The organism is Citrobacter portucalensis (genome assembly GCF_002042885.1).
Lineage (GTDB): Bacteria > Pseudomonadota > Gammaproteobacteria > Enterobacterales > Enterobacteriaceae > Citrobacter > Citrobacter portucalensis.
This window is the reverse complement of the sequence record NZ_MVFY01000012.1, coordinates 57,672-115,342: the sequence shown is the minus strand read 5'-3', so window position 1 is coordinate 115,342 and position 57,671 is coordinate 57,672. Positions and strand designations below refer to the sequence as shown.

53 protein-coding genes and 1 pseudogene are annotated in these 57,671 nt (G+C 54.9%); 28 read left to right on the top strand and 26 right to left on the bottom strand.

Going from position 1 to position 57,671, the window contains the following annotated elements:
• The first annotated feature begins 119 nt into the window (after positions 1 to 119).
• The 12 genes from phnE (at position 120) to phnP (ending at position 9,037) form a co-directional block, all read left to right on the top strand.
• Positions 120 to 899, top strand: coding sequence for a phosphonate ABC transporter, permease protein PhnE (gene phnE / locus BZK40_RS17890; RefSeq protein WP_016155398.1), 780 nt, complete (start codon positions 120 to 122; stop codon positions 897 to 899).
• Positions 900 to 919: 20 nt separating this feature from the next.
• Positions 920 to 1,645, top strand: coding sequence for a phosphonate metabolism transcriptional regulator PhnF (gene phnF / locus BZK40_RS17885; protein WP_079935041.1), 726 nt, complete (start codon positions 920 to 922; stop codon positions 1,643 to 1,645).
• Entirely contained in the window at positions 1,646 to 2,098 is a 453-nt protein-coding gene (phnG, locus tag BZK40_RS17880) for a phosphonate C-P lyase system protein PhnG (protein ID WP_079935040.1), read from the top strand.
• The gene (gene phnH, locus BZK40_RS17875) at positions 2,095 to 2,691 is read left to right on the top strand and encodes a phosphonate C-P lyase system protein PhnH (protein WP_008786957.1); all 597 of its coding nucleotides are present in this window, start codon (positions 2,095 to 2,097) and stop codon (positions 2,689 to 2,691) included. Before phnG ends, phnH begins: the two co-directional genes overlap by 4 nt.
• A complete protein-coding gene (locus tag BZK40_RS17870; RefSeq protein WP_079935039.1) occupies positions 2,691 to 3,758 on the top strand; it encodes a carbon-phosphorus lyase complex subunit in 1,068 nt (355 codons plus the stop codon). The genes phnH and BZK40_RS17870 overlap by 1 nt, the downstream gene beginning before the upstream one ends.
• A 46-nt stretch (positions 3,759 to 3,804) precedes the next feature.
• Positions 3,805 to 4,596, top strand: coding sequence for an alpha-D-ribose 1-methylphosphonate 5-phosphate C-P-lyase PhnJ (gene phnJ / locus BZK40_RS17865; RefSeq protein WP_049259807.1), 792 nt, complete (start codon positions 3,805 to 3,807; stop codon positions 4,594 to 4,596).
• The gene (gene phnK / locus BZK40_RS17860) at positions 4,593 to 5,351 is read left to right on the top strand and encodes a phosphonate C-P lyase system protein PhnK (RefSeq protein ID WP_003844769.1); all 759 of its coding nucleotides are present in this window, start codon (positions 4,593 to 4,595) and stop codon (positions 5,349 to 5,351) included. Before phnJ ends, phnK begins: the two co-directional genes overlap by 4 nt.
• A 121-nt stretch (positions 5,352 to 5,472) precedes the next feature.
• Positions 5,473 to 6,159 (top strand): phosphonate C-P lyase system protein PhnL, encoded by a 687-nt coding sequence (gene phnL, locus BZK40_RS17855; protein WP_003826708.1) that lies wholly within the window; start codon positions 5,473 to 5,475, stop codon positions 6,157 to 6,159.
• Entirely contained in the window at positions 6,156 to 7,292 is a 1,137-nt protein-coding gene (phnM, locus tag BZK40_RS17850) for an alpha-D-ribose 1-methylphosphonate 5-triphosphate diphosphatase (protein WP_032942122.1), read from the top strand. The genes phnL and phnM overlap by 4 nt, the downstream gene beginning before the upstream one ends.
• Before the next feature lie 2 nt (positions 7,293 to 7,294).
• The gene (phnN, locus tag BZK40_RS17845) at positions 7,295 to 7,849 is read left to right on the top strand and encodes a ribose 1,5-bisphosphokinase (RefSeq protein WP_079935038.1); all 555 of its coding nucleotides are present in this window, start codon (positions 7,295 to 7,297) and stop codon (positions 7,847 to 7,849) included.
• Positions 7,836 to 8,270, top strand: a complete 435-nt coding sequence (phnO, locus tag BZK40_RS17840) for an aminoalkylphosphonate N-acetyltransferase (protein WP_048215113.1) — start codon at positions 7,836 to 7,838, stop codon at positions 8,268 to 8,270. Before phnN ends, phnO begins: the two co-directional genes overlap by 14 nt.
• 8 nt (positions 8,271 to 8,278) lie before the next feature.
• The gene (gene phnP / locus BZK40_RS17835; protein WP_079935037.1) at positions 8,279 to 9,037 is read left to right on the top strand and encodes a phosphonate metabolism protein PhnP; all 759 of its coding nucleotides are present in this window, start codon (positions 8,279 to 8,281) and stop codon (positions 9,035 to 9,037) included.
• A 52-nt stretch (positions 9,038 to 9,089) separates the two neighbouring features.
• On the opposite strand, the gene BZK40_RS17830 is transcribed toward phnP, so the two are convergent.
• The 4 genes and pseudogenes from BZK40_RS17830 to BZK40_RS17815 form a co-directional block, all read right to left on the bottom strand.
• Entirely contained in the window at positions 9,090 to 9,431 is a 342-nt protein-coding gene (locus tag BZK40_RS17830; protein WP_008786950.1) for a HigA family addiction module antitoxin, read from the bottom strand.
• A 19-nt stretch (positions 9,432 to 9,450) separates the two neighbouring features.
• Positions 9,451 to 9,753 (bottom strand): annotated as a pseudogene (locus tag BZK40_RS17825) (type II toxin-antitoxin system RelE/ParE family toxin).
• A 155-nt stretch (positions 9,754 to 9,908) separates the two neighbouring features.
• Positions 9,909 to 10,238, bottom strand: a complete 330-nt coding sequence (gene yjdP / locus BZK40_RS17820) for a DDRRRQL repeat protein YjdP (RefSeq protein WP_003031807.1) — start codon at positions 10,236 to 10,238, stop codon at positions 9,909 to 9,911.
• 69 nt (positions 10,239 to 10,307) lie between these two features.
• Positions 10,308 to 12,572, bottom strand: coding sequence for a hybrid sensor histidine kinase/response regulator (locus BZK40_RS17815; RefSeq protein WP_079935035.1), 2,265 nt, complete (start codon positions 12,570 to 12,572; stop codon positions 10,308 to 10,310).
• Between the two features lie 114 nt (positions 12,573 to 12,686).
• Between BZK40_RS17815 and BZK40_RS17805 the strand changes: the two genes are divergently transcribed.
• The 6 genes from BZK40_RS17805 (at position 12,687) to BZK40_RS17780 (ending at position 18,908) form a co-directional block, all read left to right on the top strand.
• Positions 12,687 to 14,210: a sugar ABC transporter ATP-binding protein gene (locus tag BZK40_RS17805; protein WP_079935034.1), complete on the top strand. Its 1,524-nt coding sequence runs from the start codon at positions 12,687 to 12,689 to the stop codon at positions 14,208 to 14,210.
• The gene (locus BZK40_RS17800; RefSeq protein WP_008786947.1) at positions 14,203 to 15,198 is read left to right on the top strand and encodes an ABC transporter permease subunit; all 996 of its coding nucleotides are present in this window, start codon (positions 14,203 to 14,205) and stop codon (positions 15,196 to 15,198) included. The genes BZK40_RS17805 and BZK40_RS17800 overlap by 8 nt, the downstream gene beginning before the upstream one ends.
• 88 nt (positions 15,199 to 15,286) lie before the next feature.
• The gene (locus BZK40_RS17795) at positions 15,287 to 16,228 is read left to right on the top strand and encodes an ABC transporter substrate-binding protein (RefSeq protein WP_003826688.1); all 942 of its coding nucleotides are present in this window, start codon (positions 15,287 to 15,289) and stop codon (positions 16,226 to 16,228) included.
• Between the two features lie 120 nt (positions 16,229 to 16,348).
• On the top strand, positions 16,349 to 17,032 hold the full coding sequence (locus BZK40_RS17790; protein ID WP_032942114.1) for a D-lyxose/D-mannose isomerase: 684 nt from the start codon (positions 16,349 to 16,351) through the stop codon (positions 17,030 to 17,032).
• A gap of 14 nt (positions 17,033 to 17,046) precedes the next feature.
• On the top strand, positions 17,047 to 17,907 hold the full coding sequence (locus BZK40_RS17785; RefSeq protein WP_003826670.1) for a ketose 1,6-bisphosphate aldolase: 861 nt from the start codon (positions 17,047 to 17,049) through the stop codon (positions 17,905 to 17,907).
• The gene (locus BZK40_RS17780) at positions 17,904 to 18,908 is read left to right on the top strand and encodes a carbohydrate kinase family protein (protein WP_095533153.1); all 1,005 of its coding nucleotides are present in this window, start codon (positions 17,904 to 17,906) and stop codon (positions 18,906 to 18,908) included. Before BZK40_RS17785 ends, BZK40_RS17780 begins: the two co-directional genes overlap by 4 nt.
• Before the next feature lie 87 nt (positions 18,909 to 18,995).
• Here BZK40_RS17780 and BZK40_RS17775 read toward each other — a convergent pair whose 3' ends face one another.
• Positions 18,996 to 19,727 carry a response regulator transcription factor gene (locus tag BZK40_RS17775; protein WP_008786942.1) on the bottom strand — a complete coding sequence of 244 codons (732 nt, stop codon included), beginning with the start codon at positions 19,725 to 19,727 and terminating at the stop codon, positions 18,996 to 18,998.
• 288 nt (positions 19,728 to 20,015) lie between these two features.
• Here BZK40_RS17775 and fdhF point away from each other — a divergent pair, with 288 nt between their 5' ends.
• Complete coding sequence (fdhF, locus tag BZK40_RS17770) at positions 20,016 to 22,163, top strand: formate dehydrogenase subunit alpha (protein ID WP_079935032.1); 2,148 nt, start codon at positions 20,016 to 20,018, stop codon at positions 22,161 to 22,163.
• Between the two features lie 91 nt (positions 22,164 to 22,254).
• On the top strand, positions 22,255 to 22,938 hold the full coding sequence (gene yjcO / locus BZK40_RS17765) for a Sel1 family TPR-like repeat protein YjcO (RefSeq protein ID WP_032934129.1): 684 nt from the start codon (positions 22,255 to 22,257) through the stop codon (positions 22,936 to 22,938).
• A gap of 78 nt (positions 22,939 to 23,016) precedes the next feature.
• Here the strand turns inward: yjcO and gltP are convergent, their stop codons facing one another.
• The 7 genes from gltP to nrfA form a co-directional block, all read right to left on the bottom strand.
• The gene (gene gltP / locus BZK40_RS17760; protein ID WP_020996087.1) at positions 23,017 to 24,327 is read right to left on the bottom strand and encodes a glutamate/aspartate:proton symporter GltP; all 1,311 of its coding nucleotides are present in this window, start codon (positions 24,325 to 24,327) and stop codon (positions 23,017 to 23,019) included.
• Positions 24,328 to 24,671: 344 nt separating this feature from the next.
• Positions 24,672 to 25,283: a heme lyase NrfEFG subunit NrfG gene (gene nrfG / locus BZK40_RS17755; RefSeq protein ID WP_003826658.1), complete on the bottom strand. Its 612-nt coding sequence runs from the start codon at positions 25,281 to 25,283 to the stop codon at positions 24,672 to 24,674.
• A complete protein-coding gene (gene nrfF / locus BZK40_RS17750; RefSeq protein ID WP_079935031.1) occupies positions 25,280 to 27,493 on the bottom strand; it encodes a heme lyase NrfEFG subunit NrfF in 2,214 nt (737 codons plus the stop codon). Before nrfF ends, nrfG begins: the two co-directional genes overlap by 4 nt.
• A gap of 8 nt (positions 27,494 to 27,501) precedes the next feature.
• On the bottom strand, positions 27,502 to 28,458 hold the full coding sequence (gene nrfD / locus BZK40_RS17745) for a cytochrome c nitrite reductase subunit NrfD (protein WP_032942109.1): 957 nt from the start codon (positions 28,456 to 28,458) through the stop codon (positions 27,502 to 27,504).
• Positions 28,455 to 29,126 carry a cytochrome c nitrite reductase Fe-S protein gene (gene nrfC, locus BZK40_RS17740; protein WP_003031761.1) on the bottom strand — a complete coding sequence of 224 codons (672 nt, stop codon included), beginning with the start codon at positions 29,124 to 29,126 and terminating at the stop codon, positions 28,455 to 28,457. The genes nrfD and nrfC overlap by 4 nt, the downstream gene beginning before the upstream one ends.
• Positions 29,123 to 29,689, bottom strand: a complete 567-nt coding sequence (gene nrfB, locus BZK40_RS17735) for a cytochrome c nitrite reductase pentaheme subunit (RefSeq protein ID WP_003826649.1) — start codon at positions 29,687 to 29,689, stop codon at positions 29,123 to 29,125. Before nrfB ends, nrfC begins: the two co-directional genes overlap by 4 nt.
• A gap of 44 nt (positions 29,690 to 29,733) precedes the next feature.
• Positions 29,734 to 31,170 (bottom strand): ammonia-forming nitrite reductase cytochrome c552 subunit, encoded by a 1,437-nt coding sequence (gene nrfA / locus BZK40_RS17730; protein ID WP_003826647.1) that lies wholly within the window; start codon positions 31,168 to 31,170, stop codon positions 29,734 to 29,736.
• 434 nt (positions 31,171 to 31,604) lie between these two features.
• Here nrfA and acs point away from each other — a divergent pair, with 434 nt between their 5' ends.
• From acs to actP, 3 genes are all read left to right on the top strand, one after another.
• Positions 31,605 to 33,563: an acetate--CoA ligase gene (gene acs, locus BZK40_RS17720; protein ID WP_003826645.1), complete on the top strand. Its 1,959-nt coding sequence runs from the start codon at positions 31,605 to 31,607 to the stop codon at positions 33,561 to 33,563.
• A gap of 242 nt (positions 33,564 to 33,805) precedes the next feature.
• Positions 33,806 to 34,120 carry a DUF485 domain-containing protein gene (locus tag BZK40_RS17715; protein ID WP_003031750.1) on the top strand — a complete coding sequence of 105 codons (315 nt, stop codon included), beginning with the start codon at positions 33,806 to 33,808 and terminating at the stop codon, positions 34,118 to 34,120.
• Positions 34,117 to 35,766: a cation/acetate symporter ActP gene (gene actP / locus BZK40_RS17710; RefSeq protein ID WP_008786931.1), complete on the top strand. Its 1,650-nt coding sequence runs from the start codon at positions 34,117 to 34,119 to the stop codon at positions 35,764 to 35,766. The genes BZK40_RS17715 and actP overlap by 4 nt, the downstream gene beginning before the upstream one ends.
• Positions 35,767 to 35,811: 45 nt before the next feature.
• Here actP and BZK40_RS17705 read toward each other — a convergent pair whose 3' ends face one another.
• Positions 35,812 to 36,501: an LrgB family protein gene (locus BZK40_RS17705; protein WP_003031745.1), complete on the bottom strand. Its 690-nt coding sequence runs from the start codon at positions 36,499 to 36,501 to the stop codon at positions 35,812 to 35,814.
• Positions 36,494 to 36,904: a CidA/LrgA family protein gene (locus BZK40_RS17700; protein ID WP_003826638.1), complete on the bottom strand. Its 411-nt coding sequence runs from the start codon at positions 36,902 to 36,904 to the stop codon at positions 36,494 to 36,496. Before BZK40_RS17700 ends, BZK40_RS17705 begins: the two co-directional genes overlap by 8 nt.
• 101 nt (positions 36,905 to 37,005) lie before the next feature.
• Between BZK40_RS17700 and BZK40_RS17695 the strand changes: the two genes are divergently transcribed.
• Complete coding sequence (locus BZK40_RS17695; protein WP_003826636.1) at positions 37,006 to 37,896, top strand: LysR family transcriptional regulator; 891 nt, start codon at positions 37,006 to 37,008, stop codon at positions 37,894 to 37,896.
• A gap of 75 nt (positions 37,897 to 37,971) precedes the next feature.
• Here BZK40_RS17695 and BZK40_RS17690 read toward each other — a convergent pair whose 3' ends face one another.
• The 4 genes from BZK40_RS17690 to soxR all read right to left on the bottom strand — a co-directional run bounded on the left by BZK40_RS17690 (position 37,972) and on the right by soxR (position 43,348).
• Positions 37,972 to 38,463: an REP-associated tyrosine transposase gene (locus BZK40_RS17690; RefSeq protein ID WP_079935030.1), complete on the bottom strand. Its 492-nt coding sequence runs from the start codon at positions 38,461 to 38,463 to the stop codon at positions 37,972 to 37,974.
• A 664-nt stretch (positions 38,464 to 39,127) separates the two neighbouring features.
• Positions 39,128 to 40,774 (bottom strand): Na+/H+ antiporter, encoded by a 1,647-nt coding sequence (locus BZK40_RS17685; RefSeq protein ID WP_003826634.1) that lies wholly within the window; start codon positions 40,772 to 40,774, stop codon positions 39,128 to 39,130.
• Between the two features lie 157 nt (positions 40,775 to 40,931).
• Positions 40,932 to 42,281 (bottom strand): guanine/hypoxanthine transporter GhxP, encoded by a 1,350-nt coding sequence (gene ghxP, locus BZK40_RS17675; protein WP_003826632.1) that lies wholly within the window; start codon positions 42,279 to 42,281, stop codon positions 40,932 to 40,934.
• Between the two features lie 608 nt (positions 42,282 to 42,889).
• The gene (gene soxR / locus BZK40_RS17670) at positions 42,890 to 43,348 is read right to left on the bottom strand and encodes a redox-sensitive transcriptional activator SoxR (RefSeq protein WP_003826630.1); all 459 of its coding nucleotides are present in this window, start codon (positions 43,346 to 43,348) and stop codon (positions 42,890 to 42,892) included.
• 86 nt (positions 43,349 to 43,434) lie between these two features.
• On the opposite strand from soxR, the gene soxS reads away from it, so the two are divergent.
• Positions 43,435 to 43,758 (top strand): superoxide response transcriptional regulator SoxS, encoded by a 324-nt coding sequence (gene soxS, locus BZK40_RS17665; protein ID WP_003031731.1) that lies wholly within the window; start codon positions 43,435 to 43,437, stop codon positions 43,756 to 43,758.
• Between the two features lie 2 nt (positions 43,759 to 43,760).
• Here the strand turns inward: soxS and BZK40_RS17660 are convergent, their stop codons facing one another.
• The gene (locus BZK40_RS17660) at positions 43,761 to 45,347 is read right to left on the bottom strand and encodes a cyclic di-3',5'-guanosine monophosphate phosphodiesterase PdeC (protein WP_079935029.1); all 1,587 of its coding nucleotides are present in this window, start codon (positions 45,345 to 45,347) and stop codon (positions 43,761 to 43,763) included.
• A 551-nt stretch (positions 45,348 to 45,898) separates the two neighbouring features.
• Here BZK40_RS17660 and BZK40_RS17655 point away from each other — a divergent pair.
• A complete protein-coding gene (locus tag BZK40_RS17655; protein ID WP_003826625.1) occupies positions 45,899 to 46,180 on the top strand; it encodes a YjcB family protein in 282 nt (93 codons plus the stop codon).
• 66 nt (positions 46,181 to 46,246) lie between these two features.
• Here BZK40_RS17655 and ssb1 read toward each other — a convergent pair whose 3' ends face one another.
• Positions 46,247 to 46,771, bottom strand: coding sequence for a single-stranded DNA-binding protein SSB1 (gene ssb1 / locus BZK40_RS17650; protein WP_003826621.1), 525 nt, complete (start codon positions 46,769 to 46,771; stop codon positions 46,247 to 46,249).
• A 250-nt stretch (positions 46,772 to 47,021) separates the two neighbouring features.
• Here ssb1 and uvrA point away from each other — a divergent pair, with 250 nt between their 5' ends.
• Positions 47,022 to 49,844 (top strand): excinuclease ABC subunit UvrA, encoded by a 2,823-nt coding sequence (uvrA, locus tag BZK40_RS17640; protein WP_003826619.1) that lies wholly within the window; start codon positions 47,022 to 47,024, stop codon positions 49,842 to 49,844.
• 880 nt (positions 49,845 to 50,724) lie between these two features.
• On the opposite strand, the gene BZK40_RS17635 is transcribed toward uvrA, so the two are convergent.
• The 5 genes from BZK40_RS17635 to dnaB all read right to left on the bottom strand — a co-directional run bounded on the left by BZK40_RS17635 (position 50,725) and on the right by dnaB (position 56,137).
• Positions 50,725 to 51,081: an MmcQ/YjbR family DNA-binding protein gene (locus BZK40_RS17635; protein ID WP_008786927.1), complete on the bottom strand. Its 357-nt coding sequence runs from the start codon at positions 51,079 to 51,081 to the stop codon at positions 50,725 to 50,727.
• Positions 51,082 to 51,208: 127 nt separating this feature from the next.
• Positions 51,209 to 51,922, bottom strand: coding sequence for an acid phosphatase AphA (gene aphA / locus BZK40_RS17630; protein WP_003826615.1), 714 nt, complete (start codon positions 51,920 to 51,922; stop codon positions 51,209 to 51,211).
• A 183-nt stretch (positions 51,923 to 52,105) separates the two neighbouring features.
• Positions 52,106 to 53,299 (bottom strand): aromatic amino acid transaminase, encoded by a 1,194-nt coding sequence (tyrB, locus tag BZK40_RS17625; protein ID WP_060683094.1) that lies wholly within the window; start codon positions 53,297 to 53,299, stop codon positions 52,106 to 52,108.
• A gap of 128 nt (positions 53,300 to 53,427) precedes the next feature.
• Positions 53,428 to 54,507 carry an alanine racemase gene (gene alr, locus BZK40_RS17620; RefSeq protein WP_003826612.1) on the bottom strand — a complete coding sequence of 360 codons (1,080 nt, stop codon included), beginning with the start codon at positions 54,505 to 54,507 and terminating at the stop codon, positions 53,428 to 53,430.
• A gap of 214 nt (positions 54,508 to 54,721) precedes the next feature.
• Positions 54,722 to 56,137: a replicative DNA helicase gene (dnaB, locus tag BZK40_RS17615; protein ID WP_003826610.1), complete on the bottom strand. Its 1,416-nt coding sequence runs from the start codon at positions 56,135 to 56,137 to the stop codon at positions 54,722 to 54,724.
• Between the two features lie 64 nt (positions 56,138 to 56,201).
• On the opposite strand from dnaB, the gene BZK40_RS17610 reads away from it, so the two are divergent.
• Positions 56,202 to 57,185, top strand: a complete 984-nt coding sequence (locus tag BZK40_RS17610; RefSeq protein WP_008786924.1) for a quinone oxidoreductase — start codon at positions 56,202 to 56,204, stop codon at positions 57,183 to 57,185.
• A 179-nt stretch (positions 57,186 to 57,364) separates the two neighbouring features.
• Here the strand turns inward: BZK40_RS17610 and pspG are convergent, their stop codons facing one another.
• Positions 57,365 to 57,607: an envelope stress response protein PspG gene (gene pspG / locus BZK40_RS17605; protein ID WP_003031713.1), complete on the bottom strand. Its 243-nt coding sequence runs from the start codon at positions 57,605 to 57,607 to the stop codon at positions 57,365 to 57,367.
• Between the last annotated feature and the right edge of the window lie 64 nt (positions 57,608 to 57,671).

Below are 57,671 nucleotides of genomic sequence, written 5' to 3'. Positions count from 1 at the left end.
TTGTAGGCCTGATAAGCGCAGCGCCATCAGGCAATGCAAGGGATTCCATGCCGGATGGCGGTGCCAGCACCTTATCCGGCCTACAACAGACCCGAAACATCGACACCCAGGAGCTAAACATGCAAACCATCACCGTCGCCCCGCCCAAACGTAGCTGGTTCTCGCTGCTGAGCTGGGCCATTCTTCTCGCCGTGCTGGTGGTCTCGTGGAAAGGTGCCGAAATGGCCCCGCTCACGCTGATCCAGGATTCCGGCAATATGGCGACCTTCGCCGCCGACTTCTTCCCGCCGGACTTCAGCCAGTGGCAGGACTATCTCGGTGAAATGGCCGTCACCCTGCAAATTGCCGTCTGGGGGACTGCCCTCGCCGTTGTGCTGTCGATTCCCTTCGGCCTGATGTGCGCCGATAACCTCGTGCCGTGGTGGATTTACCAGCCGATGCGTCGCCTGATGGACGCCTGCCGCGCCATCAATGAAATGGTCTTCGCCATGCTGTTCGTGGTCGCCGTCGGGTTAGGCCCATTCGCCGGGGTGATGGCGCTGTTTATCCACACTACCGGGGTGCTCTCCAAACTGCTTTCTGAAGCGGTAGAAGCTATTGAGCCAGGTCCGGTAGAAGGCATTCGCGCCACCGGTGCCAACAAAATTGAAGAGATTCTGTACGGCGTTCTGCCACAGGTCATGCCGCTGCTTATCTCCTACTCGCTGTATCGCTTTGAATCCAACGTTCGCTCGGCCACGGTGGTCGGAATGGTGGGTGCAGGCGGTATTGGCGTGACCTTATGGGAAGCGATTCGCGGCTTTCAGTTCCAGCAAACCTGCGCCCTGATGGTGTTAATCATCGTCACCGTCAGCCTGTTGGATTTCCTTTCCCAGCGTTTGCGTAAGCACTTTATCTGATTAGCGAGGCATTGATTGCTATGCACTTGTCTACACATCCGACCAGTTATCCAACGCGTTATCAGGAAATTGCCGCGAGACTTGAGCAGGAGCTACGTCAACATTATCGCTGCGGTGACTATCTGCCCGCCGAGCATCAGCTTGCCGCGCGCTACGAGGTAAACCGCCACACCCTGCGCCGCGCCATTGACCAGTTGGTTGAACGCGGTTGGGTTCAGCGTCGCCAGGGCGTCGGCGTGCTGGTGCTGATGCGCCCGTTCGATTACCCGCTTAATGCCCAGGCGCGCTTTAGTCAGAATCTGCTGGACCAGGGCAGCCATCCCACCAGCGAAAAACTGCTGGCGGTGCTGCGTCCGGCCTCCAGCCACATTGCCGATGCGCTCAGCATAAACGAGGGCGATAACGTGATTCACCTGCGCACCCTGCGCCGGGTTAACGGCATCGCACTGTGCCAGATCGACCACTATTTTTCCGACCTCTCGCTGTGGCCGCTGATGCAAGGCTTCAACAGCGGTTCGCTGCATGACTACCTGCGCGAACAGTCCGGTCTGACGCTGCTACGCACGCAAACGCGCATCAGCGCCCGCCGTGCGCAGGCCAAAGAGAGCAAGGTGCTGGAAATCCCCAATATGGCGCCGCTGCTGTGCGTGCGCACCCTGAACCACCGTGAAGGCGAAGAACACGCGGCGGAATACTCCGTCAGCCTGACCCGCGCCGACATGATCGAATTCACTATGGAGCACTGAATGCATTTCGATACCGCCACCCGCCAGCGCTGGATGCGCGCGCTGGCTTACAGCAATGCCGATGCCCTGAACGCCCGCATCACCGCGCTCAAACTGACGCCGGACTATGAACTTATCCGCGCCCCGGAAAGCGGACTGATGCAGATCCAGGCCCGTATGGGCGGTACCGGCAACCGCTTCTTTGCCGGTGACACCACGCTAACTCGCGCAGTGGTAAGTCTGAAGAGCGGCACGCTGGGTTACAGCTACCTGCTGGGACGCAATAAACAACATGCCGAGCAGTGCGCGGTGATTGACGCACTGCTGCAGGAACAAACGCATTTCCAGAACCTAATGGAAACCTTAATTGCCCCGCTGGAAGCGGAACGCGATGCGCTGATTAACGCACGCCGTGCCGAAGTCAACGCCAGCCGGGTCGACTTCTTCACGCTGGTACGCGGAGATAACGCATGACACGATCTACAGCACTTCTGACCGCTTTTAATTTACCCGTTCAGGATGCTCAGCAGAGCTTTCGTCGCCTGCTGAAAGCCATGAGCGAACCGGGCGTAATCGTCGCCCTGCATCAACTGAAACACGGCTGGCAGCCGCTGGGTCTGGCGACCACCAGCGTGCTGCTGACCCTGGTCGATGGCGACACGCCGGTCTGGCTGGCGCCGTCGATGGATAACGATATTGCCCGCCAGAACCTGCGTTTTCATACAAACGCGCCGCTGGTGGATCAGCCGCAGCTGGCGGCCTTTGCCGTCGCCGACGAGCGCATCAGCAGCGAACAGCTTAACGCCCTCTCCGCCGGTTCAGCCGTCGCGCCAGAGACCAGCGCCACGCTGATTGTGCAGGTCTCTGGCTTAAGCGGCGGACGCATGCTGCGTCTGACCGGCGCGGGCATCGCCGAAGAGCGCATGATCGCGCCACAGCTGCCGGAATGCCTGATTCATGAACTCACCGAACGCCCGCACCCGTTCCCACTGGGGGTCGATCTGATCCTCACCTGCGGCGAACGCCTGCTGGCTATTCCGCGAACCACCCATGTGGAGGTGTGCTGATGTACGTCGCCGTCAAAGGGGGCGAAAAGGCGATAGCCAACGCCCACGCCCTGCAGGAAAACCGACGCCGGGGCGATGAAACCATTGCTGAACTGAGCGTGGCGCAAATCGAACAGCAGATGAACCTGGCCGTTGACCGGGTGATGACCGAAGGCGGTATTGCCGACCGTGAACTGGCGGCACTGGCGCTGAAGCAGGCCAGCGGCGATAACGTCGAAGCCATCTTTTTGCTCCGCGCCTACCGCACTACGCTGGCAAAAGTGGCGGTCAGTGAACCGGTTAACAGCGCAGAAATGCGCCTTGAGCGCCGAATCTCGGCGGTCTACAAAGATATTCCCGGCGGGCAACTGTTGGGTCCAACCTATGACTACACCCATCGCCTGCTGGATTTTACCCTGCTGGCCAATGGCGAAACGCCGCCTCTGCGCAGCGCAGACGGCGTGCAGGATGCCTCCCCGCACGTCTTTTCCCTGCTGGCCAACCAGGGGCTGGCAAAGCGTGAAGAGGATGATGGCGCGACACCCGACGACATCACCCGCACACCGCCGGTTTATCCCTGTTCACGTGCTTCACGCCTGCAACAGCTGATGCGCGGCGACGAAGGCTATCTGCTGGCGCTGGCCTACTCCACCCAGCGCGGCTACGGGCGCAACCACCCGTTTGCCGCCGAAATCCGCAGCGGCTATGTGGCACTGGAAACCGTACCGGAAGAGCTGGGATTTGCGGTGAACGTCGGCGAACTGCTGATGACCGAATGCGAAATGGTGAACGGGTTTGTCGCACCAGAAAACGAATCTCCCCATTTTACCCGCGGCTACGGGCTGGTGTTCGGTATGAGCGAACGTAAAGCGATGGCGATGGCGCTGGTGGACCGCGCCCTACAGGCAGCCGAATACGATGAAACGGTCACAGGACCGGCGCAGGACGAAGAGTTCGTGCTGGCGCATGCGGATAACGTCGAGGCGGCGGGTTTTGTTTCGCACCTCAAACTTCCCCATTACGTCGATTTCCAGGCCGAACTGGAACTGCTCAAACGCCTGCAACAGGAGGCCACCCGTGACCACTAACCTCTCCGGCTACAACTTTGCCTATCTTGATGAGCAGACCAAACGCATGATCCGCCGCGCAATTCTGAAAGCGGTGGCAATCCCGGGTTACCAGGTCCCGTTTGGCGGACGTGAAATGCCGATGCCCTACGGCTGGGGAACCGGCGGTATTCAGCTTACCGCCAGCGTGATTGGCGAGCCGGACGTATTGAAGGTGATTGACCAGGGCGCGGATGACACCACCAACGCCGTGTCGATTCGTAATTTCTTCAAGCGTGTGACCGGGGTGAATACCACTGAGCGTACGGAAGATGCGACGCTGATCCAGACCCGCCACCGCATCCCGGAAACGCCGCTGGTGGAAGATCAGATAATCATCTTCCAGGTACCGATCCCTGAGCCGCTGCGCTTTATCGAACCGCGTGAAACGGAAACTCGCACCATGCACGCGCTGGAAGAGTACGGCATCATGCAGGTGAAACTGTATGAAGATATCGCCCGCTTCGGCCATATCGCCACCACTTACGCCTATCCGGTGAAGGTCAATGACCGCTACGTCATGGACCCGTCGCCCATCCCGAAATTCGACAATCCAAAGATGGACATGATGCCAGCCCTGCAACTGTTTGGCGCTGGCCGCGAAAAGCGTATCTATGCCGTTCCACCTTACACCCGCGTGGAAAGCCTCGATTTCGACGATCACCCGTTTACCGTGCAGAGCTGGGATGAGCCTTGCGCCATCTGCGGCTCAACCCACAGCTATCTCGATGAAGTGGTGCTCGATGACACCGGCAAACGCATGTTTGTCTGCTCCGACACCGACTACTGCCGCCAACAGAGCGAGGCCCTCAGCAAATGACGCAACCGCTGCTTTCAGTCAACAACCTGACCCATCTCTACGCGCCGGGCAAGGGCTTCAGCGATGTCTCTTTTGACCTGTGGCCAGGCGAAGTGCTGGGCATCGTCGGCGAGTCCGGTTCCGGCAAAACCACGCTGCTGAAATCGATCTCTTCACGGCTGACGCCGCAGAGCGGTGAGATTTTGTATCAGAACCGTTCGCTGTACGGCATGAACGAGGCCGACCGTCGCCGTCTGCTGCGCACCGAATGGGGCGTGGTGCATCAGCATCCGCTGGATGGCTTGCGCCGTCAGGTCTCCGCAGGCGGCAATATCGGCGAACGTCTGATGGCCACCGGCGCACGTCACTACGGCGACATCCGCGCCACCGCGCAGCGCTGGCTGGAGGAGGTAGAGATCCCTGCCTCGCGTATCGACGATCTACCCACCACCTTTTCCGGCGGCATGCAGCAGCGCCTGCAGATTGCCCGCAACCTCGTCACCCATCCCAAACTGGTGTTTATGGACGAACCTACCGGCGGGCTGGACGTTTCCGTACAGGCCAAACTGCTGGACCTGCTGCGCGGCCTGGTGGTGGAACTGGATCTGGCGGTAGTGATTGTCACCCACGATTTGGGCGTCGCGCGCCTGCTGGCCGACCGTTTACTGGTGATGAAGCAAGGTCAGGTGGTGGAAAGTGGGTTAACCGACCGCGTGCTCGACGACCCGCATCATCCGTATACCCAGTTGCTGGTGTCGTCGGTGTTGCAGAACTGATTTTTTGTTGTGCCGGATGGCGGCTGCGCCTTATCCGGCCTACGGAGTGGCATTGGTTGTAGGCCTGATAAGCGAAGCGCCATCAGGCAATCGAACGCAAAAATGTCTAAAGAGGCTAAAAATGAACGCGATCCGCGTTGAAAATGTCAGTAAAACCTTTGTCCTGCATCAGCAAAACGGCGTGCGTCTGCCGGTGCTGCAAAACGCCACTCTGGACGTTAAAAGCGGCGAATGCGTGGTGCTGCACGGTCACTCGGGCAGCGGCAAATCCACATTGCTGCGTTCGCTGTACGCCAACTACCTGCCGGATGAAGGACACATCCACATCCGCCACAGCGATGAATGGGTCGATCTGGTGCAGGCCCCGGCGCGCAAAGTACTGGAGGTTCGCCGTTCAACCATCGGCTGGGTGAGCCAGTTCCTGCGCGTGATCCCGAGGATTTCCGCGCTGGACGTGGTGATGCAACCGCTGCTGGATCTGGGGGTCTCCCGTGAGGAGTGTGCAGCCAAAGCAGCTAACCTGCTTACCCGCCTGAACGTGCCGGAGCGATTGTGGCACCTGGCGCCGTCGACCTTTTCCGGCGGCGAACAGCAGCGCGTCAACATCGCTCGCGGGTTTATCGTCGATTACCCAATTCTTCTGCTCGATGAGCCTACCGCCTCGCTGGACGCCAAAAACAGCGCCGCCGTCGTCGCATTAATTGAAGAGGCGAAAGCCCGCGGCGCAGCAATTGTCGGCATTTTTCACGATCAAACCGTGCGCGACCGCGTAGCGGATCGTCTGCATCTGATGGGAACAACAGCATGATTATCAATAATGTAAAGCTGGTACTGGAAGATGAAGTGGTGCAAGGATCGCTGGAAATCGAGGGCGGGGTCATTCGCACCTTTGCAGAAAGTCCGAGCAGCCTACCTGAGGCGCTGGACGGCGAAGGCGGCTGGCTGCTACCAGGGCTTATCGAGCTGCATACCGATAATCTCGACAAATTTTTCACCCCGCGCCCGAAGGTAGACTGGCCTGCCCACTCGGCGATGAGCAGCCACGACGCGCTAATGGTCGCCAGCGGCATTACCACCGTGCTGGACGCGGTGGCAATTGGCGATGTGCGCGACGGCGGCGACCGTCTGGAAAATCTGGAGAAGATGATCAATGCGGTCGAAGAGACGCAAAAGCGCGGGGTCAATCGCGCCGAGCATCGCCTGCACCTGCGCTGTGAGCTGCCGCATCACACTACCCTGCCGCTGTTTGAAAAGCTGGTCGGCCGCGAGCCGGTAACGCTGGTGTCACTGATGGATCACTCGCCAGGCCAGCGTCAGTTCGCCAATCGCGAGAAGTACCGCGAGTATTATCAAGGCAAGTATTCGCTCACCGACGAGCAGATGGCCCGCTATGAAGAAGAACAATTAGCGCTGGCGGCGCGTTGGTCACAGCCCAATCGCACGGCGATTGCCCAGATGTGTCGTGAGCGCCAGATTGCGCTGGCGAGCCATGATGATGCCACCCATGATCATGTGCTGGAATCGCACCAGCTTGGCAGCGTGATCGCCGAATTCCCCACTACCTTCGAAGCGGCTGAAGCCTCGCGCCAGCATGGTATGAACGTGCTGATGGGGGCGCCCAACATCGTGCGCGGCGGTTCTCACTCCGGCAACGTAGCGGCGCATAAGCTGGCTGAGCTGGGGCTTTTGGATATTCTCTCTTCCGACTATTACCCCGCCAGCCTGCTCGATGCGGCGTTTCGCGTAGCGGACGACGACGCCAACCGCTTTACGCTGCCACAGGCCATTCGTCTGGTGACCCGCAATCCGGCGCGGGCATTAAATCTCGACGATCGTGGCGTTGTTGCCGAAGGCAAACGCGCGGATCTGGTGCTGGCACACCGCAAAGGCGGCAACATCCATATCGACCACGTCTGGCGTCAGGGCAAAAGGGTATTCTGACTATGGGTAAACTGATCTGGCTGATGGGGCCATCCGGCTCCGGTAAGGACAGTCTGCTGGCCGAACTCCGCCAGCAGGAACCGGCGCAACTGCTGGTAGCGCACCGTTACATCACCCGCGCCGCCAACGCCGGGAATGAAAATCATATTGCGCTGAGCGAACAAGAATTTTTTACCCGCGCCGGGCAGAACCTGCTGGCACTGAGCTGGCACGCCAATGGCTTCTACTACGGCGTTGGCGTGGAGATTGACCTCTGGCTACACGCCGGTTTTGATGTGGTGGTCAACGGCTCACGGGCGCATCTGCCCCAGGCGCAGGCCCGTTACGGTACATCTTTACTCCCCATTTGCTTACAGGTTTCTCCGGCGATTTTACGCCAGCGCTTGCAGGCTCGTGGACGGGAGAGCGAAACGGAAATCGCCGCCCGTCTTGAGCGCGCAGCCCGCTACGCCCCGTATGACTGCCACGTCCTGAACAACGATGGAAGTTTGCTACAGTCTGTCAATACACTACTCACACTGATGGGACGCAAGGAGAAGAAACATGTCTGTCTGTGAATTACGCCGCGCTACGCTATACGATACCGATGCGGTTTATGCGCTCATCTGTGAGTTGAAACAGGGTCAATTCGACCTGCAGGCCTTTAGTGCCGGATACGCCGCAAATCTGCAAGATCCCAATATGCACTACCAACTGGCGCTGCTCGACGGACAGGTCGTCGGCTTGATCGGTCTGCACCTGCAGTTTCATCTGCACCACGCTAACTGGATTGGCGAAATACAGGAACTGGTGGTGATGCCGCAGGCGCGAGGATTAACGGTAGGCAGTCAGTTACTGGCCTGGGCCGAAGCCACCGCGCGCGAAGCGGGTGCAGAGATGACCGAGCTTTCCACCAGCACTCAACGCCTTAACGCTCACCGTTTTTATCAGCGCGAAGGCTATACCCAGAGCCATTTTCGCTTCACTAAACCGTTGTAGGGGGAGCCATGAGTCTGACCATTACGCTGACGGGAACGGGCGGCGCGCAGCTGGTGCCGACATTTGGCTGCGACTGTGCGGCTTGCCAACGAGCACACTTACAGGCGCAATACCGTCGACGCCCTTGTAGCGGGGTGGTCAGGTTCAATAATGCGGTGACGCTGCTGGACGCGGGGATCCCGCATCTGATGGACGACTGGCCGGCGGGCAGCTTCCAGCAGTTTTTGCTGACCCACTATCATATGGATCATGTGCAAGGGCTGTTTCCGTTGCGCTGGGGTGTGGGGGCGACTATCCCGGTGTACGGTCCGCCGGATGAACAGGGTTGCGACGATCTGTTTAAGCATCCCGGCATCCTCGATTTTAGCCATACCGTGGCACCGTTCGTGGTGTTCGACCTGCAAGGATTGCAGGTAACGCCGCTACCGCTCAACCATTCAAAGCTGACGTTTGGTTATCTGCTGGAGACCGCACATAGCCGCGTGGCGTGGCTCTCCGATACCGCCGGACTTCCCGACAAGACGTTGAAGTTTCTCCACAATAACCAGCCTCAGGTGATTATCATTGACTGCAGCCATGCCCCGCGCGCCGAGCCACCGCGCAATCATTGTGATTTAAATACCGTTATCGCCTTAAACGAAGTTATCCGCTGCCCACGGGTGATCCTGACGCATATCAGCCATCAGTTTGATCTGTGGATGATGGAACATCCGCTACCAGTAGGGTTTGAGGCAGGATATGACGGAATGGAGATTGTGCTGGAGTAAGGAAATTTGCCGGATGCGATGAAAACATCTTATCCGGCCTACAAACAGATGATTAAGCGACTTTTTTTGCGCCGACATCTCGCTGCGCAATAAAATCTTTAACTGAAACAATCCGGTTCAGTTCTTCTTGCGCCCGCATGTCATTTTCAACTTCCCACAGGTCAACCGCCGCCTGTAGGTTACGCCAGAAATCAACGGAGGTATCGAACGCTTTTGCCAAACGAAACGCCATATCCGTTGTTAATTTGCGATTATTGTTGACCAGTGCGCTCACTGTATTGCGGTGAACATGCAGAATTTCAGCCAGATCGTTGATTTTCAGATCAAGCGGTTCCAGGTATTCATATTGCAGGATATCACCCACAGTCGTTGGTTTTCTGGATGCCTGTTTCATATCGTTACCTTACGTTTTTCTAATAGATGTGTGGATCTAAGTACACATCTTCGGCCTTACCATTAATCCATTTAAATATTAATCGGTACTGCTTGTTTACTCTGATTGAAGAATATTCCTGTAATTTTCCGGTTAACTCTTCATATCTGTTACCGGGTGGCGAGCGCAAATCCCGATGCGAAACAGCCGCATTAATGATATCCAGCTTTCTGGCTAATGCAGTGTGAATATCCGCAGGTATTTTTCTGTGCTATGTCGCCCGTTCAAAAAAATCTTCAAGCCATGTATCCCGAAAATTTCTGATATTTAATGATTTAGACATTCCATTGCCAGCACCTTTTCCATAAGCATAGAGAGATTGTAGTGCATACATGCACCGTGCTCAAGTGCATTCATTAACATAAAATGGTGAGCCGTTGGGCGAGCAGGTAAATCCCTGCCAGAAAGATAAAATACCCATAAATTTAATCGTTACCGCTAACGATCGTAATCTTCTTCCATTCTGCGTTCTTCGTCTTCTAACTGACGCCGTTCTTGATCGAGCTGGCGCTGACGGTCATCCAGTTGGCGACGTCGATCTTCAAACTGGCGGCGGCGATTGTCATATTGCCTGCGCCGGTCGTCACTCATCTGGCGCTGCCAGCTTTCGTCACGCGAATCATCATAATCCCGCCCGTTGTCCGGTTTGTATGCGTCGTTAATCGCCTGCTGAATATTACCAATGGCGTCATCGATAATATCCGCCTGTGCCGATACGGTGGTCAGCATTAGCAAACTAAAAAGAAGGAATGTCGCAGAGCGTTGCATAAAACCAGCCTCATCAAGAAACTCGCCCCACGGTAATCAAAGCGTATTTGCGCGGGTAGCGGAGGAATCTCAATTACGCGAATGCCGCAGCGCCTGCGCCAGCTCTCCCCGAGTAAAAGGCTTACGCAATAGCGCCACATCGGGCAACGCTGGGTTATGCGCCGGACGTAAATCCTGACCGCTAATCAGCAGGATGGACAACTGCGGATAATGTGCCTGAGCATGATTCACCACATCCACGCCGCTCAACCCTCCTGGTAGCATTAAGTCGCTGATTAAAATATCAATCTCGGATGAAGCCGCCAGCATATGCATCGCCTGTTCGCCGTTGGCGGCCTCTAACGTCAGGTAGCCCAGCAGGTGTAATTGCTCGCACAACGTCTGGCGTACATCGTCCTCATCCTCGAGCACCAACACCAGTTTTTCACCGCTGTTCGCCGCATGTACCGCCACCGGTTCTGCCTGAGCCTGCACCGGCACAACGGCGCGAGGCAGTTGTAGCCTGACCGTCGTTCCCTGCCCGGGAGCGCTTTCAATCTCCACCCGACCACCGGACTGGCGCACAAAACCGTAAACCATCGACAGCCCCAGTCCGCTGCCGCTACCGGTCTGTTTGGTGGTGAAAAACGGTTCGAAGACCTGGGCTTTCACCTCCTGTGACATCCCGCTTCCCTGGTCGGCAACCTCCAGCATCACCATATCCTGCTTGCGCCCATCGCTGCGCGTGACCCGCTGATTCCAGGTACGGATTTTAATCGTGCCCGCCTGCCCGTCCATGGCGTCACGGGCGTTCATCACCAGATTGATAATGGCGTTTTCCAGTTGGCTGACGTCAATCCACGCGGGCCAGGCGGGAGACTGGGCTTCAATCTCCAGCGTCAACGTGGCCGGAAGAGAGTGGCGCATCAGTTCGCCCAGATTTTCCAGCAGCGTTTTCAGCTCCACCGCATGAGGGTGCAACGACTGTTTGCGCGAAAAGGCCAGCAGTCGCTGGGTAAGCAGCGCCCCACGCTCGGCGGCTTTTAGCGCCCGATTGACCCGCGGCGCGTCGGGAGAATCCGGATCCACCAAATCCAGACTGCCAATAATAACCGCCAGCAGGTTATTGAAATCATGTGCTAATCCACCCGTCAGTTGCCCCACCGCCTTCAGCTTTTGGCTGTGCAACAGCGCCTCTTCCAGCCCCTGACGCTCGGTGCGATCGATTTCCATCTGGCTGGTTTTTTCTTTTAGCAGTCGGGTGGTGTGCTCCAGCGACGCCGTATTCCGGGCAAAGACGCTAAAGGCGCGGGCCAGCTCGCCTAACTCATCACGACGCTGCAGGGCCGGTACGCTGACGTCTGATTCACCGTGCGCCAGCCGGGTCATCGCCCGTGAAATGGCCGTCAGGTTGGAACCGAGATTACGGTAGATATACCACCCGGCAAAACCGGTGATCACCACCGCCAGCAGCGCAAACACTAAAATAAACAACGCGCCGGATTGCAGTTCCTGATGGCTTTGCGCCACCCGTTGCTCTGAGATCAGCGCCACCTGCGAGGCATACTGATTGATATCGCTGTTGAGGATCGCCACCAGCGCTTTGATATGAAACATATACCAGTTGATGGCCAAATCGCTCTGCTCCAGCGCGGAAGAGAGCGGCTCCAGCTTATGCAGCTCCTGGTTGAAGTCGTTGAGGATACCGCTAATCAGCGGACTAGCATGGCGCAAGGGAAGCGCAGGCATCACCGCATCCAGTTGTTTCACCACCGAACGCGGCGTGGGCGTGTCGATGGCGGCAACAATTAAGCGGTCCATCTGCCCCAGCAGCGCATCATCCTGCGCGCCGGTCAACTTTTGCAGATGACGTAAATAGCTTTGATTTTGATACAGCGAACTGAGCAACGCGTTACGCTCCAGGTGTCGCCGCTGCCCGCGCTGCAACATCCCTTCTACGCTGCTTTGTAGTTCATTACTGCGCTGGATAATACGCTCGACCAGCACCGGCTCTTGCTGCGCCAGCGGCGCGGTAGCCAGTTGTTCCAGCGACTGCTTCAGCGCCCTTTGCGTCTCCTGCAGCCGCTCCGCTTCCCCTTTGTATTCCAGCGCCCCGACCACCTGCGACAACCGCACCGCCGCCGTCGCCACGTTCGCCGTATCCCGCGCCAGGTTCATGCTGCCGGTCATGTCGTCAACGGTTTGCTGCTGCACCTGCTCCTGAATCTGACTGGCATGCTGAAAACCCAGCACCGCCACGCCGCTCACCATCAGCGTGACAGCCACCACCAGCAGATTGAAGAACAGCAATCGTCCGCGAGCACTGGCGAGAAAGTGACGTCCCGGTTGCGGCATATCACGCTCCGTGAAGAAAAATCGCAATATGACAAATATGAACGGCTTCTGACATTTTGCATTTACATTCCTGTGATGGACTGCTGATATCGGCCACCCCACAGGAGATCCGCCATGAGCAGGACACCGGTTCTGGAGATGCGCAACATTGCTAAAGCGTTTGGCAAATTTTACGCGCTGAAAGGGGTCGATTTAACGGTCTGGCCGGGCGAGATTCATGCCCTGATGGGCGAGAATGGCGCGGGGAAGAGCACCCTGATGAAGATCCTCGCAGGCGCCTATACCGCCACCAGCGGTGAGATCCTGATTGACGGTCAGCCGTTTCACATTCGCGGTCCTAAAGATGCGCTTAGCGCAGGCATCACGCTGATTTATCAGGAGATGCAGCTCGCGCCGAACCTGACGGTAGCGGAAAATATCTTTCTTGGCAGCGAGCTGTCGCGCGGCGGGCTGGTCCAGCGTAAAGAGATGGTCATGCAGTCGCAGAAAGTCATCGACCGACTCGGCGCCCAGTTTAAGGCCAGCGACCGTGTGATGACATTGACCATCGCCGAACAGCAGCAGGTGGAAATTGCCCGCGCCCTGCACCGTAACAGCCGCATTCTGGTAATGGATGAACCCACCGCCGCCCTCTCCTCACGTGAAACTCACCGCCTGTTTGAACTGATCATGCGCCTGCGCGATGAGGGGATGGCGATTATCTACATCAGCCACCGCATGGCGGAAGTGTACGAACTCTCGGACCGCGTCAGCGTCCTGCGCGATGGGCAATATGTTGGCAGCCTGACCCGCGACAAGCTCAACGCCTCGGAGCTGGTACGCATGATGGTGGGCCGTCCGTTGAGCGATCTGTTCAACAAAGAGCGCGATATTCCCTTAGGTAAAGCACGCCTCAATGTTCATCACCTGACCGACGGCCATAAAGTCCGGCCGTGCAGCTTGCTGGTGCGCTCCGGGGAGATCGTCGGCCTGGCCGGGCTAGTCGGTGCCGGGCGTTCTGAACTGGCTCAGCTTATTTTTGGCGTGCGTAAAGCCATCGGCGGCATGATTGAAGTAGACGGTGAACCGGTAGTGATCCACTCCCCCCGCGAGGCGATTGACCACGGCATTGGCTTTCTGACGGAAAACCGCAAAGAACAGGGATTATTTTTAGAGCTGGCAGCGGCAGAAAACATCACCATGGCAACGCTGGAGCGTGACGCCAACTGGGGCATGCTCGATCGCAAAAAGGCGCAGGCTATTTCCGATGACGCCATCAAGCTGCTCAACATCCGCGTGCCGCACGCACAGGTACGCGCGGGCGGGCTGTCCGGCGGAAATCAGCAAAAACTGCTGATTTCACGCTGGGTCGCGATCGGCCCACGTATTTTGATCCTCGATGAACCCACGCGCGGCGTGGACGTCGGTGCCAAAAGCGAGATCTACCGGATCATGAACGATATGGCGCGCAAAGGCGTAGCGATCCTGATGATCTCCAGCGAGCTGCCGGAAGTCGTCGGTATGAGCGATCGCGTGTATGTCATGCGGGAAGGCAGTATTGCCGGCGAGCTGAACGGACAAAGCATTACCCAGGAAAATATTATGACGCTGGCAACCGGCGTGAACGACTCCCACCATCAGGCGGTGCCCCATGAATAATCCAACCACTCCCCAGCAGGTGGCGAAATCCGCCTCCGCAAAAAAAATGCTGATGAGCGATCTGATGCAAACGGTCGGCATCTTACCGATTCTCATCCTGATTGTGGCGGTATTTGGCTTTATCGCGCCTAACTTTTTTACCGAAAGTAACCTGCTGAATATTACCCGTCAGGCCTCGATCAACATCGTGCTGGCGGCTGGCATGACCTTCATTATTTTGACCGGCGGGATCGACCTCTCGGTTGGCTCGATTCTCGGTACCACCGCTGTCGCAGCCATGGTCGTTTCTCTTATTCCTGAGCTTGCCATGCTATCGATTCCGGCGGCGCTGATGCTCGGTCTGGTGCTGGGATTGTTTAACGGCGCGCTGGTTGCTTTTGCCGGACTACCGCCGTTTATCGTCACGCTTGGAACCTATACGGCGCTGCGCGGTGCGGCCTATCTGCTGGCCGACGGAACAACGGTGATTAACTCCAATATCAGCTTTGAGTGGATCGGTAACAACTATCTCGGCCCGGTTCCGTGGCTGGTAGTCATTGCGCTGGCGGTGGTGGTGGTGTGCTGGTTCATTCTGCGCCGCACCACGCTCGGCGTTCATATCTACGCGGTCGGCGGCAATATGCAGGCCGCACGTTTAACCGGGATCAAAGTGTGGCTGGTGCTGCTGTTCGTCTACGGCATGAGCGGTTTGCTCTCAGGCCTTGGCGGGGTGATGAGCGCCTCGCGGCTGTATAGCGCCAACGGCAACTTAGGCATGGGTTACGAGCTGGACGCCATCGCGGCGGTGATCCTCGGCGGCACCAGCTTTGTTGGCGGGATCGGCACCATCACCGGCACGCTGGTGGGGGCGTTGATAATCGCCACGCTCAATAACGGTATGACGCTGATGGGCGTCTCCTATTTCTGGCAACTGGTGATCAAAGGGGCGGTGATCATCATAGCGGTACTGATCGACAAATACCGTACCCGACACCATCAAAGTGCATAGACAAGCTTACTGGCCTACTCATTCGTAGGCCTGATAAGCGCAGCGCCATCAGGCGTATAACAACAATACCCTACGTGAGGAAACGAGTATGCGTTTGAAGCCATTAGTAACCGCGCTCTGTGCTGGCGCCCTGCTTGCTGCAGCTCCGTTTGTGCAGGCAAAAGAACTGAAATCGATCGGCGTTACGGTGGGCGATCTGGCCAACCCGTTCTTCGTGCAGATCACCAAAGGCGCGGAGCTGGAAGCACGCAAGCTGGCAGGTGATAGCGTTAAAGTAACGCTGGTTTCCAGCGGCTACGATCTGGGTCAACAGGTGTCGCAGATCGACAACTTTATTGCCGCCAAAGTCGACATGATTATCCTTAACGCCGCCGACTCCAAAGGCATCGGCCCGGCGGTAAAACGCGCGAAAGACGCCGGGATCGTGGTGGTTGCCGTTGACGTGGCAGCGGAAGGCGCAGACGCGACCATTACCTCCGATAACACCCAGGCAGGTGAAATGGCCTGTAAATACATTACCGACCGCCTGAAAGGCAAAGGCAACGTCGTCATCATCAACGGGCCGCCGGTTTCCGCCGTCCAGAACCGCGTGGAAGGCTGCCAGACTGAGTTTAAACGCCACCCGGACATCAAGGTGCTGTCGCATAACCAAAACGCCAAAGGCAGTCGTGAAGGCGGGCTGGAGATCATGACCGCGCTGCTGGCGGCGAATCCGAAGATCGACGGCGTATTCGCCATTAACGATCCGACGGCGATCGGTGCCGATCTGGCGGCAAAACAGGCGCAGCGTAGCGAATTCTTTATTGTCGGCGTAGATGGATCCCCGGACGGTGAAGAAGCGCTGAAGCGCGAAAACTCACTATTTGTGGCGACTCCGGCACAAGATCCGCAGGTGATGGCTGCCAAAGCGGTCGAAATCGGCTATGACATATTGCAGGGGAAACCCGCCCCGAAAGAACCCGTGCTGATCCCGGTGACGATGATCGATAAAAACAACGTCGGCAGTTATAAGGGTTGGACGGTTAAATAGCCCGCCACAACAACGCCGGATGGCGGCAAAAATGCCCTATCCGGCCTACAAGATCGCTATGAATTTGTAGGCCGGATAAGCGCGGCGCCATCCGGCATTATATTAAGGAGGATTCAGCCGATGAAACGCTCCGCAATAAACGAGATCCTTGGCCACACGCGCCAGTTTTTCTCTCAGCACGACGTGCATCTCCCCCCTTTTGCCAGCTTCCCCCCGACCCAATGGCGCAAGCTTGATGCTGCAGCCTGGAGCGAAGTGTTCGACCTTAAGCTCGGTTGGGATGTCACCGCATTTGGCGGCAACAATTTCGCCGCGCAAGGGTTAACGCTGTTCACTCTGCGTAATGGCTCGCCGAAAGGCATGCCTTACGAGAAATGCTACGCCGAGAAAATCATGCATGTTCGCGATGCGCAGGTCACGCCGATGCATTTTCACTGGCGCAAACGCGAAGACATTATCAATCGCGGCGGCGGCAATTTAATTGTGGAACTGTGGAATGCGGGGATCCGGGAACAAACGGAAGAGACCGACGTCAGCGTGGTAATTGACGGCTGTCGGCAAACCCATGCAGCGGGCAGTCAGTTACGCCTGACGCCGGGTGAAAGCATCTGCCTGCCGCCGGGCCTGTATCACAGCTTCTGGGCGGAAGAAGGTTTTGGCGACGTGCTGGTCGGCGAGGTTTCTTCTGTTAATGACGACGACCACGATAACCACTTTTTGCAACCGATCGCCCGCTATAACGACATTGAAGAAGACGAGCCGGCGCAGCTGGTGCTGTGTAACGAATATCGCCTGTTCCGCTAACCAAGGAGCGTATTATGCCGTTGATATCTCTCGCTGATGGCCTTGCACATGCCCGTGAGCATCGTTATGCCTTAGGGGCATTTAATGTTCTGGATTCACACTTCCTGCGCGCGCTGTTTGCCGCGGCAAAGCAGGAACGTTCGCCGTTTATCATCAATATCGCCGAAGTACATTTTAAATATATCTCGCTGGATTCTCTGGTCGAAGCGGTCAAGTTCGAAGCCGCGCGGCATGACATTCCGGTGGTGCTAAACCTTGACCACGGCCTGCACTTTGAGTCGGTAGTTCGGGCACTACGCTTAGGGTTCAGTTCAGTGATGTTCGATGGCTCCACGCTGGAGTATGAAGAAAATATCCGCCAGACCCGCGAAGTGGTGAAGATGTGCCATGCCGTCGGCGTGTCGGTGGAAGCCGAACTGGGTGCGGTGGGCGGTGATGAGGGCGGCGCGCTGTACGGTCATGCCGACGAGTCGCTATTTACCGACCCAATGATGGCGCGCGATTTCGTCGACAGAACCGGGATTGACGCGCTGGCGGTCGCCATTGGCAATGCCCACGGCAAATATAAAGGCGAACCGCTGCTCGACTTCCCGCGTCTGGACGCCATTCGCCAGCAGGCGGCAATCCCGCTGGTACTGCACGGCGGCTCCGGCATTAGCGACGACGATTTCAAGCGCGCGATTGAACTCGGCATTCACAAAATCAACTTCTATACCGGCATGTCGCAGGCGGCGCTGTCGGCGGTAGAAACACGGATGGCGAATCGCCAGCCGCTGTACGACGAATTCGCCGAACTGCTGCTCGGCATTGAAGAGGCCATTACCGATACCGTTTCGGAACAGATGCGCATTTTTGGCAGCGCGGGACGGGTCTGATGGAACGCAAAGGCGTTATCGCCGCAGGCAACATGCTGGTCGATCACGTGCATCAAATTGTGCAGTGGCCGGAACGTGGCTGGCTGGCGGAAATCACCCGTAGCGAACGCGCCACGGGCGGTGCGCCGCTTAATGTGCTGCTGACGCTGGCAAAAATGCACACTGGGCTGCCGTTGCAGGCGGTGGGGTTAATCGGTCAGGACAGCGACGGCGACTACATCATGGCGATGCTGGAGCAGTATCACGTTAATCGCCAACACGTGCAGCGCACCACATTCGCCCCCACGTCGATGTCGCAGGTGATGACCGATCCCAGCGGTCAGCGCACCTTTTTCCACTCGCCCGGTGCCAATCGGCTACTCGATCTGCCTGCGTTTGAGCAACTGGATACCTCGATGAAAATCTTCCATCTGGGATATCTGCTGCTGCTCGACAGTCTGGACATGCCGGATGAGGAGTACGGGACGCGTAGCGCACGGCTGCTGGCGCAAATGCGCGACACCGGCTTTGAAACGTCGCTGGATCTGGTCTCACGCAAGGGCGACCCGCGCTATCAACCGCTGGTGATGCCAGCCCTGCGCCATCTCGACTATCTGGTGATTAACGAGCTGGAAGCCGGGGAGTTCAGCGGGCTGGAGATCCGCCAGCCCAACGGCGAACTGCATATTGCGCACATCGCCACCGCCGCACGCGAATTATTGGATGCAGGTGTACGCCAGCGGGTGGTGATCCACTGTCCGGAAGGTGCCTGGGGTGAAGCGCCGGATCTGCCGGGCGTCTGGATCCCGTCGCAGTACCTGGCGCAGGAGGAGATCGTTGGCAGCGTCGGAGCGGGAGATGCGTTTTGCGCTGGATTTTTGTATGGCTGTCATGAGCGCTGGTCGCTGACGGACAGCGTCAGGTTGGCACACGCCTGTGCGCGGGCAAGCTTGCTGTGCGCGAATGCGATAGATGGCGCGAAGACGCTGGCAGAGTTGAAAGCAGAAATGGCTGACGCCTGATGCGCTACGCTTATCAGGCCTACGGAGTTGTTATCGCTTTTGTAGGCCGGATAAGGCGTTTACGCTGCATCCGGCAACTGCGCACGATCACGCCGCCTTATCGTGATGCTGCACGTCGGCGGCAAACACATAACCCAGCCCACGCAGGGTTTTGATCAACATTGGCTGGTGCGGGTTGTTCTCTATTTTTCGCCGCAGCCGCATGATTAACACGTCAATAGTGCGGTCAAACACCTCAACGCTGTCGCTGCGCGTCAGCTCCAGCAGTTGTTCCCGGCTCAGCACCCGCCGGGCATTTTGGGCCAGCGCCAACAGCAGGCTGTATTCCCCCTGCGTCAACTCCACCTTCAACTGCTGGGGATTATGCAGCTGGCAACCGGCGGTATCCAGATGCCAGCCATTGAAAGAAAGCCCCGTGGTCTGTGGGCCGCCGCTTTCTGCCGTTAACACGCCAACGCGTCTGAGCACCGCCTTTACCCGCGCCACCAGCACCCGCGCATTGAACGGCTTACCGATATAGTCGTCAGCCCCCATTTCCAGCCCAACAACCACATCCGACTCGCTGCCAAGCCCGGTCAGCATCACCACCGGTAATCCGGGTCTCATCTTTTGCACCTGCTGCAACACCATCAGACCGTTGATATCGGGCAACATCATGTCCAGCAATACCAGAGCGATATCCGGCTGAGTCTCAATGCAGCGCAGCGCCTCCTGCCCGGTGTGACAGGCGGTCACCGTAAAGACGTGTTCGCTCAGCACATCCTGTAAAAGCGTGCAGACAGCGATGTCATCATCCACAACCAGTATGGCTGGCTTCATTGTTTTTCCCCATTTCTGGCCAACTTAAATGAGTGTGATTGATTCTGCACAGAGTGACAGCGATAAGGCACAAGGATGTGCGGGAAACATAACCTCGGTCACACTGCCGGGGCGTCACGTATTGGAGATTCGTCACGTCAAATATGACGACAGCCTGTTTTTCGTCAGGGTTTTGCGCAAAATTCGCCCGTAATATCGACTAATGCCCCTGATAAAAACATGGCATAAAAGATGCATAACAAAAACGACAAGCGCGTATGCGCGATTTGATTAACTGGAGCGAGACCGATGAAAAAAGTCGTCACGGTTTGCCCATATTGCGCATCAGGTTGCAAAATCAACCTGGTGGTCGATAACGGCAAAATCGTCCGGGCTGAAGCGGCGCAGGGGAAAACCAACCAGGGTACCCTGTGTCTGAAGGGCTACTATGGCTGGGATTTTATCAATGATACCCAGATCCTGACCCCTCGTCTGAAAACCCCTATGATCCGTCGCCAGCGTGGCGGCAAACTGGAATCTGTTTCCTGGGATGAAGCGCTGAATTACGTCGCCGATCGCCTGAGCGCCATCAAAGCGAAGTACGGCCCGGACGCTATTCAGACGACCGGTTCATCTCGCGGTACAGGTAACGAAACCAACTATGTAATGCAAAAATTCGCGCGCGCCGTTATTGGTACCAATAACGTTGACTGCTGCGCTCGCGTCTGACACGGCCCATCGGTTGCAGGTCTGCACCAATCGGTCGGTAACGGCGCAATGAGTAATGCTATCAATGAAATTGATAACACAGATTTAGTATTCATCTTCGGGTACAACCCGGCGGATTCCCACCCGATCGTGGCGAATCACGTGATTAATGCTAAACGTAACGGGGCGAAAATCATCGTCTGCGATCCGCGCAAAATTGAAACCGCGCGTATTGCCGACATGCACATCGCGTTGAAAAACGGCTCGAACATCGCGCTGCTCAACGCTATGGCTCATGTCATCATCGAAGAAAAACTGTATGACCAGGCGTTCGTCGCCTCCCGTACGGAAGGATTCGAAGAGTACAGCAAGATCGTCGAAGGCTACACGCCGGAGTCCGTCGAAGATATCACTGGCGTTAGCGCGCAGGATATTCGTCAGGCTGCACGTATGTATGCCACGGCGAAAAGCGCGGCCATCCTGTGGGGCATGGGTGTTACCCAGTTCTATCAGGGCGTGGAAACCGTGCGTTCACTGACCAGCCTCGCAATGCTGACCGGCAACCTCGGTAAGCCGAGCGTGGGCGTTAACCCGGTTCGTGGGCAGAACAACGTTCAGGGCGCATGTGACATGGGCGCGCTGCCGGATACTTATCCGGGCTATCAGTATGTGAAAGATCCGGCTAACCGCGAGAAGTTCGCTAAAGCCTGGGGCGTGGAAAGTCTGCCTGCTCATACCGGCTATCGCATCAGCGAACTGCCGCACCGTGCAGCGCATGGCGAAGTACGCGCGGCGTACATCATGGGTGAAGATCCATTACAAACCGATGCTGAACTCTCCGCAGTGCGCAAAGGCTTTGAGGATCTGGAACTGGTCATCGTGCAGGATATCTTCATGACCAAAACTGCCGCTGCCGCAGACGTTATTTTACCGTCTACGTCATGGGGTGAGCATGAAGGCGTATTCTCCGCAGCTGACCGTGGCTTCCAGCGCTTCTTTAAAGCCGTTGAGCCGAAGTGGGATCTGAAAACGGACTGGCAGATTATCAGTGAAATCGCCACCCGTATGGGCTACCCGATGCACTACAACAACACCCAGGAAATCTGGGACGAGTTGCGTCATCTGTGCCCGGATTTCTACGGTGCCACTTACGAGAAAATGGGCGAACTGGGTTATATCCAGTGGCCTTGCCGCGACACCTCAGAAGCCGACCAGGGTACGTCTTATCTCTTCAAAGAGAAGTTCGACACCCCGAACGGCCTGGCGCAGTTCTTCACCTGCGACTGGGTAGCGCCAATCGACAAACTCACTGAGGAGTACCCGATGGTACTGTCTACAGTGCGTGAAGTCGGCCACTACTCTTGCCGTTCGATGACCGGTAACTGTGCGGCGTTGGCCGCGCTGGCGGATGAACCGGGCTATGCCCAGATCAACACCGCCGACGCAGAACGCCTGGGCATCCAGGATGAAGAGCTGGTGTGGGTGAACTCGCGTAAAGGCCGGGTCATTACCCGTGCGGCAGTCAGCGATCGTCCAAACAAAGGCGCGATTTACATGACCTACCAGTGGTGGATTGGCGCATGTAATGAACTGGTAACCGAGAACTTAAGCCCGATTACCAAAACGCCGGAGTATAAGTACTGTGCTGTAAACGTTGAACGCATTGCCGATCAGCGCGCTGCCGAGCAGTATGTCATTGATGAGTACACCAAGCTGAAAGCCAGCCTGCGCGAAAGCGCGATGGGTTAAGCTTCCCCTGACGGCCTCCATTCGGAGGCCGTTTTTTTATGCATATAATCTCTCTATACTGTTCATTCCCTACACTAAATCTAAATATAAGATGAAACGACTTTTCGCCTTGATGGTGTTAATGACATGCTTTGTCCATGCCGAAGAGCCCGGTAGTCAGTTTTTGAAAGCCGCCGAGTCCGGAGACCGACGTGCACAATATTTCCTCGCTGATACCTGGTTTAGCTCAGGCGATTTGGGTAAAGCGGAATATTGGGCGCAAAAAGCCGCCGACAATGGTGATGCCGATGCTTACGCATTGCTGGCACAGATTAAGATTACCAATCCGGTCAGTCTGGATTACCCTCAGGCCAAAACGCTGGCGGAAAAAGCGACCCAGGCAGGCAGTAAAACCGGGGAAATTACGCTGGCGCGTATTCTGGTCAATACTCAGGCTGGACACACCGATTACCCCAAAGCCATTACCTTGCTGCAAAACGCCTCCGAGGACCTGGAAAACGACTCCGCCGTCGACGCGCAAATGCTGCTTGGGCTGATTTACGCCAACGGCGTGGGTATTCCCGCAGACGATGAGAAAGCGACGTGGTATTTCAAACGTAGCTCTGCCATTTCCCGCACCGGCTATTCCGAATACTGGGCCGGGATGATGTTCTTAAACGGTGAGCAGGGTTTTATCGTGAAGAATAAACAGAAGGCACTGCACTGGCTGAATCTGAGCTGTACGGAAGGATTCGATACCGGCTGCGAAGAGTTTGATAAGTTAACCAACGGGTAGTCGTTGTAGGCCTGATAAGCGTAGCGCCATCAGGCAACCCGGAGCAGGTTGCCGGATGGCGGCGTTGCCTTATCCGGCCTACAAGGCGGTCTTATCAAACTTACCTAATACTTCGCGCTCATAGGCCAGCGCTTTTTTGCGGTCAAATTTGTGTTCCCACTTGGAGATAACCAGCACCGCCAGTGCGTTACCCACCACGTTCAGCGCGGTACGCGCCATGTCGAGGATACGGTCAACACCGGCAATAAACGCCAGGCCTTCCAGCGGGATCCCCACGCTGCCCAGCGTTGCCAGCAGCACCACGAATGATACGCCCGGCACGCCCGCAATCCCTTTCGAGGTCACCATCAACGTCAACACCAGCACGATTTCCTGCCACAGCGACAGGTCGATACCATACAGCTGCGCAATAAAGATCGCGGCAATACTCTGGTACAGCGTTGAACCATCAAGGTTGAATGAGTAGCCGGTCGGCACCACAAAGCTGGTGATTGAAGCCGGTGCGCCATAGGCTTCCATCTTCTCGATAATACGCGGCAGTACGCTCTCGGAGCTGGCGGTAGAGTAAGCCAGAATCAACTCGTCTTTCAGAATGCGGATCAGGATCCAGATGCTCAAACCGCAGATACGCGCAACAATCCCCAGCACCACCAGCGCGAAGAACAGGATGGCAAAGTGCACCAACAGCACCAGCTTCGCCAGCGGCCACAGGGAGGCAAAACCGAAGTTCGCGACGGTAACGGCAATCAGCGCGAAAACGCCGACTGGCGCATAGCGCATAACCATGTGGGTCACTTTAAACATGGTTTCGGAAATAGAGCGGAACACGGTAACCAGCGGTTCGCGGTGAGTTGCCGGCAGGGAAGACAAACCTAAACCGAACAGCACCGAGAAGAAGATAATCGGCAGCATATCGCCTTTTGCCATCGAGGCGACGATATTGGTCGGCACCAGTGACAAAATTGTCCCCATCAAACCATGCGCGTGGCTCTGTACTTCTGCAGTCGTGCTTTGATATTTCGAAATATCCACGGTCGCCAGTTGCGACATATCAATCCCGGAACCCGGCTGGAACACATTAGCCAGCGTGATCCCAAGGATAATCGCCACGGTGGTGATCACTTCGAAATAGAGAATAGTTTTGGCGCCAATGCGGCCCAGCTGTTTTGCATCACCGACTCCGGCGATACCGACAACCAGCGTAGAGATGACAATGGGCACAACGATCATTTTGATCAGATGGATAAAGATATCGCCCGCCGGTGACAGCAGGTTTACAACCAGCCATTCACGGCTGTCACTATGGTAATGCAGGTAACTCCCTAGCAGAATGCCCAGCACCATGGCGATTAGAATCTGCCATGCCAGGCTGACTTTCAAATTTTTCATAACAACGGACTTCCTCGATGGAGCGCTATTCCACATGCGGTGTGTGGGAATAGTACATACTGAAAGGGTATGAATTGTGTTGCGTTCGTTTATGGAGTTTTTTAACGCTTATTATCATTATCATCTGCATGGCATTCCGCGCAACCCTCTAAGAACAGGGCTTTTGGCTGATTTTATGCATAAAAATGCAATTTTATCGCGGTATTGATGAATAACTTTTTGTTATAAAAGAATTTTAATATGTTCAAAAATGAAGAAGTCATGGTGTGAGTTTTTTTCGCCCATTTGTTCGTTTGCCTGTTTTTTAAACAGGCCAAATGATACAAATCACAAAAAAAACAAATTTATTTTTGCCGATTCTGCAATAACTTCGCCATATTAATAGAGTCAACGAGCTGTGCCCGGTTCACCCTAGGCGAGTTTAAATCCATAACCTTTTGCCACACTGAAATAGCCTGGGCGTAGTCTGCCTGCATAAACGCATCTGAGGCTAACAGCATCAGCGCGGTGACCTCTGCCGGGTCCAGCGCCAGAGCCTTATCAATCATCTCGCGAGTGGGTGGCGTCATATGTTGTCCGGCCTGGTAATACAATACCGTTGCCATCGCGGAATAGATCTCAGCATTTTCACCGCCGACACGCAGCGCCTGCTCGTAGGCCAGCAGCGCATTATGATACGCGTTTTGCCAAAGATAGTACTCCCCGAGTTGCGCCCATTTCACGCCGTCCTGGGGATTAGCGCGAATCTGCGATTGCAGCAAAAGCAACTGTTTTTCCTGAACATTCTCATCGGAGAAAGCATGTAAAGGGTCCGCCAGTCTCGTCTGCTCCTGACGAACCGCCTGCCATTTTGGCGTCAACAAGTAGCCTCCAATGCAGGCCACAACCATCAGCACCGCCGCAGCGGTCAGCCGCTTCACAGGCATTGGGCGTAACAGCGGTTCGGACTGGTTCATTGTTCACCTTCCTCCGTATGCTGACGTCTTCTCACTCGCCAGACCACCACACCTACCAGCAATAACAACAGGCACGGTAACGCCCACAGCAGCAGCGTTTGCTCATTCAGCGGCGGATTATAACGAACGAAGTCACCATAACGCTCGGTCATCCATGTCGTGATCTCGGCTTCGCTTTTCCCTTCCGCCACCATGCTATAAACCTGATGGCGCATACTGACCGCTACCGGCGCATTGGATTCCAGCAAGTTTTGGTTTTGACACTGCGGGCAGCGAAGCTGGCTGGCAATGGACAGCGCTTGTTCCTGCTGTTGCGGATTTTCAAAGTGCCAGGTATCCACAACCTGGGCATGGGTGGTAAAAGGTAGAAAAATCAGTAAAGCCACAAGTAACATCGTTTTGCCGGATGGCGGCGTGAACGCCTTATCCGGCCTACCATGCTTTTCACTCGTAGGCCTGATAAGCGCAGCGCCATCAGGCAATAACTCTGGATGCTTCCTTCCTCGCCATGCGCTCAGCAGCGCGCCAAAGACCATTAATAGCCCTCCGCCCCAAATCCAGCGCACGCCGGTCTGCACGTACAAACGCATGGCATAGCGGTCAGGTCCGGTTTTTTCACCCATTACCGCGTACCAGTCATGCATCAGATTCCAGCGGATCCCCGGCTCCATCATCTGTTGACGTCGCGCGGCATAGAAGCGCCTTTCGGGTTGCAGGCTGCCAATACGTTTCTCATTGTGCCACAGCGTGATCTGCGCTTTTTCACTGGTGTAGTTACCTTTGGCTTCCAGGTCGAGACGCTCAAAACGGAAAATGTAACCCGCCAGTTCAACCTGCTGCCCAGGGCTCAGGTTCAGGCTTATCTCCCGACGGCTACCGCTGGAAAAGACGATCCCCGCCGCAAACACCAGCACCCCGGCATGCGCCAGCAGTGCCGGAAGCTGGATGCGGAAAGACACGTTGCGGCTTCTGACCGTTGCCAGCACGATAACCAGCAGCATCAGCAGGCCAAAGGGCAGCGTAGCGCGGTTAAAGTACGGTGCGCCTACGGAGAGCCGTCCCCAGCCGAACAGCCCGTAAATCATCGGGTAGAGCGTGCCAATCAACACAATCAGCAGCACCGCACTAAAGAGCAGCAGCGCAACCAGAATCAGCATCTCGCGTGACCAACCGCCAAAACGCGCATTCTGCCGGACTTGCTGGCCCCGCCAGGCGTACAGCCCGAGCGACGCCAGACTCAACACGGTAAACAGCGCAAACAGCGGCGCGGCGCGGACGTTATCCAACGCGAAAGCATGCACCGAAACGAGAATACCGGAACGTACAATCAGCGTCCCTAGCAGCGATAAAATCAGCGTGACGATCGCCAGCAACAGCGACCAGTGGCGGAAGATTCCGCGCTGGCGCGTGATATACAGGCTATGCAGCAGCGCGCTGGCGGAAAGCCAGGGTAATAAGGAGGCATTTTCAACCGGGTCCCAGAACCACCAGCCGCCCCAGCCCAGCTCGCAGTAGGCCCACCAGGAGCCGAGGATAATCCCCAGCGTCAGCGCGCACCAGCCGGGCAGCGCCCAGCGCCAGCACACCCAGGCGCTCTGCGTATTAAAGTCACCACGTAGCAGCGAGGCCAGCGCCACGCCTGCCGCCACCATCAAACCACCGTAACCCAGGTACAGCAGAGGTGGATGGAGGATTAACCCGAGATGTTGCAGCATCGGGTTAAGGTCGCGCCCTTCAATGGCTGGCGGGAAGATACGCACAAACGGATCGGACCATACCACCACAAACAGTAGCAGCAGGGCCGTAATCATTGAGAGGACGCTGAGCGTCAGCGGAAACAGCGCGTCGGTATCACGCCGATAGCGTAAAGCGAACAGCGCGCTCCAGCCGGAAAGAAACAGCACCCACAGCAGCAGCGATCCTTCATGACCGCCCCACACCGCCGCCAGTTTTAATCCCCACGGCAGCAGGCTGTAGCTGTGCTGAGCAACGTAGACCACCGAAAAGTCGCTGGTCAAAAAGCAGAATACCAGAATGGCAAAAGCCAGCAGTAGCAGGGTAAATTGCGCCCACACGCCCACCGTTGCAAGCCGCATCACCCCTTGCCAGCGCTGGCGGACACCCACCAGCACGGCAAGCGGGGTCAACACGTTGACCCCAAGGCTTAATAACAGCGCCAGAAAACCGGCTTCAGGAAGGAGAACGTCCAGATATCACCTTACGCAACGGTTAGCTGACCCGCATAGAGTATAAAAAAACGCAGCAGCAGTACGCCGGTCAGGCTGGCGCCGCACACTGCCAGCACGCCATGAAACGTCGAACTGCGGTTGGCCCAGGGTTTTAGTAGCATCGGCAGTATCAGCCCAAGCCCAGCCACGCCAAGCCAGAACCACCAGGTCCAGAATCCGCCGCCCAGTGCCGCCGCCAGCGCGCGCATTTTGCCGTCATCGCCCAGCGCCAGACCGACGAAGAACGCCGCCAGCAGGAAGATCTCCAGCCATACCACCGGGACTTCCATACGATGCACAAAGTGCGCTTCGGTACTGTGCGGGTTGCTACGATGGCGTAACGCCATGGCGATCAGCGCCACCGCGGCGCCGGAGGAGATCCCAGAGAACAGGAACAGCACCGGCAGGATCGGGTTATTCAGGAACGGGTAAGATTTCAGCGCCGACAGAAGAAAGCCGGTGTACGCCCCGAGCAGGACCGCCAGCACCAGCATTAACGTCTCAAGCGCACGATGGAACGGCGCAATCAGCGTCAATACTTTCTGAACGATACCTAACCGCGGCAGCCAGCGCTGTTGCAGGGCAATCACTTCTTTTTCAAAGATTTTTGCCAGCCACAGCACTAACACCACCATGTACAACTGGAACAGCATGACTCCCATCGACATCACCGAAGTGAAGCTGTAGTGGAACATCAGTTTCCAGAAAGTCCATGGCCGCGTCAGGTGGAACACCAGAATCAACAGACCGAGGATAATCGCCCCCGGCCCTAACACCAGCGTAGTGCGCAGCAGCGTGCTGTCCGAACCGCCCGCCTCCGGATGGAAGCGACGCAGCAGAATCGCCAGCGTGACCAGTCCGGCAGAGATACCTATCAGGAACAGATAGATGGCAATGGGCCAGTCCCACACCAGTGATTCAAAATGAAATGCAGAAGCGGATGTCATTGGCTCACCTCCCCAAATTTAAAGGGAACGCGGTAGACCTTCGGTTTTGTACCCAACGCCAGCTTGTAACGGTAGGTCGTTTTCTGCTGCAACAAACGGGAGATATCGCTGTTGGGATCGTCCAGATTACCAAACGTCAGCGCCTTCGTCGGACATGACTCAACGCAGGCGGGCTGTTTGCCCGCTTTCAGGTTGGTTTTCCGGCAGAAATCGCATTTATCCGCCGTTTTGCTCACCGGATGGATAAAGCGCACGCGATAAGGACACGCGGCAATGCAGTACTGGCAGCCAACGCAAAGGTCCGGGTTCACATCCACAATGCCACTGGCGGCATCACGATACGATGCCCCCGTCGGGCAGACGTCAACGCAGGGAGCGTGGTCGCAGTGCTGGCACGAGTGACGGAAGAAGCGATACTTCACATCAGGAAACGTTCCTTGCGGCTCACTGCGAATAATCGTCAGACGCGATACGCCTTCCGGCACGTTGTTGACTTCGCGACAAGCATCCATACAGGCCGTACAGCCGATGCATAATGACTCATCATGTACCATACCGTAACGCACGCCGTTGATGTTCAGCGTCTTCGCCACAACGCGCCCCGCCGTCCCGCTCACTGCCACCAGCGCGCCGACGCCGGTGATAAACTGGCGACGAGAGCAACTCATGGATGCTCCTTAAGCAACGGAATCGACGCCGGGTTAAAGTTCGGATTGTTACGCTGATCGCTGTGGCAATCGACGCAAATCTTGATCCGTCCTTTATCGCTCAGCGTTTGCATCGTGTCTTGCTTCGGATGCAGTGAGTGACAGCTGGCACACGCCACTTTGGTTACATGGACATCGTGCGGCCAGAACGCTTTTTGCAGCTGCTCAGGCAGGTGACAGGACATACAGACGCTGTTCTGCTGCTCCACGTTGTACATCGGCTCATTAAAGCGCATCACATCTTTCACCCCTTCACGGTGGTTCGGTGATGGCTGGCCGTGACAGTTGGTGCAGGTGACCGGCAGTTTGTTATTCGGGTTGATGACTTCCGCATGCTTACCATGCATGCCTTCGGTATCCGGCTTGTGACAGTCCAGACAGGCGGCATCCGGATTACGCTGTTGGGTAACCGTCCAGCGTTGATCCGACTCCTGCGGCGTTGGCGTGGCAGTGATTCCACTCAGGCTCCATAACAAGCCTGACGCCAGCACCCCAGCAGTTAATAACGAACGTAATACGCTCATATTCACTCCGTTGAGTTATCCGCCCCTTGCGGGGCGAAATGGGGTTATTGGCTTAACAGACCGTTTTTACGCGCCTGATCTTCCCACTGCGGAATCACCGTTTTGATGAAGTCCTGCTTCTCAGCATTGATTTGCTGCATGTTCAGACCAATCGCCGCCTGGGCTTTCTCTTTGGTCGAGATATCCGGCAACGGAATTTCATGCGTGATGCCTTTGGTCGCCAGCAGACGGACCAGTTTGGTACGCGCGTCGGCGGCTTTATCCATTGCGCTACCCAGCATCCGCAGACCTTCTTCCGGGGCGTGCATATGAATGCCGTGTGAGGCGATAGACAGGTCCCAGCGCCATTGTGCGTGACGGATATCTTCCAGAATCGGCTTCATTTCCGCTTCAGTCGCGCCCGCATCCCATGCGGCTTTCGCTTCGAAGTGCGCACGAACCAGCTGATCTTCAACTTTGATTTTCAGGTCATGAATAGCCTGTTTACGCTCGGCGACCACTTTTTGCAGGGACGCTTTGTCCTGGGTGTGGCAGTTCGCGCAGGTCTGAGGGAAGTTGTCGAACGGGTTACCAATCTTATGGTCGGTATAGATCTTGCCTTCCGCGTTTTGCACTTTCGGCATGTGACAGTCGATACAGGTCACGTTGTTCTTGCCGTGAATGCCCGCGCTCCAGGTTTCATACTCCGGGTGCTGCGCTTTCAGCATCGGCGTTTTAGACAGGGAGTTGGTCCAGTCAGAGAAAGCAATGTTGTCGTAGTATTTCTCCATGTTCTCGACTTTCATGCCGTCGTCCCACGGGAACTTAACGGCTTTGTTTTTACCGTCGAAGTAGTATTCCACGTGGCACTGGCCGCAGACCATGGATTGCTGGTCAAAGCGACCGGCTTTCTCAAACGGTTTACCGATGGCTTCCATCGCGCGTTCTGCATAAGGACGCGACAGAGTCAGTTCTGGCTTGCCTTTGGCGAAGTCTGGTGACGCGGTATTATGGCAATCCGCACAACCGAGATTGTTAACAATTTCCGGACCGCCGCGCGCCCATTTACCGTGGAAGTAGCCATCTTCACCGTCTTTCTGGATAAGACGCGCTACGTCCGGGCTTTTACAGCTCCAGCAGGCCATCGGCAACGGACCATCTTCTGCCGTTTTTGGTGCGCCGGTACGTAAGGTTTCACGGACATCGGTCACGGCATACGCGTGTCCCCGCGGTTTGTTGTAATCGCGCGAGAATGGGTATCCCGCCCACAGGATCACCAGACGCGGATCTTCTGCCAGTGCATCTTCACGGGCTGATTGCTCAGACGTGGCTTTCCAGGAGAGATATTGATCGGGATGCTGAGGTGCGAAGGTTTCATTCTTCGCTTCAACGGTGACGGTTTTTGCAGGTACAGAAGTTTGTTCAGCGTGAACAGCAGAAATAAATAATAAAGGTAATAACAGGCTGAAGAAACGGCGTACGCGTGATTTTATCCTTGCCATAGGGGTCTCATCCAGATGACGCCATTATCTGCAATGGCGGTTCTTTTATTGTTTTCCACAACAGCAACCACACGAATACTGTCATGACATTGCTCCACCCTATTTGTAACAAGAAACCACACTGAAAATGTTGTTTTTAATCAATTGTAAGTGTATGTAAAATACCACTTTAGAGTTATAACACCCCTCTAATCTCTCACTCTTTTGTCTAATTCAGAGACAGATCACCTTTTCAACAATCCTTTAGATAACTGCATGTTATCGCGAGAATTAATCAATTTTTGCTAGTTCCCTTCAAAATTCAGTTTGTCGCTAATTTGCACAATTCGTTTATTGCGTGATCTGCCGCGCAAATACTAAACAAAACTCTCAAAGCCCCTACATTTAACGTTTATGAGACATATTATTAACATCCTACAAGGAGAACAAAAGCCATGAGCCAAATACATAAACACGCTATTCCCGCAAACATTGCGGATCGTTGCCTGATAAATCCGGAGCAGTACGCAGAGAAATACCAGCAATCCGTTAACGAACCCGACACATTTTGGGGCGAGCAGGGAAAGATTCTTGATTGGATCAAGCCGTACAGCCAGGTGAAGAACACCTCCTTCGCACCAGGCAACGTGTCTATTAAATGGTACGAAGACGGCACCCTGAACCTGGCCGCAAACTGCCTTGACCGCCATCTGCAGGCAAACGGCGATCGTACCGCCATTATCTGGGAAGGCGATGACGCTACCCAAAGCAAAAACATTACCTATCGCGAGTTGCATCGCGATGTCTGCCGTTTCGCCAATACGCTACTGGATTTAGGCATTAAAAAAGGTGACGTGGTGGCCATTTATATGCCGATGGTGCCAGAAGCTGCGGTTGCCATGCTGGCCTGTGCCCGCATTGGGGCCGTGCATTCTGTCATCTTCGGTGGTTTCTCACCGGAAGCCGTCGCCGGACGTATTATCGACTCCAATTCACGCCTGGTGATCACCGCCGACGAAGGCGTACGCGCCGGACGCGCTATCCCACTGAAAAAGAACGTGGATGATGCGCTGAAAAATCCAAACGTAAAAACCGTTGAACATGTGGTCGTCCTCAAACGTACCGGTGGTAAAACGGAGTGGCAGGAAGGCCGTGACCTGTGGTGGTCCGATCTTATCGAGAAAGCCAGCTCAGAACACCAACCGGAAGAGATGAACGCGGAAGATCCGCTGTTTATCCTGTATACCTCCGGTTCAACCGGCAAGCCGAAAGGCGTGCTGCACACCACCGGCGGGTATCTGGTCTACGCTGCAACCACCTTTAAGTACGTGTTTGATTACCATCAGGGCGATATCTATTGGTGCACCGCTGACGTGGGTTGGGTAACCGGACACAGCTACCTGCTGTACGGCCCGCTGGCCTGCGGTGCAACCACGCTGATGTTCGAAGGCGTACCAAACTGGCCAACGCCTGCGCGTATGTCGCAGGTTGTGGACAAGCACCAGGTCAATATTCTGTATACCGCACCGACCGCCATTCGCGCACTGATGGCAGAAGGCGACAAAGCGATTGAAGGTACTGACCGTTCGTCGCTGCGTATCCTGGGTTCCGTTGGCGAGCCGATCAACCCGGAAGCGTGGGAGTGGTACTGGAAGAAGATCGGCAACGAAAAATGCCCGGTCGTCGATACCTGGTGGCAGACCGAAACCGGGGGATTCATGATCACCCCACTGCCGGGCGCTACCGAGCTGAAAGCCGGTTCTGCAACCCGTCCGTTCTTTGGCGTACAGCCTGCGATTGTCGATAACGAAGGTAATCCACTGGAAGGCGCGACGGAAGGTAACCTGGTGATTACCGACTCATGGCCAGGCCAGGCGAGAACGCTGTTTGGCGATCACGAACGCTTTGAGCAAACCTACTTCTCTACCTTCAAGAATATGTACTTCAGCGGCGACGGCGCGCGCCGTGACGAAGATGGCTATTACTGGATCACCGGACGTGTGGACGATGTGCTGAACGTCTCTGGCCACCGTCTGGGAACGGCTGAAATCGAATCGGCGCTGGTGTCACATCCGAAGATTGCCGAAGCCGCGGTGGTGGGAATTCCGCATAATATTAAAGGCCAGGCGATCTACGCCTACGTCACGCTGAATCACGGTGAAGAGCCGTCACCTGAGTTGTACGCCGAAGTTCGCAACTGGGTGCGTAAAGAAATTGGCCCGCTGGCAACGCCAGACGTGCTGCACTGGACCGACTCACTGCCGAAAACCCGCTCCGGCAAAATCATGCGCCGCATCCTGCGCAAAATCGCGGCGGGCGATACCAGCAATCTGGGCGATACCTCGACCCTCGCCGATCCTGGCGTCGTGGAGAAACTGCTCGAAGAGAAGCAGGCCATCGCGATGCCATCATAACAAAGTCCTGAAAATGCCGGATGGCGACGCGAAAGCGTCTTATCCGGCCTACAAATCTGACCCTACCCTCTCTTCACCGGGAGGGAAATATAAAAAACCTCCCCCAAAGGATTTCGTGTTACAGGAAGGCGGCAAGCGAGCACATCCCCAAGAGCATAGTTCACTATGTGACTGGGGTGGGCAAGTGCGGCCAACGAACCTGTAGCACGAAAGACGCAGGGGGACCTCTGGAGAGCTCTGTGATGAATGACCAAATTTATCAGCGGATAGAAGACAGTGCGCGTTTCAGGGAGTTAGTAGAAAAACGGCAACGGTTTGCCACCATTCTGTCCATCATCATGCTGGCAGTTTATATCAGCTTTATTTTATTGATTGCCTTTGCGCCGGGCTGGCTGGGTACTCCGCTACACGCGGGAACCAGCGTCACCCGCGGTATTCCGATTGGGGTCGGTGTGATCCTTATCTCCTTCATCCTGACCGGGATCTACATCTGGCGGGCAAACGGTGAATTCGATCGCCTGAACAATGCGGTTTTGCACGAGGTTAAAGCATCATGAAGAGAGTCCTGACGGCGCTTGCCGCCACGCTGCCCTTCGCCGCAAACGCGGCGGATGCTATTAGCGGTGCAGTCCAACGCCAGCCAACCAACTGGCAGGCGATTATTATGTTCCTGATTTTCGTCATCTTTACGCTCGGCATTACCTACTGGGCGTCAAAGCGCGTACGTTCGCGTAATGACTACTACACCGCTGGCGGTAACATCACCGGTTTCCAGAACGGGCTGGCGATTGCGGGCGACTATATGTCGGCGGCATCGTTCCTCGGGATTTCCGCGCTGGTCTTTACCTCCGGTTATGACGGGCTGATCTATTCACTCGGCTTCCTGGTCGGCTGGCCAATTATTCTGTTCCTGATTGCTGAGCGTTTGCGTAACCTGGGTCGTTACACCTTTGCAGACGTTGCGTCTTATCGTCTGAAGCAAGGGCCAATCCGTATTCTGTCCGCCTGTGGTTCCCTGGTGGTGGTTGCGCTGTATCTGATCGCGCAGATGGTTGGTGCAGGTAAGCTGATTGAGCTGCTGTTTGGTCTGAACTATCACATCGCTGTCGTACTGGTTGGCGTGCTGATGATGATGTACGTTTTGTTTGGCGGCATGTTGGCGACCACCTGGGTACAGATCATCAAAGCCGTACTGTTGCTGTTCGGTGCCAGCTTTATGGCCTTTATGGTGATGAAGCACGTCGGCTTTAGCTTCAATAATCTGTTCACCGAAGCGATGGCGGTACACCCGAAAGGTTCAGCCATTATGAGCCCGGGCGGGTTGGTAAAAGACCCAATCTCCGCACTGTCGTTAGGTCTCGGCCTGATGTTTGGTACGGCGGGCTTGCCGCACATCCTGATGCGCTTCTTCACGGTTAGCGATGCCCGTGAAGCACGTAAGAGCGTGTTCTACGCCACCGGTTTTATGGGTTATTTCTATATCCTGACCTTTATCATCGGCTTTGGCGCAATCATGCTGGTAGGTGCAAATCCGGCGTACAAAGATGCTGCGGGCGCGCTGATTGGCGGTAATAACATGGCGGCGGTTCACCTGGCGAATGCGGTGGGCGGTAACCTGTTCCTCGGCTTCATCTCAGCCGTGGCGTTTGCCACCATTCTGGCGGTGGTTGCCGGTCTGACGCTGGCGGGCGCATCGGCAGTGTCTCACGACCTGTACGCCAACGTGTTCCGCAAAGGCGCCACCGAACGTGAAGAGCTGCGGGTTTCGAAAATCACCGTGCTGGTGCTGGGCGTGATTGCCATCGTGCTCGGCGTGCTGTTCGAAAACCAGAACATCGCCTTCATGGTCGGCCTGGCGTTCGCCATCGCGGCGAGCTGTAACTTCCCCATCATTCTGCTCTCTATGTACTGGTCGAAACTGACCACGCGTGGCGCAATGTTGGGTGGCTGGTTAGGCCTGCTGACGGCAGTCGTGCTGATGATTCTTGGTCCAACGATTTGGGTCCAGATCCTCGGTCACGAAAAAGCCATTTTCCCGTATGAGTATCCGGCGCTGTTCTCCATCAGCGTAGCATTCCTCGGGATCTGGTTCTTCTCTGCCACCGACAACTCAGAAGAAGGCAACCGCGAACGCGAGCAGTTCCGTGCTCAGTTCATCCGTTCCCAGACCGGGTACGGCGTAGAACAAGGTCGCGCGCACTAACTTCCCTTCTCCTCCGGCTTTCGGGCCGGAGGATTACATCCTTTCTCAGAACATCAGCCTCGCCACCAGCGGTGCCACCAGCACCATTACCACGCCGGAAAGCATCATCACCAGGCTGGCAACGACCCCTTCCTGCTGACCGAGTTCATAAGAGCGTGCCGTGCCTGCGCCGTGCGATGCTGCGCCAAATCCTGCGCCTTTCGCCATCCCTTCACGAATGGAAAGCCGTAAAAACAGCACATCGCCGACCGCCATACCAAATACGCCGGTCACCACCACGAACAATGCCACCAGGTCCGGCTGCCCGCCCAACGGTTCTGCCGCCGCCAGCGCAAACGGTGTGGTGACGGAGCGCACCGCCAGACTGCGTTGGATCTCATCAGGCAACATAAACAGGCGCGCCAGCCATACGGAACTGGTGACGGCCACCAGCGTTGCCGTTACCACGCCCGCCGTCAGCGACATCCAGTGACGCTTAATCACGGCAAGGTTGTCATACACCGGAACAGCAAACGCGATGGTCGCTGGGCCTAACAACCACAGCAACCAGTGCGATTCACCAATATAGTTTTGCCAGGAGATATGGCCGAAGACCAGCATCAGCACCAGCAGGGCCGGGGTGAGAACTAATGGCATTAGGGGTAATTTACGAAAACGGCGATACAGGCGCTTATTGGCAAAGTAGATACCCAGCGTAATCACCAGACACAACACGCTTAACTGGAAATTACTCACGGTTTAGCCTGCGCATTTCATAGCGATACACTTTATCCACCACCCACGCCGTTGCGCCGAGCACCATCAGCGTACTGATCGCAATCACGGCAAATATACGCCAGCCATCAACCAGCAACAGCTGCGTGTAGTTCACAACGGCGACCACCGCCGGGACAAAAAACAGCAGCATTTCAGCCAGTAACCAGCGAGCACCTGCGCGAATCCAGTTCAGCGGGATAACTCGACAGACAATTAACGCCAGCATCAGCACCATCCCGACCAGGTTGGCAGGAAGCGGCAGATGCAGCCAGGAGACAAGATATTGAGCAAATACAAAAAGACCTGCGTACAACAGAACCTGAACGGGGATCTGGAGTCGGTGAATGACAGCAGGCGTCACGCGGCTTATCGCCACAGCCATGAGGGTATGTCCTTAAAAAATAGAGAGCGCCAGTATAGAGAGCCCCCGTCCAGGACTGAAATGAATTAAACTCATTGCAGGCATAGTCTTAAGGAATAATCATGGATATCAGAACGCTGCGCTATTTTGTTGAGGTGGTTCGTCAGCAGAGCTTTACCCGCGCAGCGGAGAAGCTTTTTGTCACCCAGCCCACCATCAGCAAGATGTTGAAGAACCTTGAAGACGAGCTTAACTGCACGCTGTTAATCCGTGACGGTCGGCGACTGCTGTTAACCGACACCGGGCAGGTCGTTTTCGAACGCGGCCTGGCGATCCTTGCCGAGTTTCGCCAGCTTGAAGCGGAACTCAGTGACATTAATCACCTCAACAAGGGCGTGCTGCGCCTCGGTATCCCGCCCATGGTGGGGATGTTAATGGCTGGGCCGATCGGCCTGTTTCGCCAGCGCTATCCCGGCGTGGAGCTGAAGGTCTCTGAATTTGGCGGCTTAACCGTTCAGCAGGCGGTAATGAACGGTGACCTGGATGTCGCGATGACCGCGCTGCCGGTTGAAGAAGAGAGCGGTCTGGCAACCTTACCGCTTTTTAGCCATCCACTCTGCGTGTTGGTTCCTCGCTCCGGCCAGTGGACAACGTGCGAATCCATTCCCCCCGAGGCGCTGGCGGAACATCCGCTGCTTATCTACAACGAAGATTTCGCGTTGAGCCGCCAATTGCTTGAGCTGTTTAGCCAACACAACGTCAAGCCCCGCATCGCGGTGCGCAGCGGGCAGTGGGATTTTCTGGCAGCAATGGTACAAGCCGGAGTTGGGATTGCCATTTTACCGGAGCCGATTTGCCAGCGGCTGGATAAGCAAACGTTGCGCTGGATCCCTCTGGAGAGTGACTTACGCTGGCAGTTGGGCATGATTTGGCGCGAAGGCGTGTATCTGTCGCACAGCGCCCAGGCGTGGCTCAAATGCTGTGAAGGGTTTTGGCTACCGCAAGCGTCGTAAAATGCCGGATGCGGCTAACGCCTTATCCGGCCTACATCGGTATGCCGGTGTTGTAGGCCTGATAAGCGTAGCGCATCAGGCACGTTCACCCGCATTAAAATCCATGATTTCACCTGCCCAATCTTGCGGGCACAAACCGTGCCTCACGTCACGATGAAATGTTGAAAAAGGCCAAGCCTGTACCTGCTTTACCCAACCGTGCTTCACCGGGTTAATGTAAATATAATCAACATGCTGGCGATAATCATGTTCATCACGGATGGTGAGCTCCCAAAAGCGAGATTGCCAGATATGTCGGGAAGACAATGAGTGGGTGAAATGCTTCTTAATTTCCCGCCAGCGAGAGGAATAATCCGCATCATTGCCAGGTAACGTCCATATACAATGCATATGCTCGGGTAAAACGACCCACGCATTGATGCGAAAAGGCCTAACCTTTTTGACCGCAGCGATTGCACACCGAAGCGCGTGAATGTTGTCTGTCAGAAGGTGGCTTCGACGGTCCTGCAGATTTACCGTAAAAAACCAGGTTCCCCCATTGATGTAATTTCGTCGATAGTTGGACATGTTTCCCCCTTTCCTCAACCGTATGGATAAAAGAGGGAATCGACAAGAGGGATGGATTCGTTCAGGAAAGCCGCTCGCAAATTACACGATGAATAATTTCTTGCAGCCAGTTGCGCGCCATTTGGCCCACCTTTCGCCGGATGCGGCTAGCGCCTTATCCGGCCTACATCACTATTGCCGGTCTTGTAGGCCTGATAAGCGTAGCGCATCAGGCACACCCTTCGCCGGATGCGGCTAGCGCCTTATCCGGCCTACATCGCTATTGCCGGTCTTGTAGGCCTGATAAGCGTAGCGCATCAGGCACACCCTTCGCCGGATGCGGCTGACGCCCTATCCGGCCTACATCACTATTCCCGATCTTGTAGGCCTGATAAGCGTAGCGCATCAGGCACACCCTTCGCCGGATGCGGCTAACGCCTTATCCGGCCTACATCGCTATTGCCGGTTTTGTAGGCCTGATAAGCGTAGCGCATCAGGCACCCCTTCGCCGGATGCGGCTAGCGCCTTATCCGGCCGCCTACATCGCTGTTGCCGGTCTTGTAGGCCTGATAAGCGTAGCGCATCAGGCACACCCTTCGCCGGATGCGGCTAGCGCCTTATCCGGCCTACATCACTATTCCCGATCTTGTAGGCCTGATAAGCGTAGCGCATCAGGCGCTATCGTTTACTGATTCTCAATCAACAGCGCTTCCAGCAAATCCAAGTCGTGCAGTAGTTTTTGCAGCGTTTCATTGCTGATTTCACGCGTGGCGCGCAGGTGATAAAGCTCCGCGCGTTCTGAACGCAGCGCTGCCAGGCGGAAACGTCGTTCGAGGTTTTCTTCCTGCATCGAGCTTTCCACATCGTTGCGCCCGTCGGCGCGTCGGCGCAGGTTACCAATCACGCGTGAACTCACCTCGGTGAGCAACTGGTTATCGATGTTCTCTTCGGTGTCCGCGGCCAGTCGCTCCTCCATTTTCTGGATAGCGACAATCGCCACTTCTGCCGTGGCGGCGCGGGCGATACGTTCCTCTTTCTGCTGCTGCGAGTGGTCTGCCACTTCCAGATGTTGTAGCAGAATCGGCAGCATCACCACGCCGACAAACAGCGAGAACAGGATCACGCCAGCGGCAAGGAAGATCAGCTCATATCGCGCCGGGAAGCCGCTACCGTCCGGTAACAACAGTGGAATGGAGAGCACACCGGCGAGGGTAATGGCCCCGCGTACACCGGCAAAAGAGGCGATCATGATTTCACGCGTCGTCCAGGATCCAAACTCCATCGGTTTTTTCTTCAGGAAGCGCAGACTGAACTTTTTCATGGTCCACAGCCAGCCAAAACGCACCAGCATTAGCGCCACGTAAATCAGCACGACATCGGTAAACAGCATCCAGATTTCAACATTCGGATCGGCCTCGGCCGCCGCCAAAGAAGACTCCAGAATTCCCGGTAACTGTAGCCCTAACAGCAAGAAGACCATGCCGTTAAACACAAACTCCAGCATCGCCCAGGTACTGTTAGCACGTAAACGCATCGCCAGCGGCGCGCGGCGCATCACCCCGGAACGGGTGATCGTCATCCCGGCTGCGACCGCTGCGAGGATACCGGAAACGCCGATATGTTCCGCAATCAGGTAAGATGCAAACGGCAGCAGGAACAGCAGGACGATTTGCGTTGCCGGCTCGTCACCACCCCAGCGGCTGAGGAAGCGCAGGGAACGGCCGTACAGCCAACTGACGACAAAACCAGCCAGGATGCCGCCAATCGCCACTTTGAAGAACTCAAGCGTTGCGCCACCAACGGTGAATACCATTGTCCCCATCGCCACGGCGACGGCAAACTTCAGAGAGACCAGACCGGAGGCGTCGTTCATCAACGCTTCGCCCTGCAGGATACCCATGATTTTCTTCGGTATACGTCCCTCTCCCACAATGCCGGAAAGCGCGACGGCATCGGTTGGCGATAGCACAGCAGCCAGCGCAAAGGCTGGGATGAGAGGGATCCCCGGCACCAGCCAGTAAATCATAAATCCAATGCCGACTACCGTGACCAGCACCAGCGCCAGTGCCAGGCCGAAAATCTCTCGCCCGTGCTCGAGAAACTCACGCGTTGGTGTCTTCCAGCCATCGGCAAAGAGCAGCGGCGGGATGAACAGAACCAGGAACAGCTCAGGATCGAATTCCACATGCAAACCAAACGTCGGCCACGCCAGCAAGGCGCCGATGGCGATCTGCATAAGGGGTAAAGGAAGTTGGAAGGGCAATACGCGAGTAAATACCCCCGACAGCGAGACCACAAGGGTCATGATAAGTATGGTGAAAAAGATTTCCATGCGTTCCCTGTTTGCGATGTTTCTTATGATTGCTAATGAGAGGCGTCGTGCCTCAATTCTATCTAATTGAGAGTAACGCAAAAGACAACGAGTGTGTTCTGAAAATGAAAACGGGCGGCCAAAGCCACCCGTTTTTAGGATCGTCAGGAAATCAGAATCAGATAGCCCAACCGCCGGCGTAGAAGGCCACCAGCGCGATGGCGATCACCACGGTGCCGATGTTCAGTTTGCGCCATTCACCAGAAACGATGCGGCCAATTACCAGGGTCGCAAAGCCAATCATGATGCCGGTAACGATGTTACAGGTCAGCACGATAAATACGGCCGTAACCAGTCCTGCCATTGCGTCGACAAAGTCAGCGAAATCGATTTTCGCGACGTTGCTCAGCATCAACAGACCCACATACATCAGCGCAGGTGCCGTTGCGTACACAGGAACAAGATAAGAGAGCGGAGAGAGGAACAGGATCAGCAGGAACAGTACGCCAACGGTGATCGCTGTCAGGCCAGTTTTACCGCCTGCCGCCGTACCCGCTGCGGATTCAATGTAAACCGCCGCCGGAGCTGCACCCACCAGACCAGAGAACACGCTGCTCAGGGAGTCAGTGGTCAGCGCTTTGCCACCGTCGATAATCTGTCCGTCTTTATCCAGCAGATTCGCCTGTCCGGCTACCGCGCGGATGGTTCCGGTTGCATCGAAGACAGCGGTCATGACCAGCGCCAGCACGCTCGGCAGGACAATCGGGTTCAGTGCACCCATGATATCCAGGCTGCCGATCAGCGAGTTGCCGTTTTCATCACTCAGAGACGGCATGGCAAAAATGCCGGAGAAATGCACGGCCGGGTCGAAAATCAGACCAACCACGGAAATACCGATAATGGTCAGCAGAATGCCACCCGGTACTTTCAGTTTTTCGAGTCCAATAATCACCGCCAGACCAATTAACGACATAATGACCGGGAAGGTATCGAAGTCACCCAGCGCAACCGGCAGGCCGTCCAGCGGGTTCTTAATTACCAGACCGACACCGTTTGCCGCAATCAGCAGCAGGAACAGGCCGATACCAATCCCCGTACCATGCGCAACGCCCTGCGGCAGATTGCGCAGGATCCAGCTACGGATACCGGTCGCGGAAATGATGGTAAACAGGACACCCATCAGGAACACCGCACCCAGCGCAACGGGCACGCTAATATGTTGGCCCAGCACCAGGCTGAATGCGGTAAATGCGGTCAGAGAAATGGCGCAACCAATTGCCAGCGGCAGGTTTGCCCACAGGCCCATCACAATAGAACCGACGCCCGCGACCAGACAGGTCGCCACAAATACAGCAGCAGGTGGGAACCCGGCTTTACCCAGCATCCCCGGAACCACGATAACGGAGTAGACCATGGCCAGGAAGGTCGTTAATCCGGCAACGACTTCCTGACGAACGGTACTGCCGCGGAGCGAAATTTTAAACCAGGCGTCGAGTGAACCGCCGGTACGCGCTGAAGGCGTAGACATAGAAAACATCCCCTGAGAGTTTATTTTTTCGTCATTATGCGTGCTGGACAATCCACTGCCTGCTAAACGTTTTCTCCATGTGCCAGGTTTGCGTCAATAGGGGTGTCGCAAAAAAGCAAACGTTTAGCTCCGCGCATAAAAAACGGGTGGTAAAAAAAAGCAAACGATTATCCAGCGATCATACGCTGGTTTTCAACTGAACTTTGCCGCTTTTTACTCATTTCTTCTTATAACGCGCAAGAAATAACCAGTCGATGCGCAAACGTTATCGTCAATGCGCAATTTGGCAACAAATTTCGCGGAGTGATTACATCATCGGCGTGTTTATTTCGCGCAACTCGCGCAAGAAAACAGGTGAAGATGCGTAAAATTTTTTGGCTAAAAAATCACCATTTCACTGGCAAATGGAGGGAGGTGGCTTACACTTACATTATCAACACAGGCCGGAACCTCCCCTAATGTGCTCGACTGAGGGGTGTTGATGTCGGGGGAAACCCTCCCGTGAACCAGCGGGATAGAGTGAAAGACAAAGACCGGAACCAAACTAAAGCGCCCTCTGTGGCGCTTTAGTTTTATATCCTTCATACCCGTCACATATTTTAAACCAATTAATCATCTTCCAGCAGGCGCGCTCCGGTCCCCTGCTCGCCAAGCTGATCGCCTGGGTTACGCAATGGGCAATCGCTACGTGACAAGCATCCGCAACCAATACACCCATCCAGCTCATCGCGTAGCGCCACCAAAGTATGGATGCGTCGGTCCAGTTCTTCACGCCATTGCGAAGAGAGCTGCTTCCACTCTTTGGCACTAAGCGAATGCCCCTCAGGTAATACACCTAACGCGTCACCGATCGTGGCCAGCGGGATCCCGATGCGTTGAGCAATCTTGATTATCGCGACGTAACGCAACACATCACGTTTGTATCGCCGCTGATTGCCGCTGTTGCGCATGCTACTGATTAACCCTTTGCTTTCATAGAAATGCAGGGTCGATACCGCCACGCCGCTACGTTTGGCGACTTCACCTGGTGTGAGCAGCGCTTTTATCCGGGGTAATTTCTTTTCCATAAATCGCTTTACCTCAAGTTAACTTGAGGAATTATACTCACCCACAGACAAAACGACGAATCGAATACTGAGAAAGAGGCAGCCCTATGTCCCATCAGCAGATTATTCAGACCCTTATTGAATGGATTGATGAACATATCGATCAACCGCTGAACATTGAGGCGGTGGCGAAAAAATCAGGTTACTCGAAGTGGTATTTACAAAGAATGTTCCGCACGGTGACGCGCCAGACCTTGGGTGACTACATCCGCCAGCGTCGACTTTTGCTGGCCGCCGTTGAACTACGGACAACTGAGCGACCTATTTTTGATATCGCGATGGATCTTGGTTATGTGTCGCAACAAACCTTCTCGCGTGTGTTTCGCCGCGAATTTGATCGTACTCCCAGCGACTACCGCCATCGTCTGTAATATTATTGCCCGCTCTGCGTCAGTATGGCGGGCGACCGTTGTATCCAGTGCATGAACTCCTGCGGCGGCAGCGCCTTCGCAAAATACCAGCCCTGACAATACTGTACGCCGCGTTCAAGCAGCCATTCGATTTGCTCCTTCGTTTCCACCCCTTCCGCAATCGTCTTCAGGTGTAAGCTTTGTGCCATCTCAATAATATGTTCGGCAATCAAGTGACTGGTGCTGTTAGTGGACAACGTGCTAATAAACGATTTGTCGATCTTCAGGATATCGACATTCAGCGCTGACAAATTATGCAGATTGGAATATCCCGTGCCAAAATCATCAAATGCCACTTCATAACCCGCCTTACGGAACGCCTGGATTACGGGGGTCATTTTATGTACATCTATGAACCCACGCTCGGTCACTTCAACTTTAATTTGCTGGGCCGCCACGGAGTACTCACGATTTTTGTCGTTAATCAGGGCAATCAATCGGGATGAATGAAAGTCAGAAGCGGAAAGGTTAATCGATATAGAAAGCTGAGGATGCGCCGAAAGAAAATACCCCAAATCGTTGAACACCTCTTCAACGACATAACCCGTGATCCGCTCAATCATTCCCTCTTTTTCAGCCAGTGGAATAAACTCTGTCGGGCTCATCACCTCACCTTTACAGCCCGGCCAGCGCAGCAGAGCTTCAGCACCAACACATTGCCCATTCTTAATATCAATGATCGGCTGGTAATGCAGGCAAAGCTGACGTTTTTTGATCGCGCGTTTTAATAAGCGCCGGGGAGATAAGTATTCCTGGCGCGTGCGCCACCACATTAGCAGTATCAGGATGCTGCAGATAATCCCGAAGGGAATGGTTAATGCCGCCTCGTGATAGAAAATCTGACTTACGCGGTTGTCTGAGGTCGACACAATAATCGCAATTGGACGTTTTTCTGAATGCACGATGGTGTAGAAGCGATCGTCTTGTTGAAAGGTCGAGGCTTCACCGCGTATGAGCGGTGCGAATTGCGCAATATTTGCCGCTTCGCTGGCAGAGAAAAACGTATCCGTTACTGTGTCATACACGCCCCAGGAGAGATCCGGATCATCTGACATGACTTCGCTGTAGGACAATGGATTGATGACTGCGACGTAGTTTCCGCGTTGCATGTACGTCATTCTGTAGCCAGCGAAAAAAGGGGTATCGCGGTAGTAATAGATGGCGATATCCGGCGTACGTTTATAGTCAGGTGTCGGCATAATATAAGTAACAGGCGGTGCCATAGACGTAGAGCACAAAAAATGATCGCCCTGCGCATAAATTAGCTCACTGATATATAAACGACCGCGAATAATATTTAGCATACTTTTCTGATGTGCCGGGGTACACATCTTACCCTGATACAACTGGGCCATATCACGCGCCAAATCAGCTTGTAGGATCACCAATTCTGTTTTATTTAACACCAGTTGAGCAAAAGAGCGGAGTTGGCTATGGGTTTCGGTCATCGCCCGGATGTGCGCAAACCATATCGCCAGCACCACGGGGAACAATACCACCATGAATGTTCCCAGGAACTTCAGCATCTTGCGTCGCGCACTGTGATTCATGTCAGCCCTATTTCCCTGTTTCGTATATGCCAGAACCCATCAAGGCAGGATGCTATAAACACCGACTGATTAAGTTGCATGAATCTATCAGTATTAGCAACAGACTTCTCTATGTAAAAGTCTGATAATAGTTGATGATGATATTATTTTTCCGTAAGGCAAACTTAAAGTTATGCTTATTTCATAACGTTATTATCCCCACGGAGTAATTTTTATGAGCATTATCCTGGCTGCATTTAAGAAATTCATTAATTTTTTTTAACGTTTAATTTAGGATAAATATAACAAGTAGACTAAATACATGTTTAGAACATGGTTATTTATTATCAACACTTCATTAAACAAAACCACACACCTGGAGTGGTTATAAGCCTACAAAAATAACGGCCAATACTGGTGAACAAACGACCAGATGTGATATAGTTCACAAAAATCATGTAACAGAAACAATGTTTCATTCATGTTATTGCCCGTCGATAGCCAGAGTATCACACCCTCGGTGAACACCCCCGCGCTGTCCTGGGCATCCAGACTTTCTGAGGACGTTTTTCATGGCGACAATAACAACTGGCGTGGTTCTTCTGCGGTGGCAACTACTCAGCGCGGTGCTGATGTTTTTAGCCAGTACGCTCAATATCCGTTTTCGTAAATCAGATTATATTGGCCTGGCCGTCATTAGCAGCGGTTTGGGGCTGGTTTTTGCCTGCTGGTTTGCGACTGGATTGCTCGGCATAACCCTGGTGGATATGTCCGCTATCTGGAAGAACATTGAAACCGTGATGGTTGACGTGATGAGCCACACACCGCCAGATTGGCCGATGGTGTTGAACTGATAACAAAATTGCATATGGCTACCCCAGTCTTGAAGTAGCCATTATTTTCAGCGTAACGCAGTGGGATTAGAACGGAATATCGTCGTCGAAATCCATCGGCGGCTCGTTAGACGGCGCTGCCGGAGCTGACTGTTGCGGACGAGACTGCGCGCCGCCGCTGAACTGGTTGCCACCCTGCGGCTGCTGAGGTTGACCCCAACCGCCCTGCTGCTGACCGCCACCTGCCGGAGCACCACCACCCTGACGACCACCCAGCATTTGCATGGTGCCGCCAACGTTAACCACAACTTCTGTGGTGTACTTTTCTACGCCGGACTGATCGGTCCATTTGCGGGTACGCAACTGACCTTCGATATAGACCTGAGAACCTTTACGCAGATATTCGCTGGCCACTTCCGCCAGTTTGCCAAACAGCACAACACGGTGCCATTCAGTCTGCTCTTTCATTTCACCGGTCGCTTTATCACGCCAGGATTCGGAAGTAGCCAGCGTAATGTTGGCAACTGCGCCACCATTCGGCATATAGCGTACTTCCGGGTCCTGGCCCAGATTACCGACGAGAATCACCTTGTTTACGCCTCTGCTGGCCATGATCGTGTCTCCTGAAAAACGTTACTGAATAAGTGTAAGCGCGGGATTGTAGCATTTCCAATAGCGCTTTTACTACGTTGCGAAGTTGATTCCAGTAACAACCCCAGCCAGACATTGTTGCACAGACGTCTGCGTTTTGCATTCCAATACTGTATATCCATTCAGGTCAGGTTGTGTCATAATTAACCGTTTGTGATCGCCGGTAGCACCATGCAGCCAGGCAAAAAAGCGTTTAATCCGGGAAAGATGAATGGATAAGATCGAAGTTCGGGGCGCCCGCACCCATAATCTCAAAAACATCAACCTCGTCATCCCGCGCGACAAGCTGATTGTCGTCACCGGGCTTTCGGGCTCAGGCAAATCTTCGCTCGCTTTCGACACCTTATATGCCGAAGGGCAGCGTCGTTACGTTGAATCCCTTTCCGCGTACGCGCGTCAATTTCTGTCGCTGATGGAAAAACCGGACGTCGACCACATTGAGGGGCTCTCTCCTGCCATCTCAATTGAACAAAAATCGACGTCCCATAACCCGCGATCCACGGTAGGTACAATTACCGAAATTCACGACTATCTCCGTCTGCTGTTTGCCCGCGTTGGCGAGCCGCGCTGTCCGGATCACGACGTTCCCCTGGCAGCGCAGACCGTAAGCCAGATGGTGGATAACGTCCTGTCGCAGCCGGAAGGTAAGCGTCTGATGCTGCTGGCGCCGGTGATCAAAGAGCGTAAAGGCGAGCACACCAAAACGCTGGAAAATCTGGCAGGCCAGGGCTATATCCGCGCCCGTATCGACGGTGAAGTCTGTGACCTTTCCGATCCGCCCAAGCTTGAGCTGCAAAAGAAACACACCATTGAAGTGGTGATTGACCGCTTTAAAGTCCGTGACGACCTCACCCAACGACTGGCGGAATCCTTTGAAACCGCGCTGGAACTGTCCGGCGGTACGGCGGTCGTTGCCGATATGGACGACCCGAAAGCGGAGGAGCTGCTGTTCTCCGCCAACTTCGCCTGCCCTATCTGCGGCTATAGCATGCGCGAACTGGAACCGCGACTGTTCTCGTTTAACAACCCGGCGGGCGCGTGTCCAACCTGTGACGGTCTCGGCGTGCAGCAATATTTCGATCCTGATCGGGTGATCCAAAACCCGGAACTGTCGCTGGCCGGTGGTGCTATCCGCGGTTGGGATCGCCGTAACTTCTATTACTTCCAGATGCTTAAGTCTTTGGCGGAACACTATAAATTCGACGTTGAAGCCCCGTGGGCCAGCCTGAACCCTGCCGTGCATAAAGTGGTACTGTACGGTTCCGGTAAAGAGAATATCGAATTTAAATACATGAACGATCGTGGTGATACGTCCGTACGTCGCCATCCGTTCGAAGGCGTATTGCACAATATGGAGCGCCGCTATAAAGAGACGGAATCCAGCGCAGTACGTGAAGAATTAGCCAAGTTCATCAGTAACCGTCCTTGCGCCAGCTGTGAAGGGACGCGTTTACGCCGGGAAGCCCGTCACGTATTTGTTGAAAATACGCCGCTACCTGCGATTTCTGACATGAGCATCGGTCATGCAATGGATTTCTTCAACAATCTGAAGCTCGCAGGTCAGCGGGCGAAGATTGCCGAGAAAATTCTTAAAGAGATTGGCGATCGTCTGAAGTTCCTGGTCAACGTCGGCCTCAACTACCTGACGCTATCGCGTTCGGCAGAAACACTCTCCGGTGGTGAGGCCCAGCGTATTCGCCTGGCAAGCCAGATCGGCGCGGGTCTGGTCGGTGTAATGTACGTGCTGGATGAACCGTCTATCGGCCTACACCAGCGCGATAACGAACGTCTGCTGGGTACGCTTATCCACCTGCGCAATCTGGGTAATACCGTTATTGTGGTCGAGCACGATGAAGACGCGATTCGCGCCGCTGACCACGTTATCGATATCGGCCCGGGCGCGGGTGTTCACGGCGGTCAGGTCGTCGCCGAAGGGACGCTCGACGACATCATGGCAGTGCCTGAGTCGCTGACCGGCCAGTACATGAGCGGTAAACGCAAGATTGAAGTGCCTAAACAGCGCGTTGCGGCTGACCCAGAGAAAGTGCTGAAGCTCACCGGCGCACGCGGCAACAACCTGAAAGATGTCACCCTGACGCTGCCGGTAGGTTTATTTACCTGCATTACCGGTGTTTCCGGTTCGGGTAAATCGACGCTGATTAACGACACACTGTTCCCGATTGCACAGACGGCGCTAAACGGTGCGACGCTGGCTGAACCTGCGCCGTATCGCGACGTTCAAGGCCTGGAGCATTTCGACAAAGTGATCGACATTGACCAAAGCCCGATTGGCCGTACGCCGCGCTCTAACCCGGCAACCTACACCGGCGTATTTACGCCAGTGCGCGAACTGTTTGCCGGTGTACCGGAGTCACGCGCACGCGGTTACACGCCGGGGCGTTTCAGCTTTAACGTCCGTGGCGGACGCTGTGAAGCCTGTCAGGGCGACGGCGTGATCAAAGTCGAAATGCACTTCCTGCCGGATATCTACGTGCCGTGCGATCAGTGCAAAGGCAAGCGCTATAACCGCGAAACGTTAGAAATTAAGTACAAAGGCAAGACTATCCACGAAGTGCTGGATATGACGATTGAAGAAGCACGTGAGTTCTTCGATGCCGTTCCGGCGCTGGCACGTAAGCTGCAAACGCTGATGGACGTTGGCCTGACGTACATTCGGCTGGGTCAGTCCGCTACCACGCTCTCAGGCGGTGAAGCACAGCGCGTGAAGCTGGCGCGCGAGCTGTCCAAACGCGGTACCGGGCAAACGCTGTATATTCTCGATGAGCCGACCACCGGTCTGCATTTTGCGGATATTCAGCAACTGTTGGACGTGCTGCATCAACTCCGGGATCAGGGCAACACCATCGTGGTGATTGAGCACAATCTGGACGTGATTAAGACCGCAGACTGGATTGTCGATCTCGGTCCGGAAGGCGGTAGCGGCGGCGGCGAAATCCTTGTCTCCGGCACACCAGAAACGGTCGCTGAGTGTGAAGCCTCACACACGGCCCGCTTCCTCAAACCGCTGTTGTAATTACGCAACACTTGTCTGGCCTACAGAATATGCATAAAGCTTGTAGGCCGGATAAGGCGCTTACGCCGCATCCGGCTACGGTTGTGCCTGATGGCGCTACGCTTATCAGGCCTACGAAACTACAGATCAGGTATAAAGCTTGTAGGCCGGATAAGGCGCTTGCGCCGCATCCGACAACCGTTGTGCCTGATGGCGCTGCGCTTATCAGCGCCTACGAAACTACAGACCAGGCATAAAGCCTGTAGGCCGGATAAGGCGCTTGCGCCGCATCCGGCAACAGTTGTGCCTGATGGCGCTGCGCTTATCAGCGCCTACGAAACTACAGAATATGCATAAAGCCTGTAGGCCGGATAAGGCGCTTGCGCCGCATCCGGCAACAGTTGTGCCTGATGGCGCTACGCTTATCAGGCCTACGAAACTACAGATCAGGTATAAAGCTTGTAGGCCGGATAAGGCGCTTGCGCCGCATCCGACAACAGTTGTGCCTGATGGCACTGCACTTATCAGCAACTACGAAACTACAGAATACGCATAAAGCCTGTAGGCCGGATAAGGCGCTTGCGCCGCATCCGGCAACAGTTGTGCCTGATGGCGCTGCGCTTATCAGCGCCTACGAAACTACAGACCAGGTATAAAGCTTGTAGGCCGGATAAGGCGCTTACACCGCATCCGGCAACGGTTGTGCCTGATGGCGCTACGCTTATCAGGCCTACGAAACTACAGATCAGGTATAAAGCTTGTAGGCCGGATAAGGCGCTTGCGCCGCATCCGGCAACCGTTGTGCCTGATGGCGCTGCGCTTATCAGGCCTACGAAACTACAGAATATGCATAAAACCTGTAGGCCGGATAAGGCGCTTGCGCCGCATCCGGCGAAACGGATCAGGGCTGCGTCAGTATCCGGCGTTTATCTTCCGGCAACGTGTTCACAGCCTGCTGATAAGAGGCGTCGACCAGATAATAAATCTGTGAATCCGGCAGCGAGCCGTCCAGATACACCGTACTCCAGTGCGCCTTATTGAGATGCCTGCTTGGCCGAACATCGCTATGCTGCTGGCGTAACAGTTCTGCCAGTTCAGGGCTGGTTTTCAGAGACACCGCCGGGCGTTCTTCCACCTCTTTTACCATGGCAAAAAGCACATCTTCGACTTTGATTTGCGTGGCCTTCCAGTCACTGTGAACGCTCTGCTCCGCGCCCGTTTTTGCCATGCAGTATTGCAGCAACTCCGAATTCGTCATCTTTATTCCCCTTACCAGCATATTGCCTCATGAGAACATCTTTTATTCAGTGTGCAGCAAGTCCGCAAAAGGTAAAAGCCAGCAATGTAAATTTGTTTAAAAAAACAGCAATCCGCAGCCAGCGTCCTCAATATTCCGAGTTGACGATCACCTCTTCACCAAACGCACCGGCCTGTGGCAGCGGCTTATAAGTGGAGTTAGAGGCGCGCAAAATGCGAATACCGCGAATACCCACGTCGCGAGCGGCAGTGATGTCATTATCGGAGTCACCGTAGAACATGCGGATATTTTTATCCTGCAGCCACTGCGTTTTGGTGTTCTGACCCGGCTTGTCGCCGGCAAAAATGACCGGATTCATATTTCCAGCTGGGATGTGAAAGTTATCAGACAACGTTTTCGACACCGTTTCAGTCTTCGTCTGGCTACGCCCGGTCACGAAAAAGATGCTGTCACCGCGACGCACGTGCATATCAATCAGTTGGCGCGCGACTTCTTTTGGAATACTAAACTCGTCCCAGCCATTGTTCATTTTTTCCCAGAAGGCCGGATTCTTCAGGTAATCCTCACTGTCCGGAGAATACGTTTTTTTACCGCGCCAGAAGCCTGGGCTGGAAAAGAGGACAGTGTCATCGATATCAAACCCGACGGCCATCGGCGGACGTCCGGTCAGGCTGTTTTCAATTTGTGCCACGGAGACCCAGTGAATGGGAGCCTGCTCAGCGAGCTTTGCAACGTTAGTGCCTGGATTGAGCTGAGAGGGAGAAGAAACGAGTGCCTGGGCTGGCTGATTTAGCGTGAATAATAAACAAACGGCACTCAGTGCCAACGTAAACTTGCGCATATTTTTCCCTAAGTAGTCAGTTAGTTATCATTTTTTTATTAACAACTGGTCAAAAAACTATCTGACCTTACCCCTTAGGGGGAGGGAAAGGAAGGATTTTCTCTGGTTTTGTCCTGGAAAAGGAGCACGATCACATTGGAAAAAGGCCTGATGGCGCGACGCTTATCAGGCCTGCAAAGTCGGTTACATGACGGCGGCAAATGCCTTCGCCACGCGCTGCACGTTACCGTGATTCAACCCGGCCACGCACATGCGACCGCTGGCGATCAGGTATACACCGAACTCATCGCGCAGACGATCAACCTGGGCTGCGCTAAGCCCGGTATAGCTGAACATCCCGCGCTGTTGCAGCAGGTAGTCAAAGTTACGGCCTGGGATCTCCGTATTCAATACATTAACCAACTCCTGGCGCATCGCCAGAATGCGGGTACGCATCTCTTCAACTTCCGCCTGCCAACTGGCTTTCAGCGCGTCATCACCCAGTACCGCGGCAACTACCTGCGCACCAAAGTTTGGCGGGCTGGAGTAGTTCCGACGCACCGTCGCTTTTAGCTGCCCCAGCACGCGGCTAGCGGCTTCAGCGTCTTCACATACCACTGACAGTCCGCCGACACGCTCGCCGTATAAGGAGAAAATCTTCGAGAATGAGTTACTGACCAGAGCAGGCAATCCGGCGCTGGCAATGGCGCGAATCGCATAGGCATCGTCTTCCATTCCACCACCAAAGCCCTGGTAAGCAATGTCCAGGAACGGAATTAGATCGCGTGCTTTCAGGATCTCAATAACGCTATCCCACTGCGCAGGCGTTAAATCCGCCCCTGTCGGGTTATGGCAGCACGGATGTAGCAGCACGATGCTGCGCGCCGGTAGGGTATTCAGCGTTGCCAGCAGGTCGTTGAAACGCACACCGTTGGTCGTGTCGTCATACCATGGGTAAGTGCTTACTTCGAATCCGGCACCTTCAAAAATCGCAATATGGTTTTCCCAGGTCGGATCGCTGACCCACACGCCAGAATCAGGGAAATAACGTTTCAGGAAGTCTGCGCCAACCTTTAACGCACCGGAGCCGCCCAGCGTCTGAATGGTTGCGACGCGCTGCTGCTGGAGAACCGGATGTTCTGCGCCAAACAGCAGCGGCGCAATAGTATGGCGATACGTGTTCAGACCTTCCATCGGCAGATACAGCGAAGCGCCATGCGGTTTGGCATTGAGGCGGGCTTCCGCTTCCGCCACAGCTTTAAGCTGAGGAATAATGCCGTCTTCGTTGTAATACAGGCCGATGCTGAGATTCACTTTGTCGCTACGTGAATCTTCTTTGAAGCGCTCCATGAGCGATAAAATCGGGTCGCCGGCGTAGGCGTCAACTTTTTGAAACACGTGTGGTTCTCCGGGTTTACAGGCAGGGGTTAAGAACACAATAAACCGGAAGTGGGAGAAGATCGAGAGGATGTTGAGAGGAATATTGCCGGAAGGCGGCGTAACCACCTGTCCGGCACATCATGCTGCTAATCGATATACTTCATCGCTACCCTTGAGGTCAGGCGCGTAATAAGTTCGTAAGCACTTACTTTCGTCATTTCAGCAATGCGTTCAACGGGCAAGCCCTCGCCCCACAGAATCACCGAATCGCCGGCTTTATCCTGCGCTTCGGGGCCTAAATCGACGCAGATCATATCCATCGCGACGCGACCGACGATCGGCACTTCACGGCCATTGACCAGTACCGGCGTCCCCGAAGGCGCTGCGCGCGGGTAACCATCGCCATAGCCCATCGCTACCACGCCAAGACGCGTGTCGCGCTCACTCAGCCAGGTTCCACCATAACCAACCGGCTCGCCCGCTTTGTGCTCACGCACCGCAATCAGGCTTGAGGTCAGCGACATTACCGGCTGGCAGCCAAAATCAGCGCCGATGGAGTGATTTTCCAGTGGCGATACGCCATACAGAATCAGCCCCGGACGCGCCCAGTCGAAGTGAGACTGCGGCCACAGCAAAATACCACCCGACGCGGCAATCGAACGCTGCCCCGGTTTGCCTTCACAAAAACTGTTGAAGATATCGAGCTGTTTTTCGGTCGCGCCACACTCAGGCTCGTCAGCACGAGCAAAGTGGCTGACGATATTGACCGGCTGGCGCACGTTTTCACACTGTGTTAAGCGCTGATAAAACGCCTCGGCCTGCTCAGGGCGTACGCCCAGGCGATGCATACCGGTATCGAGCTTCATCCAGACGGTAACGGGTTCAGCCAGTTTAGCGGCTTCCAGAGCTTCGAGCTGCTCCTGGTTGTGGACGGCAGTATGCAGGCGCTGCGCGGAAATAGTCGGCAGATCGGAGGCATCAAAAAATCCCTCCAGCAGCAGGATGGGCTGCGTGATCCCTCCCGCTCGCAAGCGCAGGGCTTCTTCAAGACGAGCAACACCAAAAGCGTCCGCATCGGGGAGCGTTCGCGCGGTCTCTAACAGACCATGGCCGTAGGCGTTCGCTTTCACGACCGCAACCAGTTTGCTGGCTGGAGCCAGTTCACGCAGACGTTGCAGGTTGTGTCGCAGAGCGCGGCGGTTAATAACTACAGTTGCCGCTTGCATTTGTATTCCTTAATAAAAGAATTTCCTAAATCATTCGTGTTGCAGGACAAAAACGCTTTGGCGTTTTTGAACAGCGCCTGCGCTGGCCCCGAAGGGGCGAGGACGCAGTCCAAGTCACGCGACAAGCCAGAGAATCCCCGGGAGCTTAGTAAACTAAGTGACTGGGGTGAACGGGCGTAGTCAACGCATCTGCAGCATGAAGGATGACGGAGATTTATTCGTCGTCGTATTGTGGGCCCGCATAGTTATCGAATCGCGACCACTGACCGTTAAACGTCAGGCGCACCGTACCGATCGGGCCGTTACGTTGCTTACCAATAATGATTTCTGCGATCCCTTTCAGGTCGCTATTTTCGTGATAAACCTCATCACGATAGATAAACATGATTAAGTCGGCATCCTGCTCGATGGAGCCGGACTCACGCAGATCCGAGTTGACCGGACGCTTGTCGGCACGTTGTTCCAGAGAGCGGTTAAGCTGCGACAGCGCCACCACCGGCACATGCAGTTCTTTCGCTAACGCTTTCAGCGAGCGGGAGATTTCTGCAATTTCCAGCGTACGGTTGTCGGAGAGCGACGGTACGCGCATCAGTTGCAGGTAGTCGATCATGATAAGTCCGATACCGCCATGTTCACGGGCGATACGACGGGCACGCGAACGCACTTCCGTTGGCGTCAGGCCGGAAGAGTCATCAATATAGATGTTTCGTTTCTCCAGCAAAATACCCATTGTTCCGGAAATTCGCGCCCAGTCCTCATCATCCAGTTGACCGGTACGGATTTTAGTTTGGTCTACGCGTGAGAGCGAGGCCAGGGAACGCATCATGATCTGTTCTGAGGGCATTTCAAGACTAAAGATAAGAACCGGCTTATCCTGCAACATGGCCGCGTTTTCGACGAGGTTCATTGCAAATGTCGTTTTACCCATCGACGGACGCGCGGCGACAATAATTAAGTCTGACGGCTGCAAACCAGCCGTCTTTTTATTGAGGTCGTCATAACCGGTGTTCACCCCGGTGACGCCGTCGTGCGGTTGCTGGAACAGCTGCTCGATACGCGCGACGGTGGCGTCGAGCACGTCAGTAATATTTTTCGGGCCTTCGTCTTTATTAGCGCGGCTTTCCGCGATTTTAAAGACGCGGGATTCTGCAAGGTCCAACAGATCTTCACTGGAGCGTCCTTGCGGATCAAAACCGGCTTCCGCGATTTCGTTTGCAACTGAAATCATGTCACGAACAACGGCGCGTTCGCGGACGATATCCGCATAAGCGCTAATGTTCGCCGCACTTGGCGTGTTTTTAGACAATTCAGCCAGGTAAGCAAAACCGCCGACGCTGTCCAGTTGTCCCTGAACTTCCAGCGACTCTGCCAGTGTGATCAGATCGATGGGTTTTCCCATCTCCTGCAGGCGATGCATTTCCGTGAAGATATGCCGGTGCGGACGGGTATAAAAATCTTCCGCCACCACACGCTCGGCGACATCGTCCCAGCGTTCGTTATCCAGCATTAAACCGCCCAACACCGACTGTTCCGCTTCAATCGAGTGCGGCGGTACTTTCAGCCCGGCGACCTGGGGATCGCGCTCACGAGCATCAGTCTGTTGTTTGTTGAAGGGTTTATTTCCTGCCATAGTGAATGGAGTTACCGAGATAATGATTGGGTCGAAAGATTACCACATTTCTTTTGGAGGAAGCATGGCAACACGTATTGAATTTCACAAGCATGGTGGCCCTGATGTACTCAAGGCGGTGGAGTTTACGCCCGTAGACCCGGCGGAAAACGAAATCCAGGTCGAGAACAAAGCGATTGGGATCAACTATATCGACACCTACATCCGCAGTGGTCTTTATCCACCGCCTTCCCTGCCCAGCGGGCTGGGTACCGAAGCCGCCGGCGTAGTCAGCAAAGTTGGCAGCAAAGTGACACACATTAAAGCTGGCGATCGCGTGGTGTACGCCCAGTCTGCTCTTGGCGCCTACAGCTCAGTGCATAACGTTCCGGCCGATAAAGCCGCCATCCTGCCTAACGCTATCTCGTTTGAACAAGCTGCCGCCTCGTTTCTTAAAGGGCTAACCGTTTTTTATCTGTTACGCAAAACCTATGAAATCCAGCCTGACGAACCGTTTTTATTCCACGCAGCCGCAGGTGGCGTCGGTATGATTGCCTGCCAGTGGGCAAAAGCATTGGGTGCGAAGCTGATTGGTACTGTCGGCAGTGCGCAAAAAGCGCAAATTGCGCTGCAGGCTGGCGCATGGCAGGTCATCAACTATCGTGAAGAGAGCATTGTTGAGCGAGTGAAAGAGGTAACTGGCGGTAAAAAAGTGCGGGTGGTGTATGACTCGGTGGGGAAAGATACCTGGGAAGCCTCGCTGGATTGTTTACAGCGCCGGGGATTAATGGTCAGCTTTGGTAATGCTTCCGGGCCGGTTACTGGCGTGAACTTAGGCATTCTGAACCAGAAAGGTTCGCTCTACGTGACCCGTCCTTCTCTACAGGGTTACATCACCAATCACCGCGAATTAACCGAAGCCAGCAATGAGCTTTTCTCGCTGATTGCCAGCGGAGTGATCAAAGTGGATGTCGCGCCTGGTCAAACATTCGCACTGCACGATGCACAGCGTGCTCATGAAGTACTGGAAAGCCGTGCCACGCAGGGATCGAGTTTGCTAATTCCTTAAGATGACGGGGAAAGAAAGAATTAGGGCTTCCCGCAGGAAGCCCTTTCTTTTTTTAGTTCGGCTGTATGTAGGGTACAGCTCGATGAATTCGTTAACCTGGCAATAGTGACAGATTTGATAATCAATTCCTATTTGGTTCTAAAGGCAATGTTGCAGGTTGTGACGTACCGCTCAATACCTTAGTAAAACCGGCGGTTATTGCGCTGATACTGTGGGACTTTTGGCGCTTTTATCGCCTTGATCACCCACACCACGGCAACAGCCAGTAGCAGCCAGGGCAACAGTTTAATCATCAAGGCAAATAGTCCGCCCAGAAACATCACGGCGGTGGCTACGACCAATGCGGCCAGAACGCCCAGCAAAGATACGCCGGTGACCATCAGCATGATAAAAAATCCAATCACAAAAAGTAGTTCCAGCATGGCTCTCTCCCAAAATGAAATTCTCTCCATTGCTTTACAAGAAACATGCCAAAAATAATGCGTT

Coding starts and splice junctions, on each gene's coding strand:
- phnE (WP_016155398.1), top strand. CDS start 120: ATGCAAACCATCACCGTCGCCCCGCCCAAACGTAGCTGGTTCTCGCTG.
- phnF (WP_079935041.1), top strand. CDS start 920: ATGCACTTGTCTACACATCCGACCAGTTATCCAACGCGTTATCAGGAA.
- phnG (WP_079935040.1), top strand. CDS start 1,646: ATGCATTTCGATACCGCCACCCGCCAGCGCTGGATGCGCGCGCTGGCT.
- phnH (WP_008786957.1), top strand. CDS start 2,095: ATGACACGATCTACAGCACTTCTGACCGCTTTTAATTTACCCGTTCAG.
- BZK40_RS17870 (WP_079935039.1), top strand. CDS start 2,691: ATGTACGTCGCCGTCAAAGGGGGCGAAAAGGCGATAGCCAACGCCCAC.
- phnJ (WP_049259807.1), top strand. CDS start 3,805: ATGATCCGCCGCGCAATTCTGAAAGCGGTGGCAATCCCGGGTTACCAG.
- phnK (WP_003844769.1), top strand. CDS start 4,593: ATGACGCAACCGCTGCTTTCAGTCAACAACCTGACCCATCTCTACGCG.
- phnL (WP_003826708.1), top strand. CDS start 5,473: ATGAACGCGATCCGCGTTGAAAATGTCAGTAAAACCTTTGTCCTGCAT.
- phnM (WP_032942122.1), top strand. CDS start 6,156: ATGATTATCAATAATGTAAAGCTGGTACTGGAAGATGAAGTGGTGCAA.
- phnN (WP_079935038.1), top strand. CDS start 7,295: ATGGGTAAACTGATCTGGCTGATGGGGCCATCCGGCTCCGGTAAGGAC.
- phnO (WP_048215113.1), top strand. CDS start 7,836: ATGTCTGTCTGTGAATTACGCCGCGCTACGCTATACGATACCGATGCG.
- phnP (WP_079935037.1), top strand. CDS start 8,279: ATGAGTCTGACCATTACGCTGACGGGAACGGGCGGCGCGCAGCTGGTG.
- BZK40_RS17830 (WP_008786950.1), bottom strand. CDS start 9,431: ATGAAACAGGCATCCAGAAAACCAACGACTGTGGGTGATATCCTGCAA.
- yjdP (WP_003031807.1), bottom strand. CDS start 10,238: ATGCAACGCTCTGCGACATTCCTTCTTTTTAGTTTGCTAATGCTGACC.
- BZK40_RS17815 (WP_079935035.1), bottom strand. CDS start 12,572: ATGCCGCAACCGGGACGTCACTTTCTCGCCAGTGCTCGCGGACGATTG.
- BZK40_RS17805 (WP_079935034.1), top strand. CDS start 12,687: ATGAGCAGGACACCGGTTCTGGAGATGCGCAACATTGCTAAAGCGTTT.
- BZK40_RS17800 (WP_008786947.1), top strand. CDS start 14,203: ATGAATAATCCAACCACTCCCCAGCAGGTGGCGAAATCCGCCTCCGCA.
- BZK40_RS17795 (WP_003826688.1), top strand. CDS start 15,287: ATGCGTTTGAAGCCATTAGTAACCGCGCTCTGTGCTGGCGCCCTGCTT.
- BZK40_RS17790 (WP_032942114.1), top strand. CDS start 16,349: ATGAAACGCTCCGCAATAAACGAGATCCTTGGCCACACGCGCCAGTTT.
- BZK40_RS17785 (WP_003826670.1), top strand. CDS start 17,047: ATGCCGTTGATATCTCTCGCTGATGGCCTTGCACATGCCCGTGAGCAT.
- BZK40_RS17775 (WP_008786942.1), bottom strand. CDS start 19,727: ATGAAGCCAGCCATACTGGTTGTGGATGATGACATCGCTGTCTGCACG.
- yjcO (WP_032934129.1), top strand. CDS start 22,255: ATGAAACGACTTTTCGCCTTGATGGTGTTAATGACATGCTTTGTCCAT.
- gltP (WP_020996087.1), bottom strand. CDS start 24,327: ATGAAAAATTTGAAAGTCAGCCTGGCATGGCAGATTCTAATCGCCATG.
- nrfG (WP_003826658.1), bottom strand. CDS start 25,283: ATGAACCAGTCCGAACCGCTGTTACGCCCAATGCCTGTGAAGCGGCTG.
- nrfD (WP_032942109.1), bottom strand. CDS start 28,458: ATGACATCCGCTTCTGCATTTCATTTTGAATCACTGGTGTGGGACTGG.
- nrfC (WP_003031761.1), bottom strand. CDS start 29,126: ATGAGTTGCTCTCGTCGCCAGTTTATCACCGGCGTCGGCGCGCTGGTG.
- nrfB (WP_003826649.1), bottom strand. CDS start 29,689: ATGAGCGTATTACGTTCGTTATTAACTGCTGGGGTGCTGGCGTCAGGC.
- nrfA (WP_003826647.1), bottom strand. CDS start 31,170: ATGGCAAGGATAAAATCACGCGTACGCCGTTTCTTCAGCCTGTTATTA.
- acs (WP_003826645.1), top strand. CDS start 31,605: ATGAGCCAAATACATAAACACGCTATTCCCGCAAACATTGCGGATCGT.
- BZK40_RS17715 (WP_003031750.1), top strand. CDS start 33,806: ATGAATGACCAAATTTATCAGCGGATAGAAGACAGTGCGCGTTTCAGG.
- actP (WP_008786931.1), top strand. CDS start 34,117: ATGAAGAGAGTCCTGACGGCGCTTGCCGCCACGCTGCCCTTCGCCGCA.
- BZK40_RS17700 (WP_003826638.1), bottom strand. CDS start 36,904: ATGGCTGTGGCGATAAGCCGCGTGACGCCTGCTGTCATTCACCGACTC.
- BZK40_RS17695 (WP_003826636.1), top strand. CDS start 37,006: ATGGATATCAGAACGCTGCGCTATTTTGTTGAGGTGGTTCGTCAGCAG.
- BZK40_RS17690 (WP_079935030.1), bottom strand. CDS start 38,463: ATGTCCAACTATCGACGAAATTACATCAATGGGGGAACCTGGTTTTTT.
- BZK40_RS17685 (WP_003826634.1), bottom strand. CDS start 40,774: ATGGAAATCTTTTTCACCATACTTATCATGACCCTTGTGGTCTCGCTG.
- ghxP (WP_003826632.1), bottom strand. CDS start 42,281: ATGTCTACGCCTTCAGCGCGTACCGGCGGTTCACTCGACGCCTGGTTT.
- soxR (WP_003826630.1), bottom strand. CDS start 43,348: ATGGAAAAGAAATTACCCCGGATAAAAGCGCTGCTCACACCAGGTGAA.
- soxS (WP_003031731.1), top strand. CDS start 43,435: ATGTCCCATCAGCAGATTATTCAGACCCTTATTGAATGGATTGATGAA.
- BZK40_RS17660 (WP_079935029.1), bottom strand. CDS start 45,347: ATGAATCACAGTGCGCGACGCAAGATGCTGAAGTTCCTGGGAACATTC.
- BZK40_RS17655 (WP_003826625.1), top strand. CDS start 45,899: ATGGCGACAATAACAACTGGCGTGGTTCTTCTGCGGTGGCAACTACTC.
- ssb1 (WP_003826621.1), bottom strand. CDS start 46,771: ATGGCCAGCAGAGGCGTAAACAAGGTGATTCTCGTCGGTAATCTGGGC.
- uvrA (WP_003826619.1), top strand. CDS start 47,022: ATGGATAAGATCGAAGTTCGGGGCGCCCGCACCCATAATCTCAAAAAC.
- BZK40_RS17635 (WP_008786927.1), bottom strand. CDS start 51,081: ATGACGAATTCGGAGTTGCTGCAATACTGCATGGCAAAAACGGGCGCG.
- aphA (WP_003826615.1), bottom strand. CDS start 51,922: ATGCGCAAGTTTACGTTGGCACTGAGTGCCGTTTGTTTATTATTCACG.
- alr (WP_003826612.1), bottom strand. CDS start 54,507: ATGCAAGCGGCAACTGTAGTTATTAACCGCCGCGCTCTGCGACACAAC.
- dnaB (WP_003826610.1), bottom strand. CDS start 56,137: ATGGCAGGAAATAAACCCTTCAACAAACAACAGACTGATGCTCGTGAG.
- BZK40_RS17610 (WP_008786924.1), top strand. CDS start 56,202: ATGGCAACACGTATTGAATTTCACAAGCATGGTGGCCCTGATGTACTC.
- pspG (WP_003031713.1), bottom strand. CDS start 57,607: ATGCTGGAACTACTTTTTGTGATTGGATTTTTTATCATGCTGATGGTC.